The organism is Marinobacter sp. (genome assembly GCF_048266785.1).
Lineage (GTDB): Bacteria > Pseudomonadota > Gammaproteobacteria > Pseudomonadales > Oleiphilaceae > Marinobacter.
The window spans coordinates 1-52,855 of record NZ_JBLWYX010000004.1 but is presented as its reverse complement, the minus strand read 5'-3'; the positions used below and the strand labels follow the sequence as shown (position 1 = coordinate 52,855).

Below are 52,855 nucleotides of genomic sequence, written 5' to 3'. Positions count from 1 at the left end.
CCGCAAGCTGCTCCGACACGTCACTGGTTGCCAGCTTCGTTGATAGCATTTGTGGCACCATGGCCGAAAGCTCCCGGATATTCTCCCGGTGGCTCTCCGCCGTGGAATGGGGGTTGTCGTTGCGAAGATCAAACGTCGCGCCCACAACCGCGAGCCGCTGGCCCTGAGTGCCGTAGGCTGGATTCAGGTAACGGGCTCCGCAGATAACCGCCGTGGGGCTTTCTGAAAGGGTCTCAGGCATGTGAGTTACCTGCCCACGAATTGCCTTGAAGCGAAACTTGCCCGAGCCGGGAATGACTTGTGGGCTCTGGTGTCCCGCACAGATCACAACGCAATCGGCCTGAATGTCAGGGTTATCCGAGCCTGCTATGGAAAGATGCCATTGGCCATCTGAGATCGCCATCTCCTTTACTGAGCGCCCCAGCGCTTTATGAACCCCTGGATGCAAGGCAAGTGACTTACATAACTTGCCGGGCTCGAGCCAACCGCTGCCGGGAAACCATAATCCGCCGCTTTCAAGGCGAGCTCCGGTGAGATTTTCGGCTTCCTGCCTGGTGACCGGGCGCAAAAGGTCTTCAGGGTAATGGTTGCGCTCAATGAAACGGCGTTGACGATCCTGTTCACTGTCACTCCAGGCCAGTTGCAGCAGGCCGGTGGGATGCCAAAGCGTATCGCGGTATGAGTCGTAGTAGCGCTGGCTGAACATCAAGGCAGAGAGGGCAAGCTCTGTCTGATGGTTGAATTCCACGCCAAGTTTTACATACATGGCGCCCTGAAGATTGCCGGATGCAGCCGAGCCAGCCTCCTCCGCGGAATCGATCAGTGTAACAGCGCAACCTCTGCGCGCGAGGTTGTTTGCGAGCAGGCACCCCGCGATACCTGCGCCAATGATGGCAACGGATCTGACTGGTTTCCCAGCAGTGTCAGTTGGGGTGAGAGGTGCAATATCCGATCGGAAAACTCCGCGCTGCATCGTTTGATCAGGCCCGAAGCCTTCACACTCCTGCATACGAAAACCCACGCCCTCCAGCGTGCGCAGTATTGTGTCCTCTGAGGTGAGCGCAGCCAGCGTGGTGCCGGGTTTGCAGTGCTGGCGGATTCTGGCGATGGTTTTTCCCTGCCACATTTCCGGATTAATCGCCGGTGTAAAATCATCCAGAAACCATGCGTCGGCCTGAAAGCGAAGCGTGTCCAAGGCATCGTTTGCGTGGCCAAAAAACAGAGTAAGGCGAACCCGGCCGCCGGCCAGAACAAGGCGATGGGCGCCGCGAACCAATGAGGGGTAACTGGCAATCAGTTCACCCGACACGTCGCCAAGCTCCGGCCAGCACGAAAGCGCTTTTTCAAGATCCGCAAGAGTCAGCGGAAAACGTTCAATGGCGATGAAATGGAGCGTCGCTGCATGGGAGGGGCCGCAAGACTCCCACGCCTGCCACGTGGCAAGGAAGTTCAGGCCTGTGCCGAACCCGCTTGCCGCGACCACGAAAGATCCGGCCTCGGGAACTGCGGCGAAACGCGCTTTCAGATCGTTCTGTGCAATAAACACGTGACGGGATTCATTCAGCCCATACTGGCGGCTGAAACAGGCGTCTCCGAACAGCCTGGACTTGGGTACGCCGTCGTGCCAGACCAGCTCGGCCGGTTCAATAGCAGGCGGGTTGGTAGAGAAGGGAGCACGCACCCCTATTCCAGCAGGGTAATGCTTTCGATCACCACCGGATTTACCGGTACATCAGCCATGCCCCGGACGCGGGCAGTCTTTACGCCAGCAATACGGTCAACCACACCCATACCTGCGGTTACTTTTGCAAAGACCGCGTAACCTGCGCCCCGAACGCCGGCGTTCAGAAAATCGTTTTTTGTTACGTTAATGAAAAACTGGGATGTGGCAGAATCCGGGGCATTGGTCCGCGCCATGGCCACTGTGCCACGCAGATTGGGAAGGGTTGAAGACGCCTCATTCTTGACAGGCGCGCGGGTTTCCTTGCGTGCCATATCGCTGGTAAACCCACCGCCCTGGATCATGAAGCCCGGGATAACCCGGTGAAAGATCGTGCCGTCAAAAAAACCATCGCGGGCATACTGCAAAAAGTTCTCAACCGTCTCAGGAGCTACATCAGGGCGTAGCTGCAGTTCAATGGCACCCTCGCTGGTAAGGATTCGCACCTCAGGCAATTTGGATTTGGTGTCATTTGCGTCGGTCTGGGCGTGGGCCTGAAGCGTTAAAAACCACAAACCGAGAATCAAAACTACGACGTGGATTACATTGTGCAAGGGTTTTGCCAGATTCATCATTACCGGGGCTCTCAGTCGGTTAGCGGCAGGTGGAGTTCCTGCAATAATCACACGAACTCAATTGTGTTCCGATCTTAACAGATTTGATTCGCTGTTCGGGAGCCCGCCCTGTATTCGCTGATCAGGCGCTGGCGAGAACCGTGCGGCTTGATACGGTTGTTTGCTGGCCCTTGGCGCCGTAGAGCTTCTGTTGGTTGGAGGCGCCCCGAAAAATATCGGTAAGTCGGGTCAGACGCTTCTGCAGATGGTTGATAATTCGCCCGTTGTTTTCATTAAGAAGGTGGCATTCCCGAAGCTTGGTGTCCGCTTCATGCCAGAGGGTGTAGAGATCACTGAGGCCGGCACTGCGGATGAAGCGGGAAGGTTCGCCGCTGTCTGGTCGAAATCCCATCGCAACCAGCAGGCGTATCTTCTGCTTCGCGCGCTCACGGATTTCTTCAAGAACGGCGTTCTTTTGCTGAGTCAGTGTTTCAAGTGCTTTGGAGTCGGAACCGGAAAGGCAGGATTTCTCCTGTCGCAAGATTTCCACCAAGGTTTCGAGTTGGCGGATATCCTGGGACAGAAGGTTTTTCAGATCGTCAATTGCAGCCATGATTTACTCACCCGAATATGCTTTTATCCATATCAAGCATCTTCTGGGCCAGCTTTTCTGCATCAACTTTATAAGTGCCATTTGCGAGCGCTGTACGAATTTCTTCGATCCGCTCGTCATCCATTTCAGGATAATCTCCCAGCTTTTGTTCAAGCTGCTTGAGATTCCTGGCCTGGCTGCTCAGGTTCACGTTTTCGCCGCGGGCACTCTGTGCCTTGGTCTGCTCGCGGGCAGTTTGCCCGGCATTTTGGCTGTTTGCGGGCTTGTCGGCCGTTGTTCTCTGGGTGTTGACCTGGCCTTGGCCAATTCCATTTAAGTCAACTGACATATCATTACCTGCTTTACAGTTAAGCCGCACAGACGTGGGCTGACTCGGGTTTATACCCATGTAACGGCACAGTGCCGGATTACTTTAGGGGCAAAAGTACACTTTTTGTTAACATTCTGTCACAGTTTTAACGGGCCTTGTGGCAGTGATCGACCGGTGGCAGTTTTTTGCCGGCGGAAAAGATCTGCCAGGCAGCTGGCCCGGAGCGCATTACATCGGCACCTCAACGTGCCCGGGGGCAATAACGTTGGCTTTGACGGTGCGTGACGAGGCAAGGTTTTCTACCAGAACCTGCTCACCAACGGACGCGTTAGCGAGAGCTTTGCCCCGGGAACGAACCGAAAAAGATCCGCTGCGAGCGCTGATAATAACATGGTCGCCCCGCGCGACAGCGTCTGGTGCTTCAAGGAGGTCGGGCGTCAGGACCGAACCAGCATTAACCGGTCTGCGCACAACCATACCTTCTATAAGGGCGGCATCGGTCACTATTCCTCGCCGGCTGGCATTCACCACGACAGAGCGGGCCTCAAGCATGCCTTTGGTTATTCGCTCGCCACGCCCGAAAGGGCGGGCCGCGACAAGTGCGGGGCCGCTGATAGAAACCGTGGCTGTTACGAACATACGCCACGGCCGTTCACCGCTGCAAGCCACTTGTACAGAGGGATGCTCACTCTTCCAGGGATCACCGGAAAATTCTACCGCAAGAGGGGCCGAGCAAGGTGCAAGAGATATTCGGCTATCAATACGGCCGGTCTCAAACGTAACCTGATATCCCTCTTTGGCCTGGGTGCGGGCAAACGCATCAAGAAATGATGTGGTCGCGGTACGAATTTCATTTGCTGTCGTCTCCGCCAGCACAGAGCTGGCCAAAGCCGACATGAATAAAAGCGAGACTAAAAGCTTGGTGCGCATATGGCCTGGTTTGTCCTATGCTGTCAGTAACACGGCAAAATTTACTATAAATGCCTAAGGATTGCGGTATTCCGGCCGTTAAACTGGCTTATCCGCATGTGGGTGACGTTATTCTGTCGCCCAGGTGACTCAATTCCAAAGATCAGCAAAATGCATGCCGGTGCATACGATCGGCCAGAGGAGACTGTTATGGCAGGCGTATTGGACAGTGTTAACCAGCGGACGCAGCTGGTCGGGCAGAATCGCCTTGAGCTTCTTCTTTTTCGCTTGCGTGGGCGCCAGATATACGGCATCAACGTGTTCAAAGTTAAGGAAGTACTTCAGTGTCCGAAGCTGTCTTCCATACCTAACAGTCGCGCAGTTGTTCGCGGTGTGGCGCACATCCGTGGCGAGACCATTCCGGTCATTGACCTGGGTATGGCTATTGGCTTGCCGGGAATTCCTCAGGAAGACCTGTCGAGCTGCTTCGTGATCATCACCGAGTACAACCGCAAAACCCAAGGCTTTCTGGTAACGGCAGTAGATCGGATCATGAACATGAATTGGGAAGACATTCTCCCTCCTCCCAAGGGCACGGGTAAGGATATTTACCTTACAGCGGTTACGAAAATTGATGACAAGCTGGCAGAAATAATCGATGTAGAAAAGGTTCTCTCAGAGGTTTCTCCTCTCCGGGAGGATGTTACCGAGGCAGTCCTCAGCAAGAGCGCTGAACGGGCTCCGGGGCACCTGCCGGTTTTGGTGGTCGATGATTCCGCGGTAGCACGCCGCCAGATCGAGCGCTGCCTTATCGCGATTGGCATGAGCGTCGTAGTCCGGAACGATGGTAAACAAGCCCTCCAGTATCTGAAAGAGATCACGGAGGACGGTTCAAAAGCAAAGGACCACCTTTCGATGATAATTTCCGATGTGGAAATGCCCGAAATGGATGGCTATACCTTGGTTACACGGGTTAAAAGTGATCCTGCACTCAGCGATCTGTTTGTTATGCTCCATACGTCATTGAGCGGTGTATTCAACAAGGCTATGGTTCAGAAGGTGGGAGCTGATGATTTCATGGCAAAATTCAGCCCGGATGAGCTCGCTGAACGAATCATGGAAATCATGGATCAGGGCTGACTCTTTATTTGTCCGGAAATTCATTCAGAACTGAGAACCAATGAAAGCGGAAATTACGCCACAGGAATATGAAGCCTTCAAAACGTTCCTGCAGGATGCGTGTGGTATTTTGTTGGGCGATAACAAACAGTACCTTGTGAAAAGTCGGTTACGGCGGATTCTGGAGGAGAATGGCCTGAACTCCCTTGGAGAATTGCTTGAACGCCTTAAAAGGCCGGGTCGTGCCAACCTCAAGGAAGTGGTTATAGACGCTATGACCACCAATGAAACGCTCTGGTTCCGGGATAACCACCCGTTCCGTATCCTGCAGGACAAACTGCTTCCGGAATTTGCTGCACGTTCCTCTGTCGCTCCCTTGCGAGTCTGGTCTGCTGCGTGTTCTACCGGACAGGAGCCTTATTCTGCGGGCATGATTGTTGATGAGTTCAGGCGCCAGAAGCCTGGAAAGCTGCGAGATGTGAAAATTACCGCGACGGACATATCGAAAAGCGTGCTCGAAGTAGCACGGCGCGGTGAATACGAGATGATCGCCATTGGTCGAGGGCTTTCGCCGGAGCGGCAGAAACAGTTTTTCACACCTTCTGCCAATGGGGGCTGGCAGATTCGGCCGCACATCAAAAGCATGGTTGAGTTCAAGGAGCTGAACCTGCTCGAACGCTACATGCTGGGCAAGTTTGACATAGTGATGTGTCGCAACGTGCTGATCTACTTCTCCGCAGCCCTGAAGAAAGACATTCTGACCCGTATTCATGCCACTCTGAACCCTGGTGGCTACCTGATACTGGGCGCCTCGGAATCTCTTAACGGCATGCCTGAGCTCTACGAAATGGTGCAATGCCAGCCGGGAATCATCTACAGGAAGAAATAAGCAATGCCCTTTAACGTATGGGTTCTGGTGGCTGCACAGGCACTGGCCATGTGTACTGCGCCTTTTATTGTATTTATCGGGAGTATTCAGGGGCGTCTTCTGGCCTCGGCCCCGGAGTACGCCACGCTGCCTGTTGGGCTCGTAGTTGTGGGTACCGTTCTTGCCATAAAACCTGCTACCTGGCTGATGGAGAGGTTAGGGCGCAAGCGGGTGATGCTGCTTGGCGCGTCAATGGGCATGCTTGCTGGTATTCTCGGTGCGCTGGCTTCCTGGCTCGGCCAGTTTCCGTTGCTTTGCCTGGCCGCCGTCGTAGGTGGGACGGGGCTGGCGGTGGTTCATCAGTATCGCTTCGCGGCCATGGAATCGGTGCCGGATAACATGGCGGGCTCAGCTGCTGCACGGGTTCTGCTAGGCGGACTGGTTGCCGCATGGCTTGGGCCCGAAATTGCTGCATTCGGCAACGGAGCCGGGGCAGACCACCCGTTCCTCACCAGTTGGCTGGTTCTGGCCGGTGTTCAGTTTGCAGCCTTGGTGATACTCGTTGTGGGATACCAGGCAAAAGGCGAGCGGGTAAAAGAAACACACGCGGGCGGTGGCAGGCCGCTGCGGGAAATTCTCGCTAACCCTCTGGTTTGGGCGGCTGTAAGTTCTGCTGCCATTGGCTATGCGGTAATGAGCTTTATCATGACCGCAACGCCACTGAGCATGACTGAAATGGCCGGGCATGATCTGGATGACGCCAAGCGGGTTATTCAGTTGCATATTATGGCCATGTATCTGCCTTCGCTGATCAGCGGCTGGCTAACGCGGGTTGTAGGCATTCCGCTGATGATGGCAGCCGGGCTGCTGGCGTATTCGGGGTGTGTTGTGCTGGCGGCCAGTGGTGTCAGTTTTCACCATTACCTATCGGCTCTGCTACTACTCGGTGTTGGCTGGAACTTCCTGTTTGTGGGCGGCACCACCTTGTTGCCCCGTGGCTACACAGCTGCCGAGCGATTCCGGGTTCAGGGCCTGAATGACGTTTTCGTGTTTGGCTCGCAGGCTACGGCCGCTTTGTCGGCAGGTGTTATTCTCTCCTGGCTTGGCTGGTCTTCTCTGGTAATGATTGCGGTGCCATTTCTTGTTATTCATGCTGTGTTTATGATGCTTTGGTTAACCCGGAGAGAGGCCGAAGTTGGTGAATCGTCATGACTGTGGGCGCCTATGGAGCAGCTTAATCTTCGCCATCTTTACTATTTCTGGGTAATAAGCCGTGAAGGCTCTATTGCCAAAGCCAGCGATGTTCTTGAGCTGGCGCCTCAAACCCTCAGCGGCCAATTGGCGACGTTTGAGGCTTCCATTGGTGGTCGTCTGTTTCTGCGGGAAAATCGCAAGCTCATCCTGACTGATCTGGGGCGGTTCATACTCGGGTACGCCGATGACATTTTTGCGCTGACCGGGGCATTAACTGAAACCTTGCGCTCAGGTCCAGCAGATCGCCCGCTGGCCCTCTCAGCCGGCATCTCCGCTTCCATCCATAAACTGATCGTTTACTACCTTTTGCAGCCCGCTATGGCGATTGATCGGCCGATTCAGCTTGAGTGTCAGACAGGCCGGACTCAGGGGTTGATTCTAAGCCTCAAGCGAAAAGAACTCGATGTTGTGCTTACGGACCGTATGCCGGGTATCCAGAAAGAAGCAAACCTGACGGTTCATCCGATCGGCAGCTCCAGTATCAGCCTCTTTGCAGCGCCGGCCCTGGCTCAACGGTTAAAGCCTGGGCTACCCGCATCACTTAATGGAGAGCCGTTTCTCGCAAATGCTACTGATGTGCCTTACTTTGAACGTCTGATGAACTGGTTTTCGCTGAACGGAGTGCGTATGAATCTCGTAGCACGGGTGGACGACAGTGCGTTGATCAAGGTTTTCGGGCGTGAAGGTTTTGGTGTTTTTGCCGCGCCTACCGTAATTCGGGGTGAGGTTTGCCGGCAGTATGAAGTGGAACATCTCCTTGCAATTGATGATGTGACCGATGAGCTGTTCGCCATTACCCGCGGCAGCAGACTGAGCCACGAAGGCGTCCGCGCTATTTGTGAGGCGCGCACAGACTTCAGGAACACTAAAAATACATCGAAAAAATCGATGTAAAATAATTAAAAAACATTGTTTTATCGAGCTTTGATTGCCGGCATTATGGAGAGGTAAAAGGCAGCAACCCATAAGGAGAAGCAGCCATGAAAACTATCCATAAATTCCGACTTGAACCGGGGAAAGAGCCGACCACATTATCGCTAACCGAGGGATACCGGGTAGTTCGTTGCGAATACATCGTTCCACACAAAGCAGTTTACCTGTGGGTGGAACAACCGCTGAATGTTGGAAGCCCTGAACTGAAGCGGCAGTTCCGGGTAGCCCTTTCCGGGGAGCCAGTGCCAAGAACCTATGAGTACCTTGACACAGCGCTGGATCAATTTGGCCCCGAGGCGTATCACGTGTTTGCAGTCCCTGCCGAAGGTCAGGCTGGAGGCGTCAAACCTGAGAGTGATGCTCCGATCAACCAGCCTTTGGCAGCGTCGGATTGGTGAAGCATGTGAGCGTCTGAAGCTTCTATTTCTTCTACCGCTTCTTTTTCTGATAGTGGCCTGCACAGGCGTACCCAAAGGTATACAGCCCGTCACCGGGCTAAATGCAGATAAGTACTTGGGCAAGTGGTACGAAATTGCCCGGCTGGACCACTCCTTCGAGGAGGGGCTGAGCCGGGTAACCGCCGAATACGAACTGCAAGATGATGGCAGTATCAAGGTAACCAACCGCGGATACGCATTCGTTACCGGCTACGACAGAGACTATCTGTGGTTCCTCTCACGGACACCTGACGTGAGTGAGGAAGCAATTGCGCGGTTCAGGGAAGTAGCCTTGAAGGCTGGATTTGATCTCGAGGAGCTTGTTGTAGTGGATCACAGCTCGGCGAAATAGCTTGCTGTCAAAAGGGTAAGTGGCCGGTTTTCACCCAGATAACGGTTTCTTGCTCCACGAAGGGGTGATGCTGACTCAAATGAGGGCTTCTTAGCCAGGAACCCTCAGGATAGCGACCGTGTTCATCACAGAACTCCCCGGAAAGCACAAAGATTTCTTCACCCCCAAAATGCCTGTGCGGCTGAAACTTCTCATTGGCAGGCCATTTAACAAGCGCCACATGTTCGTGTTCAAATTCGTGAAGCGGCATGACTTCAAGGCCACCGATACCAGGCAACCAATTGCTGTTTCTGGTATCAACGCGAACAGTCGTCAGATCGCGCTCATTGAACTGATGCAGCTTTACCAACAGCGTGCAGCCAGGCTTGCTGAAAGGTGTGTGCCCGCTTCCGGGTGGGTTGCGCAGGTAGGTGCCGGCAGGGTAATCGCCGTTTTCATCCGAAAACACGCCTTCCAGAACCAGTATTTCTTCCCCAAGAGGGTGCTCATGCCGGTTAAATGAGGCGCCAGGCTCGTAGCGAACAACGCTGCTTGCGTGGCCACGCTCAGCTTCTTCTCTGGCCAGAGTTTTCCGGACGACTCCGGTAGCGGGGCTAGGCGCCCAGTCCTGTTCGCCGGTGCGAACTACCACCCTTTTGTCAAAATCCATGTTCAGCATTGCATACCTCTTTAATAGTAATATAAATTGAAACATCCATTACGCTGAAGAATTGCCAGTGGATGAGCCGCTTTGCGGCTACTTGATCAACATCTGCACATCACGGAAGGCAGAGTGCTTACAGTGTCGCATCCATTCAAAAGCTACCATTTCGGTCGTGACGATACGTGCGCCGCTGTCACTGAGCCTGTCGAGGGCAACGTCCCGGTCGAATTCGTTGCGGGAGCCCGTCGCATCTGCAACAACCCACACCTTATAGCCAGCATCAACAAGGCTGAGCGCCGTTTGCATCATGCACACATGAGTCTCGCAGCCCGCAATAATAACGTGTTGCCGGCCTTCCGGAAGGTTTTCAACCAAACCGTCGGGGCAGGCGTCAAAGTGGTATTTGGCCAGCGTTTGATGGCAAAGTTCCTTCACCACTCCCACGTTGGGTCCCAGCTTTTCCGGCAGCTGCTCGGTTGCCAGAACAGGGATATCCAGAAGCCCCGCAATCGTAGCGAGGATGACACACTGGTTGACCACCTCCTGCCCGTGGGCAATGGCAGGCATCAGCTTTTCCTGAACGTCTATCAGCAACAGGATTGATTGTTCCGATTTCATGAGCATTGATAGCCTCCAGGCTTGGTTAACAGGCTGAACAGAATAGAAATACTGTCGAGCTCGAAGCGCGAGCGGCGCATACCATACAGGTTATTATTAGCGCAATCCGGAATAATTGCCGGGTTTTATAGCAAGGTAGTTGCCAAGCGCCACCAAAACCATTAAAGTTTGCGCCCTCAAATGAGCGACGATATAGCTGATTTGAAACAGGTTATTGGAGAGGTGGCCGAGTGGCTGAAGGCGCACGCCTGGAAAGTGTGTAAACGTTAATAGCGTTTCGAGGGTTCGAATCCCTCTCTCTCCGCCAATACAAGACCCCGGCAGCGATGTCGGGGTTTTTTTACTGGCTGAAATAAAAGATGAGAGCCGAGCAATCTTCAGGGATCAAAGCCACTTTCTGGCCTCTGCAATCACCGTGTCCATTCGGTTTTGCAATGGCTTGTCGCGCCGAACCGCAAGGTAAAGCGGCTCTCTAACAGGAACAGGAAGTCGGTGAATTTTGACGAGCTCTGGCTTCGGGAAGGCTTCAACAGCGTGAGCCGGTAGTACAGTAAAACCCAACCCTTTACTTACCGGCTCCAGAATCAGACCGATCTGGTTCGAAAAACCCTTCTTTTCGAACAGGTTGCAGTGCTGAAACTCCGGATAGTTAGCACCAAGCAGCATGCCAGCGTGATGGGCCCCATCAGGGTGATCGATAAACCCAAGTTCTGTTAATGCCTTCCAGCTTGGTTCAACAACATTCGCTGGCGTAACCAATAGCAGTGACTCCCTTGCAACCGGTTGACAGCTGACTTCCTCAAGAGTTGACATACTGGTCATAAACCCGATATCGATCCCGTAGTTGGAGATAGCGTTTTCAACATCCGTATTCGGAGCAAATCGATAGTCAATGACGAGCTTCGGATACTGGCGTTGCAGATCGAGAAGGTGGGCGTAAAGCTTGAGGCCTACGCTTCCGGGAGACATCACCCGAACCAGCCCCTCATAGGCGGGATCCTCGGCTATTCTCTGCTCCAGGCTCGACAGGGCCTGGATGATAGTGCGCCCTTCTGCGTAAAGGCGTTCGCCCGCATTTGTGAGTGAGAATTTTTTGCCCTCACGAATTAGCAACGCTACGCTCAATTGATCTTCCAGTTTTCGTATGTGCTGGCTAACCCCCGATTGCGTCATGTGCAGGCGCTCGGCTGTGCGGGTGAAGTGGCCTACTTCAACGAGCGTGCAGAAACTGCGTAGCCATAAGGTGTTAGTCATTAAAAACTGTACTCATATGAATGACAAACGATAATTTTACGTAATCACAATGTGTTTGTAACCTGTCTGGACCTTAAAACAGGAGAGCAGGGCATGAATAACGTTTATCCCAGAAATTTTTCCCACATCGGTATTTCAGTTCCCAATCTGGAAGAGGCCGTCAAATTTTATACCGAGGTTATGGGCTGGTATCTGATCATGGCGCCGACCGAAATCGTTGAGGACGACAGCGCCATTGGTGAAATGTGCACCGAAGTATTTGGCGAAGGTTGGGGAAGCTTCCGTATTGCCCATATGTCTACCGGTGACCGGATTGGCGTTGAGATGTTCCAGTTCAAAAACCAGACGAATCCGGAGGATAACTTCGAATACTGGAAAACCGGCATCTTCCATTTCTGCGTACAGGATCCGAACCTTGAAGAACTGGCCGACCGCATCGTTGCGGCCGGTGGCAAGAAGCGCATGGAGAAGCCGCGTTATTACTATCCCGGTGAGAAGCCCTACCGCATGATTTACATGGAAGACCCCTTTGGAAACATTGTGGAGATCTATAGTCACAGCTACGAGCTGATTTACAGTGAGGGTGCTTACTGACGGCCGATAATCTGATCGGCGAGAACGGTCAGTTCTGATGCAACAAGATCCGGAACCGGAACACCAGGTGCCGGCAGCATGGCGTTGCCGTACCGGGTAAGAAAGGCACCATGGCAGCCAGCGGCCTGAGCGCCTATCGTATCCCAAAGGTGACACGCTACGAGGCACAGATCCGACGTTTCGACTGACAGCTCCCTTGCTACCAGGTGATAGGTTTCGGGCGATGGCTTGAATTTGCTTGTTGTCTCGACACTGAAGGTTCGCTCGAAAAAATGACTTAACCCCGCCTTATCCATTGGAGTAGGCGAAGCTCCGCTGGCGGAGTTGGTCAGTGTCACCAACCGGAGCCCGGCGTCGCGCAATCGGGTCAGGGCCGGTATGACGTCTGGATGGGCCGGCATTGTACTCATCCGTTCCTTCAGCTCCGCAATATCACTCTCTTCGATGGTCACCTGATGAATATCGGCGACCATCCGCAGTGTTCCCACGCCGAGATCACCAAAGGGTATATAGATGCCGGATAGAGTCATTGTTTGCGAGTAGAGGATCAACTGGGCGAACCACTCTCTCAGGATCCGTCTATCACTGAAAACGCGATCAAACAATGGTTCGAGGGTCGTTATATCAAGAAGCGTTTCGTTAACATCGAAAACGATAATCTGCGGAAATTTTGTGTGTGGCATAGAACATCCTCTTTCGGTTACGGCGGATACAAGCGGTTGTCTGAATGATGGATTATCTTTTCGACTGTAGCTGGACGTGAGTGATCGCTCAAGATAAAATTGAGTAATCATTCAAGTTTATCGCCGCGTTGTATTGCGGCCCTGTAAAACACTGGAAATGGCTTATGGCGCGTGCATCAATCCACAATCGGCAAGACTCTCTGGAACGAGCCCTACAGCTGTTCTGGCAGAAGGGCTTTCATGCCACCTCGCTGAAGGATCTGGAAAAGGCCCTCGATATGCGGCCGGGTAGTATCTATGCCACCTTTGGCAGTAAGGATGGGCTTTTCCAGGAGGCCCTGGAGCGCTATTCCCGCCTTGGTCTGGTAGAACTGGAGCGTACGTTTCAAGCTTACGAATCACCTTTGGCAGGGTTGGCGGCCTATCTGCGTGGGCTCGGTGGGATTTGTGATAAGGAGTTGCCAAGCCGTGCATGCATGCTGGTTAAAAGCCTGCTGGAGCTCGGCGAACGAGAACAAGCCGCTCGGGATAAGGCTGAAGAGTTGCTGGCGGGTATGGAAGTGCTCTTTATTGATCGCTTTTCTGCAGCCCAAAGGGCCGGGGAACTGAATAGTCGGCTTGATCCCGTTCTACTTGGTCGGCGGTTGCAGGCGGAGATAATGGGGTTGCGGGCTTTTGCACAGCGTGACGTAGATAGTGCGACCGTACATGCGCTCGCGGAAGACATGGCCCAGTCCCTGGAAGCGATGCGCGCTGAAGAGGTTGCAGACACAATCTGATGTTTAGTGCGTATTTGCCTGCTCTCATTGCTATGACGGCTGAGAGCAGGCTTTCACTCGGACAGGTTGTTCAGACTGTCGTTTCCGTTGCCAGTTTATCCTGAGTTTTCAGATCAAAATCCGAGGCGTCATGGCGCTCATGTAGCTGCTCGGAAGGCTCTCCCGAAGTACGATTTACTATGCGACCACGTTGAACAGCCGGGCGCTCAAGGATTTCTTTAGCCCAGCGCCGGAGGTTTTTGTAGCTCTCGACCTGCAAGAACTCACCAGCACCGTACGCTTCGCCCAGCACCAGATTGCCATACCACGGCCAGGTGGCTATGTCGGCAATGGAGTATTCGTCTCCACCGAGATAACGATGCTCGGCGAGCTCCCGATCCAGTACATCCATCTGGCGTTTCACTTCCATGGTGAAACGATTGATCGGATATTCAAACTTTTCGGGCGCGTAAGCATAAAAGTGCCCGAACCCACCGCCCAGATAGGGCGCTGAACCCTGCAGCCAGAACAGCCAGTTCAGTACTTCGGTACGTGCAGCTGCATCTTTTGGGAGGAAATGCCCGAACTTCTCCGCCAGATAGAGAAGGATCGAGCCGCTCTCAAAGACCCGGCTGCCGGTGTCCGTATCAAAAAGTGCGGGGATTTTCGAGTTTGGGTTTACCTCGACGAAGCCCGAGGAGAACTGCTCGCCATCGCCAATCCGTATCAGGTGAGCGTCGTATTCTGCTCCCGTTTCACCGATGGCCAATAGCTCTTCGGCCATGATGGTAACTTTCTGGCCGTTAGGTGTGCCCAGCGAATAGATCTGTAAAGGGTGCTTACCACGCGGCAGCGTCGCCTTATGTGTAGCGCCGGCGATGGGGCGGTTAGTTTTGGCCCATTCCCCGCCATTCTCGGCGTCCCAGGTCCAGACGCGTGGTGGTTCGTACTGTTTGGTGTTCGACATAATGCAGGCCCCATTCCAGGTTAGTTCAAGCTGCGACGAGTCGGAACGCTGATTAACCGCTCCGACTCGTTGTCTTATTAATCAGCCTTGTACCACTCAAATTTCTGAAAAGGCTTGTCTATCGGCGTGTCGGCAAGGTGGTTAGTGTAGTTGCTCATGGTTTTCTGCGCCAAACCAAGAATGACCTCCAGAACCTGACGCTCGGTGAAGCCTGCCTCCAGAAATGCGGCCACAGCGCTGTCATCAACGTTGCCCCGGTTACGCACAATGGCGAGAGTGAAATCACGCAGAGCTTCCAACCGATCTGTCGGCAGCGGGGTTTCGTTACGCAGCGCCTCGGTGATGGCATCATCAACCTTCATATTTTTGGCGATGCCGGTATGAGCAGGCACGCAGTAGTGACATGCATGTTCAACGTTAATGGTCTGCCACACGACGGTGGTTTCCTCGTCATCGAAGCTGCTGTCCAAAAATAGCTGGTGAAGCCGTTGATAGCCTTCAAGCAGCCCGGGCGCTTCGGCCATAACCGCGTGCAAGCCCGGAATCATTCCGAAGGCTTTAACGGATTTGTCGAGCAGGTCCTGGCTTTCTTTTGGAGCACTTTGCTGATCGTGAAGGGTAAACTTGGCCATGGAGTGGCTCCTTGTAGTAAGACAAATGTGATATGACTCGCATTGATTTGACGCTGCTTTGGTTGAGTGATCGCTCAATAAAGGACGGCGTTGAGCAAAAGCGAGTTCAACGGCAGTACCTTAACTTAACTTGAGTGATCACTCAAGTTATAAATGAGTGACCACTCAAAAACTGATCGAACCTTTGGGCAGAATTCCTTTTTCTGTCAGGTCCTTCAAAATAGCGGCACATTTCATTTGCAGATAATCCCTTAGCAGGCGCATCGCAGGTGTGATGGATTGGCGACTCGGGCAAATGAGCCACAGCTCTGTAACGCGCGGTCGAAATTCGGACATGACGCTGACCACCCGACCGGTCAGCAGGTCATCAGACATATCGAGACAGGACTTGACCGCGAATCCCTTGCCAGCTGCACACCAGCGACGTACCAGGTCGCCATCGTTGGAGGTACGGTCACCTCGCATTCGTACCTTGAACTGCTGGTCGCCGCGGGTGAATGTCCATATATCGTAGGGAATGTCCTGTAATTGGTAGAACAGGCCGTTGTAAGACGCCAGGTCGTGGGGGTGGCTGGGCGTTCCATGCTGCTCAAGGTACGCCGGCGTTGCGCATAGGATGCCTGGTACGTCACAGATTTTGAAACCGTACAGGCCGGCATCGTCGGGGGAGCCGTAGCGTAAGGCCATATCGACGGAGTCCCTGTAGAAGTCGATGTTACTGTCGCTAATATTGACGCGCAGGCTGAGGTGCGGATGGTTTTCCATAAGGTCATCCAGCCAGGGCAGCACACGATTACGCCCTAGATCAGAGGACACGGCAAGGCGTAGCTCACCTTCCACCGAATCCTGGTCGCCCAGAATGTTATGACGTGCCTGCTCCAGCATATTCAATGCCTGCTCGCACTGCGGGAGGTATTTCTCACCCGCATTGGAGAGCCTCAGTTGCCGCGTTGTTCTGACAAAGAGCTCCACACCCAGTGCACTTTCCACTCTTTTCACCGCCGCACTGGCGGTCGCGGTGCGCATGTCGAGACTGGCCGCGGCGGCGGTAATGCTGCGAAACTCGGCCACCTTGAGGATTACTTTGAGGTCGTCAATCGTCATATTGTCAAAAATAATTTGATAGTGTTTCAGGGATTAAGCTGTTTTTGGCAGTTTAGTAAAGGTTCACACTGATCACCAGTTAAACGCCATCATGGCATAAAGCAAACGCAGGAGATCAGCAGATGAAAGCCATAGGTTATAGCGAAGCGCTTCCCATTACCGATAAAAACGCGCTTATCGATATCGAGTTACCACAACCGATCGCCAGTGGTCGTGATTTGTTGGTTCGGGTAAAAGCCGTTGCCGTTAATCCGGTGGACTACAAAATCCGCCAGAATGTGCCTGCGGAAGACGGAAAGTACAAGGTGATTGGCTGGGACGCCGCAGGAGAAGTAGTTGCGGTTGGAGAAGCTGTCACCGGCTTCAAGCCTGGTGATCAGGTTTTCTATGCAGGAGATCTTACGCGCTCCGGAACTAACGCCGAGTTCCAGTTGGTGGATGAGCGGATCGTAGGACATAAACCCCAGAGCCTTTCCGACTCAGAAGCCGCGGCACTTCCACTGACCACTATTACGGCTTGGGAATTGTTGTTTGAGCACCTGCAGCTCAAGCGGCAATCACCGGGGGATCGGGGTAAGTCGAATGAAGTCGTGCTGGTTGTCGGCGCTGCTGGCGGAGTTGGTTCTATTCTGATCCAGCTGGCCAAAACCCTGACCGGGGCAACGGTCATCGCTACCGCATCCCGTGAAGCTTCCAGAAACTGGGTGCAGGCGCTAGGTGCCGACTTTGTGGTGGACCACCGGCAACCGCTTAAGCCCCAGATTGATGCGCTGATGGCAGAGGGGCAGATTGGGGCGGTAACTCATGTGGCCAGTCTTAATGCGACTGAACAGTACTTCGACAGCTACGTAGATATGCTCGTTCCATTTGGCAGAATTGCGCTGATCGACGATCCTGCGTCACTGGATGTGATGAAAATCAAACCAAAGAGTCTGTCACTGCATGTGGAATTCATGTTCGCTCGCTCCATGCACCAGGCTGCGGATATGAATGCGCAGCATGAACTGTTGGAGCAAGTCGCAAATCTTGTGGATCAGGGGTATATCCGCACAACTGCAGGTAAGCATCTGGGCACTATCAATGCCGAAAACCTCAGGGCAGCACACGCGGAACTGGAATCCGGTCGTGCCGTAGGCAAGGTTGTTCTGGAAGGTTTTTGAACCTTCACAACCCGCATTTAACCCTTTTGAAAAGAGAGAACAAACGGATGACTAAGCTTACCATCATTGCTCATATCACGGCCCATGCCGGAAAAGGCGAATTTTTAAAGCGTGAGCTGGAAAAGCTGCTCGTACCCACGCGTAAAGAGCCCGGCTGCCTGCAGTACGATCTCCATCAGGACAACAAGAACGCTGAGCATTTTATGTTCTGCGAGAGCTGGGAGTCCCGCGAGACATGGCAGGCCCATATGGCGGCGCAGCCCCTGCAGGACTACCTCAAAGCAGTTGAGGGAGCCGTTGAGGATTTCACCTTGTACGAAATGAGTCATATTGGCTGAGACACTGGCCGGAACTTTGGAATAACCCTCCAGCGGTCATGCCACTATTGCTGGGCTGCCGAACCCCACGGCGCGTGCAGCGCGATACTGAGCAGTACGCGCTTGCCACGCTTGAGTCTCCGAAAGAGAAAGTAAACGGTATTTGATGGACTCTTGAGTGATCGCTCAAATGCTACACTTTTTGCTAAACCATCGCACGTCAGATTCAGCCGCTGATGCCATTTGATAATACTTTCCTCAGGGCAGTTTGGTTTTGGTTGACAGTAACAACCATTATTCCATATAGTTGACACTATCCACTAGATAGAGGTTGCTTATGCCTGACAGGTCACTTAGCGAAGCCGTGCACCGGTTGATGCATGCATATACACACCTTCTGCGCGAAGGCATCCGCAAACAGCAAATCGAATTACCGGTCACGCATATCAGGGTGCTGAAGGGAATCTGTCGTAACCGTAAGGCGACCGCGCAGTCAATCGCCAAACGAATGCAGCGCGACAAAGCGCAGATCACCCGCGCTTTGAACGACTTGATTGAAGCCCGCTTGATTGTTAAGGCAGATAATCCCCTTGACCGCCGGAGCCAGCTCCTGAAACCGACGCTCAAAGGCAGGAAAGTGATGGCTCAAATTGATGCAGTGGAAGAGTGGGCTGTAGAACAATTGACTGCAAAACTGGGGAGCGATGAGCTCACGCTGTTCCTCCGTATCAGTCAGACCATGGCAGACAGCGCGGAACAGATTGCCAACGCTGAAGAGGGGAAGTCCTGATGTCTAAACCTGCGCCAAGAACTCTGGAGGTGATTCGCTCCGCCTACATCACTCCACATATGCTACGTGTAACGCTTGGTGGTTCGGGATTGGCCGACTTTCCGGAGGATCAGGAAAGCGCTTATATAAAGCTGATTTTTCCGCAGCCCGGGGGGGCGCGACCGTTGATGCGAACCTACACCATCAGCGGACAGCGCAGCGATGAGCTTGATGTGGATTTTGTGCTTCACACGGCAGACGGACCAGCATCAGCATGGGCCCGCAGAGCGAGACCCGGTGATCAGATTCTCGTGGGCGGGCCGGGGCTTAAGAAACTGGTCAATAACGACGCGGACTGGTATTTGTTGGTGGGCGATATGACTGCTTTGCCCGCAATCGCAGTCAATCTCGCTCAGCTGCCCGAAGATGCACGGGGTTACGCGGTTCTTGAAGTTGTGACCGACGAGGATATCCAGCCGCTGCAGCATCCGGAAAATATTGAGGTTCACTGGGTTGTCAATGCCATCCCGAATGTTGATACAAGCGCTCTGCTGAAACGCATTGAACAGCTTGTCTGGCTACCGGGCCAGCCGGCAGTCTGGACGGCTTGCGAATTTCACAGCATGCGGGCACTACGGACATATTTTAAGCAGCAGCGCCAAATGCCAAAAAGCCATCTGTACATATCGAGTTACTGGAAAATTAACAGTACCGAAGATCAACACAAAATTGAGAAACGAGATGATGCGCAGGCAGCGTAATCTTGGTTATCTGAGCAGGCCTATACCGATCTGCTGGCCCTGTGCCAGTTTCTGCCCGGGCCACTGTTTACCTTTGCATCCAACTCTGTTTTTTGGACGCTGTTAACGGATTTCCATCAGAAAGTGGTTTGCCAGTCTCTCGATTTCCAGAAATCCCATTCGCGCGTACAGTCGCTTCGCATCCTGATTCGCATGCAAAACCTGAAGACGAAGCGGAACACCCCGTGACCGAGCGTCTGCCAGCAGGTCACGTAGAAGTGTCGTTCCCAAGCCTTGGCCCTGGTAGTTCGGACAAATCTGGATCTCGTGTAACCAGTTGCAATCTTTAAGTTGTTCCAGAATCACAACGCCGACCCGATCACTCCCTTGTTCGATAATCTGAGCCGGGCGCGGCTTTTCCCACTTCAAGAAAAAAATCTGTCGCTGGAAAGCTTCATCCCATTTACCGAACTGGCGAACCACAACCTCAACGAAGGATTTCCTGTTCAATTCGTATAGCCACTCGATATCGTCGGGCCGTGCTTTTCTTAGGGAGTAATTCATTGGATAAACACTGTTGTGGCCAATGGCCTCCTTTTTTAAGAATTCTCGCGTTTTTTGCGGGCGTCATAACAACCGTCTACTTTGACGGGCCCGAGATGCCCGAACAACCCCGAATATGGTTTCGCCAGACTGAGCTCAACTCTGAAATTCTAAAGAAAATTCAATATTTTGATCATCGTGTATTGCTGAAACTAATCCGCCATCTGAAATTGACAGTATCTTCGATAATAAACTAAAGTCAGAGTGTAAAATAAAATAACATTTCGCACAGCGGAAGAAGAAAGAAATACAATAATTAACAAGAGGATGAAAGAATGCTTAACCTCAAAAGAGGATTGCTTGCCGTGGCTGTGGCCTTGGCTCCTACCTTTGCCTTCAGCGCAGATGGTGTTGAATTACCTCAGACGCTGGGTATCACCGCCTATGGCACCGGTTCGACTGGGTATAGCCAGATGGCGTCCATGGGCAACTTGCTTAAGAACGAGTACGGCGTTTCTCTGCGGATTCTGCCAGGTGAGAACGACGTGTCACGCATGACACCCCTTAAAATGGGTCGTGTTCCTGTTTGCGCCTGCGGCATTGCAGCTTTTTATGGTGCAGAGGGGGTGCTCTTATTTGCAAATAAGAGCTGGGGGCCTCAGCCCATCCGTGTGATTACCACGTCTATTGCAGGCTTCGGCCTCGGTGTTGCGGTAGCCGGCGATATCGGAGCAAAAACGCCCTCTGATTTGAAAGGTAAGCGTGTGGCTTATTTGCGCGGTGATGATGCGAACAACCTGGGTACCGAAGCGATGCTGGCTTTTGGCAACTTGACATGGGATGACGTCGAGCGAGTTGAGTTTCCAGGTTACGGTCGTTCATTTGAAGGAATCGTCGCAGACCAGGTTGATACCGCGTTCACGTCAACCGTGGCCGGGGGGCCTCAACAGGTTGCTGCCGGCCCCCGCGGCATAACCTGGTTGACCCTGGACCCCGAAGACAAGGAAGGGTGGGCTCGCCTGAAGAAAGTCGCGCCCTACTTTCAGCCGCACAAGGTTACGGTGGGCGCTGGTATAGATAAGGATGACCCCTGGATTGGCTCAAGCTACCCATACCCCATAGTTGTAGCGAACGCTGATACAGATAAAACGCTGGTCAAGAGCCTGGTAAAAGTCTTTACAGAAGACTACGACAAGTACAAAGACGCTGCGCCTGGTAACTCAGGCTATGCTCTGGAAAACCAGAATATGCAGTGGGTGGTCCCCTTCCATGACGCCGTTGTGGACTATTACAAAGAGATTGGTCATTGGACTGATGTTATGCAGGAGCATCAGGACATGCTCGTACGCAGGCAGAAAACTCTGTTGGACGCTTGGGAACAGTTTACTTCCGGTAATACCCCCGATTCGGAAGACGAATTCCGCCTTGCGTGGATGAAGGCAAGAGCTGCGGCTCTCGAAGCGGAAGGTATGAGCCCGATTTTTATCTGACATCCAAACCATCGCTGGCGGGAGGCATATGCGCCTCTCGCCTGTATCGCTGACTGGAGTTTCTGCACAATGACGCAAACGCCCGCAATCGATCTGGACAGCGAAAGTGTGTCCGGTATCCGGCAATTGGTGGGGGGGTGGTTGTGGATTCCCCGCCTGTTTACATTGATCTTGACGCTACTGACAATCGACTACCTTTTTAACCTTCAACTGATCAACTTGGTCACTCAGGTCGAAAGCCAGTTCTTTTATACAGTCGTGGCACTCATGTTGCCGTTGGTTTTTCTTTTATGGCCGATGAATCGCTTCGCGGCCCGAAACAAAGTGCCTTGGTACGATGTTTTGCTCTTTGTGGCCTCAGCTGTGATCTGTAGCTTCTTTGTGTTCAATGCAGAGCAAATACTTGATCGGGGGTGGGAGTATGACGCACCCCATTATGCTGTGGTGATGAGCTTTTTGTTGTGGATTACGGTGCTGGAGGCGATACGGAGGGCAGGTGGTCTACCCATAGCTACAATTGTGGGGGTGGCAAGCCTGTACCCCATGTTTGCCGATATGGTGCCGGGGCCTATACAGGGTTTTCCGTCATCACCCGCGCAGACGGCGATATACATGGCTATGAGTCGTGAGGGAATTATGGGTATTCCTCTTCAGGCTTTTGCTAACCTGGTCATCGGGTTCTTGCTGTTTGGTGTTGCGCTGCAAAAGACCGGTGGTGGCAAGTTTTTTATTAACCTGGCGTTCGCTTTGTTAGGGCACGTGCGGGGAGGGCCAGCTAAGGTTGCGGTTTTTTCCAGTGGTTTAATGGGCTCGATGAGTGGCAGTGTAATCACAAACGTTATGACTACCGGGGTCATGTCCATTCCAGCTATGCGCCGGGTCGGTTTCAGCAAATCTTACGCTGCTGGTGTAGAGGCCTGTGCATCGACCGGAGGGGTATTGATGCCACCGGTAATGGGAGCAACGGCCTTCATAATGGCTGCATTTCTGAACATTCCTTACGGAACTATTGCATTGGCGGCGGTCGTTCCCTCAGTGCTTTATTTTCTCGGCCTGTTTATCCAAATTGATGCTTACGCTGCCCGTCATGACTTGAAAGGACTGCCGCCAGATGAGCTGCCTTCACTAAAAGACACACTCAAGGAAGGTTGGTACTTTATTTTCGTATTCGGGTTGCTGATCTGGATGTTGTTTTTCTTGCGGCAAGAAGCAACAGCGCCTTTCTACGCCACGGCACTGCTGCTGATAATCAATCAGGTGCTGCCATATGAGAGGTGGGGCTGGCAGGACCTGAAGGATTTCTTTTCTGAGTCAGGGAAGCTGTTTGCTGAACTTATTGCCATTCTGGCTGGTGTCGGGTTATTGGTTGGTGCTCTGTCGGTTACGGGTTTGTCGGGTACCATCGCCAACGATTTAATCTATCTGGCCGGTGGGGACATATTGGTGCTGCTGTTGATGGGGGCTCTGACCAGTTTCATTCTGGGAATTGGCATGACAGTGACAGCTGCTTATATCTTTTTGGCGGTGGCGCTGGCGCCTGCTCTCATTAACGGTGGGGGCATGGACCCGCTGGCGGTGCATCTTTTTATACTTTATTGGGGAATGCTTAGTTTCATCACTCCTCCAGTCGCCCTGGGTGCGTTTGCTGCTGCGACAGTGGCGGGAGCCAAACCAATGGAGACAGGTTTTCAGGCGATGCGGCTGGGCAGCGTTATCTATTTTATCCCTTTCCTGTTTGTGTTGAACCCTGCGCTTATTTTTCAGGGTAGCTGGGATGAAATTGTCGTGGTCATAATGCAAGCTTTGGCCGGCGTGATTCTGATTGCAGGCTCTATACAGGGCTGGTTGCTCGGTATCGGTAACCTTGCCCGCGGCGGTGTTATCCAGTGGCCGGTGAGGTTCGCCCTGATCCTCGGTGGAATGTTATTGGCAATCCCCGGGGGTGGTCCAGTGCCTCTGACAAATCTACAGTTGTCGCTCGCAAGTGCGGCTCTGATCGTACCTGCTCTGGCCTTAGTGAAAATTATCCAATGGCGACAGCCTGCTGTTTCCATGAATGGTTGAATAATAAATAACGCACTCGTGCTTCCTGGATCGGCGCTTTAATAGCGCCGATCTTCGTAGGGAGAAGCGAATGGGGTCGCTACGGTCTAGCGGCGCTTCCACACCAATAGGCGATTGTTTGCCGGCATTTCAACATCGGTTTCCAGCACCAAATCGTTCAAGTCACCGACCTGATTCAGGTCGTCCATATCCCGAATGCCCATTGTCGGTTTCTGCCGCCTCAGCGAGGCGTCAAACTGCTGGTTGCTGGCACTGGTGAATCGCCCGTTGTAATTAAATGGCCCATACAGGCAGAAGGCTTCGCCCCGTTGGAGGTTCGCAGAAACGCCCTGAAACATCGCTTCAACCTCTTGCCAGGACATGATGTGTGCCGTGTTGGCGGAATACGCACCGTTAATCGGTGGCAACTGCCAGTCACTGGCACTGACATCCAGAGCCAGAGGCTTGTTGATATTTGGTAGTCGTGCCTCTTGCAGCCACGGCTCGCACAGCTGATAGTTGCTCGGGTGGTCACTTGGCTGCCACCTTAGGTGTGGAAGGTTGAGGGCAAAATGAACTGCGTGTTGTCCGGTGCCCGTGCCGATTTCCAGGACGGTTCCGGGCCCAGCGAATATGGCGCCGAGTTTTTCAAGAATAACCTGCTTGTTGTTTTCGCAGGCCTGAGAAAAGGGTTTTCTTTCCACCACACGTGCCCCTGTTTGTCGGTGAATGTTCGGGATTCAAGCTCTGTTTATATCAGTCCTGCACTTTTCAGGACAAATACCCCCAAGGTGATGGAGACACTCGCCATCAGCGTGGTGATTGCGATTATGTTCGCCGCCAGCCGGTCGTTGCCGCCGAGCGCTTTGGCCATAACAAAACTGGCGGCGGCGGTCGGGCTTGCGAAGAACAGGAACAGCAGGCCGAGTTCGGGTCCAGAGAAATCCATCGCCCAAGCTGCGCCAGTGCATAATGTTGGCAATGCCACCATTTTCATGAGCGCCGAGCTGAGTGCGGTTGAACTGTCGCTGCGCAGGGCACTAAGTGACACCGTTGCGCCGATGCACAGCAGTGCCAGCGGTAAGGTGAGGGAAGCAAAATAGTCACCGCTGGTCAGTACCCAGTCAGGCAGTTGCAAATTTAACCAAGCCACTGGGATGGCGGCGAATACTGAAAGTATCAGAGGGTTGCGCAGAATATCCTGCAGGATGCGCTGCAAATGGGGTGGTTGTCCTGGCTGATAAGCTGCCAGCACAATCACCGAAAGCGCATTGTAAGACAGGATGACTACCCCCAGCAGAATACTGCCCGCCGAAAGCCCGAAATCCCCGTACAGGTTTGCCGCCAAAGCAAGCCCGACGATGCCGCAGTTTCCCCGAAAGGCTCCCTGCACGTAAACGCCGCGATCAGCATGTTTAACGCGCCAGCGTGCCCACAACCAGGCCAGACTGAAACTGGCCAAAGTTGCAAAAAGATAGAAAATCAAAAGTCTGGGGTTCAGAGAGGTGCTGAGATCGGCTTTTATGATACTGAGAAACACCAGGGTTGGCAGTGTAGCTTTGAAAACCAGTGCCGAAGCCGTGTGCACGAATGCATCATCAATCCAGCCAACTCTTCGCAGGCCGAGCCCGATAAACACCATGGCAAAAACCGGGAGGGTGGTTTCCAGTGTCTGTTGGAAAATGCTGATCAGGTCCATTTGGATTGGCCAGGGGTCTGAGGATTGGTGCCCACATAATAGATCTGACGGAAAGGTAATGAAATCACTTGCCGGGAGACATGAGGGGTGGGCTATAGTGTCGCGCAACATATCTGAACATGAGGGCCAGCATGAACGCCGTAAATCCCGCGCCGGAGCAACTGAGAAAGGTTCTGGCTGATACGCCTAAAGATCAGCCTGTGGTCATGCTGAACCTGTTACGGTTTCATGACAAAGCAAACTACGCTGATGATTCCGGTGATCGAAGCGGGCGAGAAGCCTACCAGCTTTATATGCGCGAAGCCGCTGCGTGTGTCAGTGCCGTGGGGGCCGAAGTTATATGGTCGGGCCGAAGCGTTGGCTCCCTTATCGCGCCGCCAGACGAATCCTGGGACCAGGTGCTGCTTGTACGCTATCCATCAATCGACGCGTTTATGACAATGATTGAAAGCTCTGAGTACAAGGGAGTGGTCAAGCATCGCACGGCTGCTTTGAGCGATTCAAGGCTGGTCGCTAATCTGGAAGGTCAGCACTGAGGCAAAGCAAGCCTCAGCCCATGAGGCCCTACTCCAAGATGCCGGTCTGGCGTATCAACATATACGCCGCTGTGCCTGCCGCGATAGAGAGCAGGGCATTGCGGCGCCAAAGATGAATAACCATTACTAACGCGCCCGCCAGAATGGCGTCCAGCCCGGGCACTGTCGCTGACCAATCTCCCGAACGCTGCAAAAATACTGTTGCCAGTAAAGCCATAACGGCTGCCGGCAAATAACGGCCCAGGTGTTTGATGAGCGGGTGCTCGGTATGACGCTCAAAAAACAAAAAAGGTATGATTCTGGTTGCAAAAGTCGCGATTGCTGCGACGGTGATGAACGCAACGAGGTAGCCAGTTTCAGACATGGTTGCTGGTCTCCGCGCCGGACCTGGCTCGCAGTTTCCGGTATTGCAGCAAAAGTACCGCAGTAACGATGGCGATGGCACCAATCAACTGATGTGCCGGTGGTAGCAATATCATGGCAACACCCGCAGCGGCTGCGCCGGCCCATACCGGGAAAGCATCTCCAAGGGCTTTGAGCTGTTCGATTGTCAGTACGATAAACAGCGCCACAAGCGCAAATTCGATTCCTGTGCTATCGAAGGCCACATTCCTGCCCAGCAGTGCTCCCAGGGTGCACCCAATCACCCAGTAAACCTGATTGAATGCCGTAATCCGGAAATCAACGTCGAGCTCATGAAGGGTGTCCTGAGAGCGCGACCGACTGGTCAGCAATGAGTAGGTCTCGTCAGTCAGGCCAAAAATCAGATAAAGCTTGCGCCAACCCGCGTCACGGAACTGGCCGAGCAACGACAGGCCGTAGAAAAGATGGCGGGCGTTCAGCACGAACATGGCAATAAACACTTCCAGCAAGCCAGCGTTCGCCGCCAGCAGGCTGACCGCCAGAATCTGACCGGCACCGGCATAGATCACTACGCCCATGAGCGGAGCCGCCCACCATGCATAGTCCAGCTGGGTTGTGAATAGCACCCCGAAAGCCATGCCGAGTGGCAGGTAACCGAACAGAATCGGGAGTGTGAGGCGAAAAACAGACGAGTTCATTAGCATTCAAACTTTCTGGAAACGACGGATAATAGAGAATCGTTTCGAATTTTGAAAGGGGGCAAGGGTTCTCCTTCGTCGACATAATCCTTAAGATGGCGATCTTCACAGGAGATATTATGAGCGACCAAACCGGGCACCAGCCACAACCCGATCCTCGCCAGGAAAAATTCATTGTAGACAGAGAGTTGCTGACGGAAGATCAACTGAATGGTCTCGCAGAAGAGTACTGCACCCGCTACCACGGGCTGAACGATACCGAGAACCCTCTGGCCGAGCGCAGCCGCGTGTTGGCGGCGATCGGCAAGGGTGATCTGGTGGTCTGGTTTGATCCGGTTGAGAACACAGCCGGGCTTGGTGTGCCGGAATGAAAGGTTAACCCCGGAGGGTATTTCGGCTTGCACCTACCCGGGGACGTCTGTAAACGTTACAATCGCGCTGGTTTCCGAACGCGGTGTGCGAGGTGAATTTTGATCAGGGTATTGGTTGTCGATGACCATGAGCTGGTTCGTTCCGGGATAACCCGGATGCTTGCGGACAATCCCGATATTGACGTTATCGGCCAGTCCTCATCTGGTGAAGACGCTATTGAGTTCGTGCGCAAAGATCGTCCGGATATCGTGTTAATGGATATCCGCATGCCGGGCATTGGTGGACTGGAAGCCACGCGGCGTATCCTGAGAATTGACGACACGATTCGTGTGATCGTGGTAACCGTTTGCGCCGACGATCCTTACCCCGCCCGGGTAATGCAGAGCGGAGCCACAGCGTATATTACAAAAGGCGCTGATATCCGGGAGATGGTTCGTGCTATCCGCATGGCAAACTCGGGGCAGCGCTATATAAGCCCCGAAATTGCCCAGAAAATGGCGCTTAAGCAGTTAAGCGGCGACAAGGATGATGAAGGCGAACTGTCGATGTTTGATCGCCTGTCCGAGCGCGAGATGCAGATAGCCATGATGGTGGTGGACTGCCAGAAAGTGCAGGATATTTCGGATAAGCTTTGCCTTAGTCCCAAAACCGTTAACAGTTACCGCTACCGGATATTTGAAAAGCTGGAAATCTCCAGCGATGTTGAGTTGGCCCTGATGGCAGTGCGACTCGGGTTACTCGATGCCCACAAGGTCTGATTCCCCGAGCGATAGCAGCGGGGAGTTCGACAGCAAACACTTCCTGAAACAGCTGACTGAGCGGCCCGGCGTATACCGAATGTACGACGAAGGCGGCTCGGTGCTGTATGTCGGAAAAGCAGGCAACCTGAAGAAACGGGTCAGCAGCTATTTTCGCAAAACCGGCTTGGCGCCGAAAACAGAAGCGCTGGTGACAAAGATTGCTTCCATTGAAGTGACGATCACCGGCAGCGAGACGGAAGCGCTTCTGCTTGAGCAGAACCTGATCAAATCTCTGCGCCCGCCTTACAACATCCTGCTCCGGGATGATAAATCCTATCCTTATATCTACGTTTCTTCCCACAGCGATTACCCTTCGCTGACCTTCCGACGTGGACGCACCAAAAAGGGCGGGGGCACCTGGTACGGGCCGTTCCCAAGCTCGGGTGCGGTCAAGGAAAGTCTTAATATATTGCAAAAAGTATTTCGCATAAGGTCTTGTAGTGAAAGCTATTTTCGAAACCGGACACGCCCCTGTCTTCAGTATCAGATTAACCGCTGTACGGCCCCTTGCGTGGAGTATATTTCGCCCGAGGACTACCAGCAGGATATCCGCCACGCCACCATGTTTCTGGAAGGCAAAAACCCGGTCATTATTCGTGATCTGATGGATGCCATGGAAGAGGCCGCGAAAAATCTGGAATTCGAAAAAGCTGCGTCCTACCGGGACCAGATTAATCATCTGCGCCATGTCCAGGAACAGCAGTCGGTAGATGGCGAAGGCGGCGATGCCGATGTAATCGCCATCGCACAGGATGCTGGCGTTGTGTGCATCGTGGTCATCATTGTGCGCGGTGGCAGGGTTTTGGGAACCAAGGATTACTTTCCCCGCTACTCTCTTGAGCAATCTGAGGGGGAGCTGTTAGGCGCCTTTCTCGGGCAGTATTATTTTGGTGGCAACACGCGCCGCGAGATTCCAAGAGATGTGTTGGTCCCGGTTGATATTGATGGCCAGGAGCTGCTTGCCCAGGCGCTGTCTGATACGGCAAATCGCGAAACCCGTATACGCGGAAATGTGCGAGGAGAGCGGCGCCGCTGGCTGGAATTGGCCATGACCAACGCCCGGCAAACCTTGCTTACGCATCTCGCCAGCAAGGAAACGGTCTACCGTCGTTTGCTGGCACTGCGCGACATGCTGGAGCTGGCAGAGACGCCTTCACGGATGGAGTGTTTTGATATCAGTCACAGCCATGGTGAAAATACCGTCGCATCCTGTGTCGTTTTCGATGAGAATGGGCCCCTGAAAAGTGATTACCGGCTGTACAACATCGAAGGTGTGACAGCCGGTGACGATTATGGAGCCATGCGCCAAGTATTGACTCGTCGCTATCGCCGTATGGTTGCAGGTGAGGGCAAACGCCCGGATCTTGTGTTCATTGATGGTGGTAAGGGCCAGTTGAGCATTGCACGGGAAGTGTTTGATGAGCTTGGGGTTTCTGATATTCCCCTGATCGGTGTGGCCAAGGGCGTAACCCGGCGCGCAGGCATGGAGCAATTGATCGATGCCATGACGGGTAGCGTGTTCCGTGTGCCTGCCGACTCGCCGGCACTGCACCTTATTCAGCACATCAGGGATGAGTCCCACCGCTTCGCTATTACCGGGCACCGTGCAGGGCGCGACAAGAAACGCCGCCAGTCTACCCTGGAAGGCATTGACGGCGTTGGCCCCAAACGTCGTCGGGAATTGATCCGGTATTTTGGTGGCATACAGGAACTTCGCAAAGCCAGTGTCGATGAAATGGCCAAGGTTCAGGGCATCAGCAAATCACTGGCTGAAAACATATACGCAGCACTGCACGACGAGTAATAACAGTATGAATTTACCCAACCTGCTCACACTCTCCCGCATCATCATGATTCCGGTCTTTGTGGCGGTGTTTTATTTCCCCGTGGATTGGAGCTATATGGTCAGTGCGGCGATTTTTGCACTGGCGGCCGTGACTGACTGGCTGGATGGTTATCTTGCCCGCAAGCTGGACCAGAGTACGCCTTTTGGCGCGTTTCTCGATCCGGTGGCAGACAAACTGATGGTGGCCGTAGCGCTGGCGCTGCTGATTCAGGAGTATTCGGCAATTCTGCTTACCATTCCGGCAACAGTGATTATCGGCCGGGAAATTGTGATCTCTGCATTGCGGGAATGGATGGCCGAAATCGGCAGCCGTGGAAGCGTTGCTGTTTCTTACATTGGCAAGATCAAAACCACGGCGCAGATGGCGTCTATTGTGGGGTTGCTGGCATTTCCCCCGGGCCAGTTTCTTTCGGATGTTGCCGTGGGGTTGTTGTATATCGCAGCACTGTTAACGCTTTGGTCGATGGGGCTTTACCTTAAGGCTGCCTGGCCGGACCTGTTTCCTGAAAAGGCCTGATCCGGCCGCGTTTCACAAGCCTTTGCCCAACCAATAACATCTTTTGCAAGCCTTTCCCCGGCGCTGCCAAACGCCTGGACAACCGATTCAATGCCGTTGTCTCTGGCAGGCGTGGAAGCGATGAAGCTGTCAGAACAGAGTGTCACCCGTGAGCGGTTGTCGATCAGTTGCCCATAGATGGCAACGGTCACCCGCGTGCTGTCACCCTGGCGGAGGGTGTGGAAAGCCGTAATCTCCGTGGCCAGTGTCAGGTCCGTATTGCCAGGCCCGGTATCCATCGATACGTCACGGAAGCTTGCGCTTGTCCTGAACGCGCCCACCAGCATATCCCGTAGGATAACCGGCACTGTATCCCGCCACCTTACGCCGTGGTATACCCTGAATTCCCATGGCTCAGGCTTTGCCAGAATCCGCGTGCTGTTAAACGGCTCGGAGGCAAAAGGTGTATCAACCCTGAGACTCTGAGGCTTGCTTGTGACACTTTTTTCAACGTTCTGAGGTGTCGGAAAGTCCATTACCCTTGGTGCTTCAGGGGTTGGGAAAACCGTGCATGCGGTCATCATCCCGGAAACGACCAAGGCGGTACCCACAGCCCGGAAAGCCTTTGCGGTAGGGTTGTTCACTGGGATACCTCCTTGATTGTGGGGCCACCCCAGATGGTGCCCGTGGGGTCTTCTTCCAGGCGACGGGTAAACTGATTCAGGTTTCTTAGTGTGTTTCGCAGCTCTCTCAGAGCCGGTGCCAGCTCGCCCATACCCTGGAGCCCGGAATCCAGCGCGCCTTCGTTATTCCGGGTTAAACGATCAATACGCGCGGCCGTTTCCTGGAACGTTGTCATTGCCTTGTTCATGCTCGTCAGCAAGGATTTCGCTTCGTTCTGTAGCAGCGCATTGGCATTATCGGAGACGGTAGAAACCTTGCTTGCAGCTTCTGCTGTACGTTTGCCCGCGTCGTCCATGCGCTCGAGCAGAGCAACCAGTTGCTCGCGTCTCCCAAGCAGAGAGTCGCTTGCTTCCCGGGTGTTTCGCAAAATCACTGTCAGATTTTCGGTGTTTTCCGCTGAAAGCATACTGTTGGCATTGGTGAGCAGCTTTTCTGCTTTGGTTAGTAGCACTTCGCCGTTGGTCAGGAGACTGTTGAACGCCGAAGGCTCGGCGGTAATCATCGCTGGTTTTTCACGGGTGCCTTCCAGTATAGGGCTGTCTTTACTACCTCCACTGAACTGAACGCTCATGCTGCCGGTAATATTGGCCAGCACCAACCCGGCAAGAGTGTCTTTTCGCACCGGTACACTTTGCTCCACACGCACCAGAACCCGCACGTGGCCGGGGTTGTCGAAATCCAGCCGTAGCTCAAGCACATCACCTACTTCAACGCCGCTGTAGAGAACGGGGTTGCCCTTGGACAGTCCACCTACGGCATGATCAAAAACGATTTCATAATAGGCCCACTCACGGTCTGCAGATGACTTGGCAAGCCACAGCGCAAACAACAGTGCTGCCACCACCGCAACCAGCGTAAAAACCCCGATCACCAGATGATGTGCTTTCGGTTCCATAGTCTCTTACTCCCGTAGCCGGCTCTGTTCCTGAGCCCGGAATGCGTAACTGGCGGCCCGCCCGCGGGGGCCCTGAAAATAATCCTGGATCCACGGATCGTCTGTCGCTGCGACTTTTTCAATGCGATCTGCGACCAGAACTCTTTTTTGAGACAGAACGGCGACCCGGTCGCAGGTTGTATAAAGCGTGTCCAGATCGTGGGTGACCAGAAAAACGGTCAGCCCCAATGCATCCCGGAGTGTAACAATCAATTTGTCAAAAGCCGCAGCGCCTATCGGATCAAGGCCCGCAGTAGGCTCATCCAGGAACAGAATTTCCGGGTCCATCGCCAATGCCCGAGCCAAAGCAGCGCGTTTGACCATACCACCGGAGAGTTCCGACGGGTACTTGCGGGCGGAATCGCCTGGCAACCCTGTCAGCGCCAGCTTCATGCGGGCAAGTTCTTCAGCGTCCGAGCGGGGCAGGCCGCAGTGTTCAATCAAGGGCAGGGCAATGTTCTGCAAAAGATTCAGTGACGTAAAGAGGGCCCCCCGCTGAAAGAGAACGCCAAACCGTTGCTCGGTTTCCGAACGCTCTTTGATGCTCAGCTCGGTAAGATCTTTGCCAAATACGTGTATACACCCCTCTGAGGGCGTATGCAGTCCCACAATGCTTCTGAGCAACACAGATTTACCGGTTCCGGAACCGCCAACAACGCCCAGAATCTCTCCCCTGAAGAGATCGAGATCAAGGTTTTCATGGACGACATGGCTGCCAAAGCGATTATCAAGACTCCGGACTTCAATGACAGAAGCGAGCTTGTTATGGGCTTGTTGGTCTGTTGAGTTCGTCATGGTTTACCAGCCCATTTCCATAAAGAAGAGTGCCGCACCAGCATCCAGAAGAATCACCACAAAAATGGATTGAACAACGCTTGATGTAGTGTGTACACCAACAGATTGGGCGCTGCCGCCGACCTTGAACCCTTCCAGGCAACCGATGGCAGCAATCAGAAAGGCAAAAATGGGCGCTTTCGACATGCCGACAAGGAAGTGTTTCAGCGCAATATCCCGCTCCATAATGGCCATGAACTGAGCCGGTGAAATGTCCAGGGCAATCGCACAAACCACACCGCCGCCTACCAAACCGGCGAGCATTCCCACAAAGGTGAGAATAGGCAGGCTGATCATCATCGCCAGAACTCTCGGGATCACCAGCAGCTCAACCGGATCCAGCCCCAACGTGCGTATGGCATCCAGCTCTTCGTTTACCTTCATGGCGCCAATCTGCGCAGTAAAGGCGCTGGCAGTGCGGCCTGCAAGCAGGATCGCAGCGAGCAGAACACCGAACTCGCGCAAAAACGAGAAGGCGACCAGGTTGACGGTGTAAATCGTAGCGCCAAAGCCGGTCAGAACCGTGGCTCCAAGGAATGCCACCACGGCACCCACCAGAAAGGTGAGCAGTGCGACGATAGGGAGAGCGTTGAGCCCGGTATCCTGAATGGCGGCTACAAACGCCGTGACACGCCAGCGCTTGGGCCTTGGCAGCACAGCGAACAAGGTTGCGAGAATCTGACCAACGAACCCCGACAACAGATAGATCAGGTGCCAGATGGCCTCGACCGTCTTGCCGGTTTCTGTGAGGAATTGCGAGATTGGTGCCAGGCCTTCCGGCTCGGGTGACGGCTTCTCCTGCAGTGCATCTGCCACCGCGTGAAGCAGAGCGCTTTGTTCCTGAGGCAGGATGCCGTCCTGTTTTGTCAGCGCGCTGAGGGTCTTCGGCCCGAGCAGTGCAACCAGAAGTGAGGCGCCTGCCGTATCAACCCGTCCCAGACCTTTCAGATCGATGTGGTCGGTGTCCCACTGCTGCCCGGCATATTCTTGCACCTTCTGTTTAAGCGTTTGATAGTCGGCCAGCGTCCAGTCGCCCCGAATTACCAGGTGGTGGTTCTCACCTGTCAGAGCCCCTGCCTCGCGACGGCTTTGCGATGAATTTTCATTATCCGGGGAACTGGCACTTATGGGCACGGGTGTCAGAATTCCAAAGGTTGATTGGTCTGGTTTATTAGCTTACTAGCTTAGAGTCTACAAATGCTATCTGCCAGTATCCGGCGGTCTTCGTCATCATGGCTGGCCAGAACAATGAGTGAGCCCAGGGCTTTTTGTTCCAACAAGAGTTGCCGGAGAAGATCCCGGGTATCACTGTCGAGCCCGGTAAGTGGCTCATCCAGCAGCATCATCGGCTGTTGCCGTAATATCGTGCGCAATAGCGCAATACGCTGGCGCTGGCCACCAGAAAGGTCACCGGGCAGTCGCTTGCCAAAGCCACCCAGGCCTACACTTTCCAGCCCGTGCTCAATGGCTTGCTGATCATTGGGTGTGAGTTTTAGCCCAGGGTGAATACCGAGCCCGATATTGGCCGCCACACTCAGGTGTTCGAACAGGTTGTGTTCCTGAAACACACTGGTCATCGGCCGTTGCCAGGGTGCACAGTGGCGCAGACTTTTGTCTTGCCACAAAATATCGCCGGATTGCGGCTCCAGAAAACCCGCGAGCAGGTTCATAAGGGTGGACTTGCCGGAGCCGCTGGCGCCATGGATCGCGATGCACTGCCCCGGTGCCACAGAGAACTGAAAATTCCAGGGAGCCTCCTGACCGGGATAGGCGAAAACCAGGTTTTTTACCTCAAGCATGTTCAGGTTCCGGAACAGTGCGGGATGATTTGGACGCCAAGCCGGCATTGAACAGGGGAGAACCCAGCCGGTTGAACACGCTGAACAGCATCAGCAGAAGCAGCACAAGCCACAACCCGGTTGCGGCCGCGGCATCAATTCGGTAGCTGCCCAGTTGCTGGTAAAGCAGCACCGGCAGGGTGGGTTGGCCAGGGCTACCAAACAGGGCGATAACGCCGAAGTCTCCCAGCGATAAACCGGTACCATATGCCATTGCCAGTGCCAGTGGCCGGCGCATTCGTGGCCAGTGCAACCAGCGCCAGCGATACCAGCCCAGCATGCCAAGTTGGTCAGCTTGCTGGCGGCTGGCTGAATCCAGATTACCCATGGGCCCTCTGAGCATCTGCAACACAAAAGGCAGAGCCATCATGGCGTTGATCAGCGTAACCAGAATAAGCCCTTCGCTGGAGTTGCCAAGACTTGGCCGGAACAGCAAAAACAGGCCGGTACCGAGAACCAGCGGCGGAACCATCAATGGCAGATAGGCCGCGACATCTGTAAGCCGTGTAATGGCCGGGCGGGACGCTGCGGTTCCGCAAGCCAGAATCAGCAGTGCGGCGCTCACGGACATCAGCCCGGCGGGTATAGCGATGGCCAGGCTTCTCAGGGTGGCATCGAGTAAGGCAGGATTCACAGAGAATGTCCCTTCCGGGAAAAATGCCGAACCCATGCCAGGCAGTCCCCGAAGCAAAATGGCAATCAGCGGCGTCACCAAAAACAGCACAAACAATCCCAGGGCGGCTGCATCTCCAAGGCGTGCCCAGATTGAGTTGCCGGCTTTGCTTCGATGTGAAGCAACCCGTCTGTTCGGAAGTAGCGATGCAGTGAGCCCATGGCGGGCTGCCAGCCACCAGAGAGACCCACAAATAACCAGCTGAACCATCGCAAGCAGCGCGGCCTGGCCAGCATCAAATTCGAAGCGCAGTGACTGGTAGATGGCAACCTCAATGGTCGTGGCCGCCGGCCCTCCGCCGAGGGTCATCACGATGGCAAAGCTGGTAAAGCACAGGGTGAAAACCAGAGCGGCAAGGCCGGGCATGACCGGTTTGACGGCTGGCCATTCCACGGCACGCCAATACCACCAGTGGCCAAGCCCGAGTTGCGCGGCAACCCGCAGTTGCGATGCCGGTGCGCTCTCAATCGCTTGCAGCAGAATCCGTGCTGCCAAGGGCGCGTTGAAAAACACGTGAGCCAGAACAATGCCGTTGATGCCGTAAAGGTTCCAGGATGCGCCCAGCCAGTCATCGGCAAAGCCCGTGAGCCAGCCTTGGCGGCCATAAACGCTGACGAGACCGGATACCGCCACAATCGAGGGGAGCACGAGGCTGAGTTCCATCAAACGTAGCAAAACAACGCGGCCCGGAAAGACGGATTGCCTTGCCAGAATTCTGGCGACAGGAATGGCCACAAGCAGGCTGAGCACAACAGAAAGAAATGCCTGCCAGACCGTAAAGGCAACAACCGTACGAAGGTAACGGCTGCGCCAGAGTTCATTCATATCCGGCAGTGAAGCTTCCCAGACCAGCGCGCCCAGCCCTGCCATCGCCAGCACCACCAGCGCACCGGCAATGGCCAGCCCCGGCCACAGGCGCCATCCAGGTCGGCTGAAAGGTGCGGAGGGTCGAAGGTTCATGGCACCGTTCACGCTGGTTTACCGTGTCATGGCATCCAGCCATTCATTCAGCCATTGCCGGCGGTTATCGGTCACCATTTTCGGGTCAAAATAGAGTGCCTCTGCCGGCTGAATCAGCTTATCGAACACTGCGGGTAACTCGTCGCCCAAATCCGTGGCGGGATACATGACGTTTTTCAGAGGAATGTGGCGCTGAAAGTCTGCGCTCAACATAAAATCGAGAAAGGCCTGACCAAGCTCTTTTTGATCGGATGATTTCACCAGGGCGGCTACTTCAACCTGCAGGTAGTGGCCTTCTTCGAACTCCGCAGCCTGGTAACGGTCGGTTTTATCCACCGCCATGTGGTAAGCCGGAGAGGTGCTGTAGGAGAGAATCATCGGTGCCTCACCGTTCATAAACAGCGAGAAATAACCGTCGCTCCAGCTTTTTGTGGTGGTGAGAATCTTACCCTTCAGTTGCTGCCATTTTTCGGGAGCCTGGTCGCCGTAGACGTGGCGCATCCAGAGCAACAGGCCAAGGCCGGGCGTGCTGGTTCTCGGGTCCTGGATAATGATCTTGAGATCATCAGGCGCGGCAATCAGCGCTTCCAGACTTTTTGGAGGTTCTGGGAGTTGTTCGGTATCGTAAACAAACGCAAAGTAGCCCCAATCATAAGGCACAAACACTGGGTCCTGCCATGCTATGGGCAGGCTAAGGCCTGACAGATCGGTTTCGTGGTTTGCCAGCAAACCCGTTTGCCGCGTCGTTTCCATGGTGCCAGTGTCCAGCCCGAGCACCAGATCAGCCTGGGAGCTTTTGCCCTCAAGGCGCAGGCGTTGAAGAATGTCACCACCACTGTCGAGCACCACATAGTTGATCTGGCAGTTACAGGTCTGTTCGAAGGCTTCCTTTACAGCCGGCCCAGGACCCCATTCCGCCGCAAAAGAGGGGTGGGTATAAATCGTGAGGGCTGGTACCTTCTGAGCGTTTGTGGGCACAGAGGCTAAAGTGAGCAGGAACAGCGCAAGCGCCCGGATGAGCATGGTTTTGTAACCTCCGCGACAGATCAGGGGTAGCCATTCAGAGGCAACCGTGCCGCGGGCCCCACCTAAGCCGGTGAGTGCTCAATCCCTTCGCCGGCATAATCCGGATCAGGTTCCGCGGGTATGGTCTCAGCCCGGCGTTTGCCCGGCACCCCGTTGAGTTGGTTTGAGTGTACCATGCCCACATTGCCATTTCTTTCAAGGAGAAAACGGGTGCCAAAATTTTTACACACAGCGGACTGGCAAATGGGCCGAACCTACAGCCGGTTTGATACCGAAGACAGCGCCGCATTGGTGGAAGCCCGTTACGAGGCCATCGAACGATTGGCGGCGCTGGCAACCGAGCACCAGTGTGATGCCGTGCTGGTTGCAGGTGATGTGTTTGATGCCCAGACAGTTTCTGATCGCACTATCCGGCGAGTATTCAATGCCACCCGAAACTTTGAAGGCCCTTGGGTCATGCTGCCCGGCAATCACGACGCGGCGCTCGCAGAAAGTGTCTGGACGCGGGCAAAACGGCTAGGCGCGGTGCCGGCTAACGTCCATCTGGCACTTGAATCCGGAGTGACGCAATTACCGGAGCAGGGCATTGCTGTGCTGGCAGCGCCCCTGACACAGCGCCATACCTATGGTGATCTGACCCAGCCCTTCGACACGATAGAAACGCCTTCAGGACTGCTGCGCATTGGCCTGGCTCACGGCAGCGTGCAAGGCGTGCTGCCTGAGGATATCGACTCCACAAACCCTATCGCTCCGGACCGAACGGAAACCGCAAAACTGGATTATCTCGCCCTGGGTGACTGGCATGGCGTGCGGGAGATTAACGAGCGTACCTGGTACAGCGGCACGCCGGAGCCAGAGCGGTTCCGCAATAACGATGCGGGGTACGTGTTGATTGTTGATATTGAAGAGCCGGGCGCTAAGCCAGAGGTTACCCGATATGAAACCGCACGCTATCAATGGCACCAGTGGCGGGAGAGCTTGTCGGTGCCTTCCGATCTGGATGAGTTGCTGACTCGCATAAGCCAGTTGCCTGAGGCTTCGGTGCTGGATGTAAAGCTGGACGGCACCCTCACACTGGTTGGCGATCAAAAACTGACGGATGCGCTATCCATTGCGGATGCACGCTATCGCAGCGTTACCTGCGACCGTTCCGGGCTGCAACTGGAGCCAACGGACGAGGATATTGCCGCACTGCACGCCGACGGCTACCTCGGAGACGTGGTTCAGGAGTTGCGGGAGAATCAACGGGCGAACGATGAAGGTGATGATGTCGAGGTTGCACGGGATGCGCTGGCTATTCTGGCCGGCCTGCTCAAGCCGAAGGACGCGGAGGTGGCCAAGTGAAGCTTCAGCGTTTACGAGTTGAACAGTTCCGCCAGTTCAGGCACGGACTGGAACTAGGCAACTTGCAGCCCGGCATCAACCTGATACACGGCCCCAATGAATCCGGTAAAAGCACACTGGTGCGCGCCATTCGGGCTGCGTTTTTCGAACGTTACAGGTCCAAATCTGCTGAAGATCTGGCGCCGTGGGGGGACTCATCAGCCGCGCCTACCGTTGAGCTTTTGTTTGAACATAAAGGGCAACGTTGGCAACTGGACAAGCGCTTCCTCAAGCGCCACCGCTGTGATCTTCTGGTAGACAGCACCGCGTTCAGTGGCGAAGAAGCCGAAGAGAAACTTGCTGAATTACTGGGTTATCAGTTCCCGAAAAAGGGCGCCAGCAAAGAAGAGCACTGGGGCATTCCGGGCTTGCTCTGGGTTGAACAGGGTACGGGGCAGGATATTGAAAAAGCCGTTCTGCATGCCGGCGGCCACCTGAAATCCGCTTTGAACAACCTGGTGGGCGAAGTCGCCAGTAGCGGAGGGGACGAAATAATTGAGGCAGTGGAACAGCAACGCAAGGAGTTGCTGACATCGACCGGGAAACCAAGAGGCGAGTATCTTGATCTTGCGAATACCCGGGAAATGTTGCAGCTGCAGAAGTCTGATCTGCAGGCACGGGTCGAACAATATAAAGATCAGGTAGACCGACTGGCCACTCTGGCGACTGAACATGAGCAGGCGAATCGGGAGCGGCCATGGGACGAAGCCCGGCGCGAAATGCAGCGCGCAGAAATAAAATACCGGGACGTTGAGGCGCTGCAGGAACAGCAAGCCCGCGGGATGGACTCGCTGAAACAGCTGAGGCAAAACCTGACCTTGCTGCAGCAGAACCAGGCTCACTGGAAAAATCAGAGCAAGCAGCTGGAGCTGCGCCTGAAAAACTACGAGCAAGCCAAAAAACAACTTGAACATGAAGAGCTAGCCAGCCCCGGGTTGGTGAAGGCGGTTGAGAGTGCGCGCAGCCAATATCAACTCGCCACAGGAGTTCTGCAGCAGGCCCATCTCAGGGATAAACGGGAGCGCCTTCAGAAGGACTGCACGAGGCTGGAAGCGGAGTTCGCCAAGCTCAAACAAAGTCAGGAAAAAGCCAAGGTTATTCAGGCATCGCTGGACAGTGCCCGAAAACAAAAAAAGCAAAATATGATTGATATCGGTGAGTTAAACCGACTTAAACAGAATCAACGTGAACTGGATGATGCCAATATTCGAATCCAGACCGTAGCCACTCGTGTCACTTGGAACCTGAACCCGGGCAAAGCTCTGGTTCTGGATGGGCAGAATATTGAGGGGCAGGGCGACAAGCTCCTGCTGGAGTCAGGTGTTCTGGAAATTCCGGGCCTGGGCAGCCTTGGCATTCAGCCCGGAGGTGATGACCTGGCAAGTCTCCGCCGTCAACTTGAACGGCTGGAGCAATCACTGTCTCAGCAATTAGTCGCTATGGCGGTTGAGTCCGTTGAGGCCGCTGAGTTGAAGCTGGGGCGGTTGCAAGATGCTGAAGCACAGATACAGCGGTTCGATGATGTTCTGAAATCCTTGGCCCCGAGCGGTGTTGAGAAACTGAACTCGTTGAGTAAAGAGCTGGAATCCGAGCAGCTCGCCCGCCGTGCCGAACTCGAAGCCTTGCCGGCAGCTGCAGCTGATATTGAGGGCGGCGATAAGCCCCTGAGCCAGGTGGAGGCCGAGCTGAAGCAGGCAGAGGCCCGATTAACGGAAGCAGAGTCCAGACAGCGGGAGCAGGAAACCCTGTTGCTGAAAGCGCGGCATACTTGCGAGGCGGCCCACCGTGAGTGGCAGCGGATGCAGGATGAGCTGAACAGCGTTGAGCGCCAGCAGCAAATGGAAGAGCTGGCCCGGGATATTGCCAATGCGGAAAAGCAGAGTGCAGCGCTTGAGGCTTCCCTGAAAGAACGCGAAGCGCAAATTCGCGAGGCTCGCCCTGAGCTTCTGAAGCAGGATATCGAGCGTTACCGGGCCACCGCCGAACATCAGGAAAAAGCTCAGCAGAATCGAGCTCTGGAATTGAGTGAAATCCGTGCAAGGCTTGAGGCCTGGGGTGCTGAGGGGCTTGAGGAGCAACACAACGAACTGGTTGTCAGGCTGGAGCACGTTAACCGCCGGTATCTTGAGCTGGACCGGAGGGCGAAGGCGCTGGATCTTCTGCTCAACCTGCTGAAGGAGAAGCGCCAGGCCCTGACACGCCGGTTGCAGGCTCCGCTACAGAAACACCTGGACCACTACCTGACGGTACTGTTTCCCGAGGCCAGCCTGGAAGTCGATGAAAACCTCATGCCCGGAAAGTTTAGCCGAGGCAGTGAACTGGGCCAGATGGCAGAACTGAGCTTTGGTGCACGGGAGCAAATGGGGCTGATCAGCCGCCTGGCATACGCCGACCTGTTGCAGGAAGCGGGGCGCCCAACGCTGATCATTCTGGATGACACACTGGTACACAGCGACGCTGAACGCCTGGATGGCATGAAGCGCATCCTGTTCGATGCTGCAACCCGGCATCAGATACTGCTGTTTACCTGCCACCCCGAAAAATGGCGGGATCTGGGCGTTGAACCCCGGGATCTTGAGGCAATGAAATTGAAGGGAGGTGTTGGTTAAAATTTATTCGCAAACCCCCGGTAAAACAGAAACTTAAAAAAAGGTATTGACGAAGGAACCGTAATCCGTAGAATACGCATCCGTTGTCGAGGCAATGCTTCGGTAGCTTGAAGCGGGAATAGCTCAGTTGGTAGAGCGCAACCTTGCCAAGGTTGAGGTCGCGAGTTCGAATCTCGTTTCCCGCTCCAATTTCTTCAAGTCTCTCAATGCCAACCTGAGAGCACAAAGACTCGATTCCTTCGATCTTTTTAGGCGCGGTGGCAGAGTGGTCATGCAGCGGACTGCAACTCCGCGTACGCCGGTTCGATTCCGACCCGCGCCTCCATTATTTCCCTTTAAAATCCAGTACTTTGCAGCGCTGATCGTTGGCGAGTTAGCGGACGTCGACATCATGTCGACAACATGTCGACATCCTTTTACGGTTTCGGCTTGGCAGACTCTATCGATTTCAGCGTGGATTTGCTCCGCTCCGGCGGTGTGATCAGACGGTAATGCCGACGCATGGCTTCTGTCTGATGGCCACCCTTGTTGTTCTCGCCTTGTGACACGAACTCGTCTGTTAATCCCTTCTTTCTCAGGTCGCGGAGCTGGTATTGGCCGCTGTAGCCGGCATCCTTGCAGGCCTGTGCCCACGAACCCTGCATGAAGCGATGTTTCACCGGTTGGTGCCGGCTGCGCATGTCGAAATAGGATGGGTACACCATCAGGTAAGGGGAGATGATGCCCTGCTGTCGCTTAAAGGTCCTGAACCAGTCCACCAGGTGGCGCAAGTCTTCGTTCATTTCAATGATTATGGCTACGCCGGTTTTGTGACGGGAAAAGTGGATCTCTCCCATCGGTCCTTCGCTGTCGTGGATCTGGTCTTCCCGCAGCCCGAACACGTCGATCGGCTGCTGGCTCATCATGTAGATCATGTCGCAGATCTTCGCGCGCCAGGTGCCATCGTGTGTTTGGCGCTGCAGCTTGTGCTCGAGGAGCTGGGCTGATATTTCGGCATAGGCATCATCCGGGATGAGCACTTCCCGCCTGGGCTCTGTCGCCTTCTTCACATCCGGTACCGGATTTCTGTCGATCAGCCCATCCTCAACCGCATGGCTGAACACCCGGGAAAGCGTGTTGCGCAGCCCGTTATAGTGCACGGGCTTGGTGTTCCAGGAGGAAAGCAGGCGGCGAACCTTTCTCAGGATCGCCGGATCGGAGAGGGTGAACCTGGAATGCTCGCTGGCCTCCAGCTGCTGCGCATCGTTGGCGTAATCTCTTCGGGTGGGAATGGCGATTGGCCGGCCACGGTTGCGGCCGCGCTCACTCAGAACATGGCATTCAGCCCATTGCACCCGGCCGTTAACCACGCTATGCCCCAGCACCTCGGTACGCCAGCGCTTCAGATATTGCTGCATGGTGATTCGGCCCGCTGATTGGGGCGGGCGGGCAGCGGCCATGTTGCCGGCCATCAGTTGTGCGTCGAAGTCGGTTGTGGATTGCTCCCACATTTGCTGAAGAACAGCCCACCGCCGGATGGCGGTTTGCCTGTCCTTGGTCTGGAGGCTGCCTTGTTTACGGGTAACGGGGTGGCGTACATGGAAAACGCCATCGCGGGAATTGATGTAAAGGCCAGGGTAGCGGGAAAGCCACTCCTGGCCGGGTTTTCTGCGTGGTGGGGCCATATTATTGCAACTGCTCTGCCAGATCCTGAAGTAATCCTAGCTCCTGCGGGTTCTCCGGCAAACCCCGGATTCGCCGTTCCATGGTTTCGAAGTAGGTATCGAGATCAATTCGCCAGCGCCGGCCATCGCGAAACGCACCCGGGATTTCTGGGCAACGCCTGCGAATGGTGGCCAGAGACGGCGGCTGGTTGTCGTCGCAGTAAACCACCTCGATAAAGGTCTGTATTGAGACCGGTCTCACTGTGGTTCCGCCTCCCGCCGGCCCTGCCGGCTTTTCCAGCGCTGAAAGTGTGCCTTGATCTGCCGGAACTTGGTGGCAGCCCGGACGTTATGATCCAGTTCTGCCCGGCTGCTGATCTGGCAGGCAGTGGTGATCAGGTCCCGGGCGTCTTCCTCTGTGTGGGTGCCGTTCGGAATATTCACATTTCCTTTAACGCTTTGGGCCCGGTCCAGGTAAAGCCGGAAGGCTGGCTCCTGGCAGAGCATGGCTGCGGAGCGGGCAAGGTGCCCGCCTTTTACGTTATCCACACGGGCCTCCTTCGCATTCCTCCGGCTGGTCCACGATCATGATGTAGTCGACACCAAAGCCCGCGAATCCGGACACAGTGGACACTCCAAGTGTGGCGCCGGCGGCGAACCAGAAGCCGATACCGAATGCCATGGCTGCGGCGTTGAACAGTTTCTTAAAATCACTCATGGCCAGAGCGCTCCTGCGCCTGGGGTTGGATGTGGCGCTTGATTCGACCGATAGTCAGCGGGCGAACAACCCAACTTCCAGCGCCCTCAACACCATTGCCGGCGCAGTCGTTAATGTGTTCATGACAGAAGTTACGGGCAGTTTCTTCGGCCTGTTGTGGGTCGATGCCATCTTCATGGACCATCACTGTGTATCCGATCTTCCCGCCTTCTTCGATTACTGCGTAAGCATCCGTCGCGGTGTCCGCTTGCAGTTCCTGGTACGCTGCTCTGGCAGCCTGCTCGCTGCTCTGAAAAGTCGCTCTCCAAGTTTCGTAGTTCACGCCGTCTCCTCCTGTTCCAGTGCCTTCTTCCGCTTTTTGTCGATGAACTCCTGGCGCCAGTCCAGAGCTTTCTCGCAGGCCTTCTTCGAATTCCTGCCTTGTCGTTTCTTGCATGCTCATGACCGGTCCCTCCGGATCTCGTGGAACTCGCCCCACTGGTTGATCACCCGCAGGACCTGGTCATCCTTCAGGTACCGTTCCAGCCAGCAGCCACCGCCCATATGTTCGAGCAGGCCAAGGGCAGCTTCGGTGTGTTTGATGTCCAGGTTCCCCATCACGTCGCGCATGTTGGCGGCGAAGTGGTTGTTCCAGAGTGAAAGCAGCAGGGCGCTGGCTGAGCGGCTTCCGCTGGTGTCACCGCAGGCCAGTTGCCAGAGTGTGGTGGCGCAGGCCTGAGGGTCTTTGCGCATGGCGGCAAAGTTGGCCCGTTCCTGCTCTTGCCGGGCAGTGAACTGGGCAATGAATTCTTCTCTGGTCAGCGTTTGCGTTTTCATCATTATTCTCCGTTGGCCTTTCCGGCCTTATTTGGGTTTTTCCAGTTCGGTCCGTTGCGGCAGATTTCCGCTGCGGCTTCGAGGGTCTCGGCCTCTCCCCACCAGGTGGGGCGATCCCAGGCGCCGCCATCTAGGCATTCCACCCAGAAGACGGTCTTTTCAGCTGATGGCCGGGTCACGATGTAGGGGCGGTACCACCAGAATCGGTGGCTCTCCGGCCGTTCTTCGTTCGGGCAACTTGAGAAGTTGTCGGGCAGCAACGGGTTGACGGCGTAGCCTTCATAGACGAACCGTATCCGCTTCCGTGCGATCGCCTCGCTCACGGTAAACCTGAGCGCTGCTGCCATTTCCTGTTCCAGTCGTTCCAGGTCCTGCAACTGGATTTCGTCCGAGATATCTTCCAGAACATCGAGGCTGTCGATGATCTGCTTGACTAGACGGCTGTTTTTGCCCATTGGCTTTCTCCGTTTATCCATCACAGCGTCACCTGTAGTTCCGCGTCTTCACTTCCAGCATCTGCTGGCAGTCCACGCAGGTGGGGCAGCCGGGCAGTGCTTCCCGCCGTTTGGCGGGGATCTCGGTGCCGCACTCTTCGCAGTAAGGGTCGTCACTGGTTGCGGTGGTCCTGTTGCGCTGGTTCTCCAGGGCAAGTTCCAGGGACTGCTCGATGTAGTCCCCGGCGATATCGGCTTTATCCATGGCTCAGGTGCTCCGTTGCTTCCGGGTTCAGATCGTTGGCCGGTACCAGGCGCACCAGGCCGGCCTTCATGCACGCGGCGGCCTCTTCGACTGAATCGAAGATCAACACCATGGCCACGCGGTGGTGGCAGCGGCCGTGGTCTTCGTTGATAACAGTCAGTTCGCCAACGTCATGAAGGCGGGCTTCCGGGGTGGCCGGTGTGTTGGTTGCGTGTTCCATACTGCTCTCCTGTCTCTGGAAGAATGGGTAACCCCAGTCCTATCACGTGTTTTCAAAGTGCAACCCCTAAGGGGTCAGTTAACCCAGCTCACCGTGTGCCTGGTGCCTTCCGGCTGGTGTTGGGTGAGGCCGAGCTTGCGGCTTACGGTATTCAGGCCTTTCGCAGTGATGACTGCGCGGCCGTAATGGCTGTAGCCGGCCACCGGATGTCGGTACATTTTGGTGATCACGCGGAAGACACCCCGGCCACGCCAGCGGCCCGTTGGCAGGTTGTCCTTGCCCAGCATTCCTTCCTCGCGTAGGCGTCGGATAAGGGTGTTGCGGCCCATGTTCAGAAGGGCGGCGGCTTGGTCGAAGGTGTATTCCACGGCGGTTTCCTCCTTACGCTTCTTTCTGGAAGATCCAGCACCGAACCGACGTGCTGGCTGATGAATTCAGGCTTTCCCGGATGACCGAGCGCACGGTGCGGCTGCTCTCGATGAACTTCCGGCTGCGGCTGGTCTTCAGGTGGCGCTTGAGCTCCGATATCGGGGGTATGCGCAGCTTGTTTTCCGTGCACACCTGTTCGAAGTGCTTCAGGTTCACGGCGATCATCTTCTCGTTCTCGCCGTAGTGGTTCAGGGTGGGAGTGCCGCTCAGGCCCTCGATGAAGTCGAAGGCTTCCCAGAATTCCTGCACCATTGGGTGGTCTGCGTTAACGGCGCTCTGGCGCTCTTTGGCCATGTCCAGGATCATTTCGCGGGCCGGTTCCAGGTAGGATTCCGGCAGCAGCTTCAGTCCTTCCGGGCCCAGGCAATCAATCAGGCTCATCATCTGGCCATGGTTCTTGGCGATCCGGTGAATGCGGATTTCCGGCAGCTCGGCCAGGGCCTTTTCGTACTGGGGGGAGCGCTCGCACACCATTCGCATTACCTGGGCTTCTGAGGTGGTGGCTTGCAGAGCGAAGCCAGAAACTTGGTCCATGGGTGTGCGCTCCAGCTTTTCGGCCAGGGCCTTGGTGGTTTCGTTGTGGTTTTCGCGGGTAACGTTCAGGTGCACGATCCGTTGCAGCACGGCATCGCTGGCGTTCACCTGGGCGTTCTGGCTGATCACGATCGCGCCACGGAACGGGGGTTCGTAGGTATCGTTGCCGCCGTTCTTCTGGCCACGGCTGCGCACGCTGCGGCCGTTGTAGGCGGTTTTCAGTTCATCCCAGTCGAACTGCTTTTGCTTGCCGCCGGCGCCGTCCTGGTCCCGGTCGGATTCGATCAGCACCACCGGCAGGTTGGAGACCTGGGCAAAGTTCCGGGCCCGGGCGGCCAGGGTGGCCTTGCTGGGGTCGAAGCCCTCGTAATCCTGCCGGCCTACGAGCTTCCACAGGAATTCGATAAGGGTGGATTTACCGGAGCCCGCTTCACCCACGATCTCGATGAACGGGAACGACTTGTGCTGCCTCCGGATCTGCTCGGCGAACAGGCTGCCCAGCCAGTAGGCGAGGGCAATCACACCCTTCGGGCCGAAACACTCGGCCAGGTCCCGGGCCCAGCCGCGCTGGTAGTCGCTGCGATCTTTGTTGATGGACAGCGCCACCGACTCGGAAAGCGTTTTCACGCTCATGCGGCCGATGTCGTAGTAGTCCTCGTTGTTGAGCTCGTGGATCTGGCCCGCGTGTACGGCCAGCTCCGGGAATACCCAGGTCTCGTGCTCTTTGCTGTAGCCAATGAAATCGATGGTCTCAACGGTTTTGATGCCGCTGATCTGCTGCTTCAGCAGGCGGTCCAGTTGCTGGCTGGAGCCGGTCCATACGGCACCGGGGGCAATGCCCAGAAGGCGCTTCTTGAATTCACTGGCGCTGGCCAGCTGGCCGCCACTGAATGTGTTCTTCACAGGCCGGCCATCGTGCGGAAAGTCCACCCGGTAGTAATACCAGCTCTCGTCGGTGACCTTGTTGGCCAGGTAGTACAGGGCAGTGGGGTAGCAGTTGGCGATTTCCACCACGGCGTTGCATTGTTCCAGGGCCCGGTCGACCATCTGGCGGTCGGTCAGCGGCTCGTCGCTGTCTTCCAGGTCCCGCATGGCCTTGTGGAATTCCTCCATGTTCAACTTGAACCAGAAAAGCCGGTTGTTGAAGCCGAAGGGAAACTCATTGCGCCCGGTGTGGCTGTACATTCGGTTCGCCTTTTCCTGGGCGCTGCGGGCGATAACCAGATCACCCTGGTACAGGAATTCCTTGGTGGTGGGCTCGCCGTCCTCGCTGATCAGCTCGCCGCGCTGCCAGGCATCGTTCCAGTCGCGCTTGTGCTTGCCCTCCTGAGGGATCACTGCAGCGCCCACCTTCCAGCCTTGGGACCGGGCGATGTTGGCGAACTTGCGGATGTAGCGAACGCCGGCGGCGTCGCCATCCATGGCCCAGATCAGGCGGGGTAGGTCTTCGCCGGCTTCTTCCCGGGCCTTGTTCAGCTCTGCCAGGAAGGTGTCCGGGTAGTTGTTGCAGCTGAAGGCAGCCACGGCCGCAATGCCGGCGTGGTACAGGGCGATGGCATCGAAGATACCTTCCACGAACCACAGCTCTTTGCCCTGGGCCAGATCCAGCCCGGGCGGTACCCAGGCCTGCCCCTTGGTTTTGCTGCCGTAGTTGAAGTGGGCCTTTTTCTTGCCGAAGCGGTGCGGCTTGTCGATCAGCCGTTCCCAGTAGTCGCCCCGGTCATTGATGCGGAAGCGCACGGTGGCAGAGCCTATGTTCCGCTCGCGGTCCCAGTATTGCTCCTGGGTGTACCAGCCACGCACCTTGGCCAGATCGAAGCCGCGGCCATGGACCATGTAGGCATCCGCCACTTCGGTACCGGTCTCCCGCTCGCCAGCCTTGCGGTCCTTACGGCCGTAACGCTCTGTCCAGCTGTTGAACAGATCCGGGAACAGTTCCTTCACATGGTGCTGCTCGCCGCACTTGCTCTCCCGGCCGCACTTAACCATCCAGGGTTTCTCGGTGCCCACAAAGGCTTCGCGCTTGCCGCAGGACGGGCAGCGGAGGCGGCGCAGGAATTCGCCGCGCTCCAAACCGTCAAAGTCGCTCTGCAGTCGGCGCAGAATGTCGGCCCGTAGTTGGTCTTGCATGCGGATGGCTCCGGATCAGGCTTGAATGCGGTTAACGTGGTCTGGGTTATTGGCCCGGAACTGAAGAAGCTCGTGCACCGAAAAGATGCTGGTGCAGCCGGTGGCGGTGTCTTTCACCACCACCATGTTGGCCGTCGTTCGGCTGACATCGACGAAGGCGGCAGGCTTGCCGGTGTCTTCCAGATCCGCCCATGCCTGGGTAACGATGAGAGCGGCCTGCCGACGGCTGACCATGAATTCCTCAATCAGGCTGTCGATGGTGGCCTCGACACTTTCGCGGGCGCTGAAGCCCTGCTTGCGTTGGGCGATCAGCTGGCCATAGGCGGCGTTGGTGATGGAGCTGGTGACTGCGTTATTGCTCATTTTGTGGTTCCTTTTCTTGGTTGGAACTTCTCGTAAGCCAGGTCAATTTCGAACTGGCATTGCTCCCGGACATCCGGGGAAAGCGGTATCTCGCGCAGGTTGCCGTCTGGATCCAGTGAGAGGCGGTCGGTGTGGGTGATGAACACCACGCCCCGGTACCCGCAGTGGTCTGCGTCCTGGCAGAACACGTAGAGCTGGCGCTGCGCTCGGATCATCTGCACGCTGGTGCGAACCCGGCACACGCTTTCGCAGTGAGGGCAGAGGATTCGCAGGAAGCTGTTACGGACGCCGGGCTGGAGCTTCTGTTGGCCCTCGGTCTGGGGCTTGGGGTTGTTCGCCTCCAGCACCGGCCCATAGGAAACCTGGACAGCACCCCGGTAACCACATTCGATGTTCCGGCACTGCACCAGGGCATCTGATCCGCGCTCCTGAATAGTGCGGCTGGACTGGATCGAGCAGGCCTCGCCACAGGACGGGCAGTTCAGGTGCAAGAAATTGCGAGTCAGCCGGTTCATGGGCGTTCGTTCTCTTTCTGTCTGTTCGTTCTCGTTTGCCATTGGTCGCCCCTAGTGCCTTGTGCTGCCGCCTGGATGGATCAGTTTTATTCCGGTACCGGACTCATCGACTCGCTTGAGGTCCTGCAGGATCTCTCGCATGGGCCGCCCGGAGATGGTCACGTAGGCGCTGATCCGCCACTTGGTGTCCACTTCCTGTTTGTCGAACCAGTCCATCAGGTCTTTCTCGGTGTTGCCCTGCTGCATGAACCCCTCTTTTCATGGCATGGGAATCCCTGGGGATTCCCTAAATGAACAAAAAAAACCCGGGCTCACTGCCGCCCGGTACTGCTATTACCGGTGTCGGCTTCCGTATTGCCTGCGGAGGTATTCCGCATCTGGTATGCCTGCCTCATCCAGGAAGCGATCAATGGCACGTCGGCGTGGGCCAGGGCGTCTGCTGGCCTTGATGATCTCTTCCGCTGACGGCACGCAGGCCTGTTCCAGGAACTGCTGGATGGCATGTCTGGCCGCTGCAGCTCTGCGCCGTGTGGAGTCGGCGCCGCAGTTTCTGGCCCACCAGAGAAGGCGGATGTGGTCTTCCTCGCTCAGGCGAATGGAAAACTTGTATTCCCGAACGGTCCTGGGTGGCTGGTATTGCGTATAAGCGGCTCTGGTCATGGTGATTCCCTTTACTTTCGTGGCCCGCCGACGGCGTGCAGGGCCCGGTTTCTTCCGGTCAGCTTCAGGCTGGCGCCGCGCATTCGTTGCTTGATCAGCCATTCGGCGGCCTGATCCATGGTTTGAAGGCCTTGCTGCTTCCTGATGGTGTCCAGCAGCTCGGCCTGTTGGTCCGTCAGCTCCAGGTTGATTTCCGGCATCTTTTCAGGACCTCAAATGGTGCGAATGTGGGCCTCGGAAAGTGGCGCACCACCGGCCATGCTTGGAGACGTGGGCAACAGGGCCGCCTCCGCCTGAGCAATCAGCATCTGGCGCAGCAGGCTGGCCCTGTCGGTACCGGTGTAATCCACCAGTGCGTTGATCACGGCGGCCTCGTAGTCGTCCAGATTGAGGCTCACACGATGCTTTCGGATGCGTTTGGTGTCCTGATACATCGATCTACTCCTTCAGGAATCAGGCGGAATGGTTGCGCTGGTAATCGGAAAGGCCCTGCAGGAAGAAGATGCGGGCCTGAGAGGCCAGAGATCGGCCCTCATCGACGGCGGCTTGCTCCAGAGCGGAGCGCTCTTCACTGAGCAGGCGCAGTGCGATGGGTTTGGCAGTAAGCACGCCGTTGGGTGCTCGGTGACTGGCGTTGGGTTTTTTTGCACCTTGCATGGTGTATCCTCTGTGTAACGCTGAATTACACAGAATGATAGACGCCATTCGGTTAACTATGCAACAGAATGACGGATGAAAATTAACTATGGAAAACCAAATGACTGATAGAAGTCGTTTAGGCGAGCTCATAATTAACAGGATGAAGGAAGTTCTTGGCGTGGCGATGGACAAAGAAGTCGCCGAGTACTTCGGAATCAAACAGGCAAGCGTCACCAACTGGCGGAAACGCGGAACAATCCCAATCGAACAATGCATTCAGTTGCGGCAAGCAAGAGGGGTCAGCATTGACTGGCTTCTGCTGGGCATTGGGGAAGGTGAGATCGATGAAAACTATGTCTCCGGTATCGAAGATCGGGACTATACCGAGGTTCCGCTATATGACGTCGAGGCCAGCGCTGGCAACGGATCCTTTTTCGACCAGGAACAGATCTCCAGCTACCTGAAGTTCCGAAACGACTGGATGACGCGTGAAGGTCTGCACCAAAAAGACCTGGCGGCGATACGAGTTGCGGGTGACTCGATGGATGGAACCCTGGCTGACGGAGATACGGTGCTGATCGATCGCTCGAAGAAGAAACCAGATGGTGTATTCGCTATTCGGATTGGTGACAGCTTGCGGATAAAGCGCCTGCAGAAGATGGCGGACGGAAGCTTGCGTGTTTCCAGCGACAATCCAATGTATCAGCCCGAAGTTATTCATCCGGAGAATATGAGCCAGATTGAGATTGTGGGGCAGTGTTATTGGCGGGGTGGTCGGGTTTTTTAGAGTTGAATGCTTGTACGTTAATCCAGCTTGTACGTTTGCCGGACCCGGTAAACTGAATAGGGAGAACAGGGAGGTTTATGAATTCGATCGCTTTTAACTACACCGATTCTCGGGGTCACACAACCGACTGGACCGTTGAAGATTGGAAAGAAGCTGGCCGCTACATACAGGGCGTATGCACGAATGATGAACAGTTTAGAACCTTTCGGAAGGACCGGATAAACCGATATCTGGGCGAGAGTGAGATAGCTGTTACCGAGCCTTACACTCCACCCCCACCGAAAATAGATACTCGACCAGAGATCTGCTTCACGGGCTACCCGAAAATTCAAAGAGCAGCACTCGAAGAGTTGGCCTCGACGAGATCAATGGCAGTAAAGAAGGACGTTACAAAGGGCCTGGCATTCCTATGTTGTGGCCCCAATGCCGGCCCCTCTAAAGTTGAGAAAGCCCGAGAGAGGGGATGCCTCATAATTGATGAGCCGGGGTTAAAGGCAATGTTGGAAACTGGAGAATTGCCGGAGCCTTGGGAGGACTAGAGCTGCCAAATTCGCTGGCAGAGAAACGATTTGGGAAATCTTTCAACAAGTGATTAGTTATTGAGAGGGGTTGATGTCGTTAAAAGGGCAATGGATTGGGACATACGCTGGGCCCGCAAATGGGCACCTAGTCGTTAACATCGACGACGTAGGCAGTCATTATGAAGGGAATGCTTCGGTACTCCCATTTTCCCGGGATCTTCCCAGTTCTATATTTCAATTTCGGACACCCTCGAAAGCGGCCAGCCAGCAATTTTCAGCTTTCACTACGCCGATTCACCCTCACACATTACAGCCTGTGCTTTGGGAGGATATCAAAGGGCTTTTTTCTGCAGATGTTCATCACGCGCAGTCAGTACACGCGACGATTGAATTGAGGAACGGACAGATTCATCTTCAAGGAAACACCGAAGTTGGCCCTTACAATGCAGTTTTGGACAAGGCAGAGGCGAGTGGCGAATCCCGTATTCCAGGTGAAAAGCTATCTTGGGCCGAGTTCAAGAATAGGATTTCAGCAATATCGAAGACTGGCTTTTTGTTTCGGGGGCAGGCTCATCCCTGGAAACTCTGCACATCCTATCATCGGGGCGGCCGGTATCGCTTGAGCCAGTTTATATCGAGAGATGTCAGACAGTTGCATCAGAAACTGAGCAGTCTGACAGACCATTATTTCGATCTTTCCAATCCCGAGCAGAATGGAGCTTTCTACAGTTTGCTACAGCACCATGGGTATCCCACTCCGCTCCTGGATTGGTCGTACTCTCCGTATGTCGCGGCCTTTTTTGCCTTCAGAGGCATCTCTAAGTCCACCAAACCCCAGGATGATGAAGTCAGAATATACCTCTTCAACCATCAAGAGTGGGTAACGAGGCTCCAACAGTCACCGGTCCTCGATCCTCCACTTCCTCACGTTTCTGTCATGGAGTTTATCTCGATCGCTAATCCTCGCCAGGTGTAGTGGTTCAATGATTCCGGACACCAACGTAGGTGGTAATATCGCCACCATAAGTGAGGTGTCTGATGACCAG

At 55.0% G+C, this 52,855-nt stretch carries 66 protein-coding genes, 3 tRNA genes and 1 riboswitch (1 of these 70 cut by a window edge); of the genes, 27 read left to right on the top strand and 42 right to left on the bottom strand.

Annotated features, from left to right (window positions below; genetic code table 11):
* The 5 genes from mnmC to flgA all read right to left on the bottom strand — a co-directional run.
* Positions 1-1,681: the 5' portion of a bifunctional tRNA (5-methylaminomethyl-2-thiouridine)(34)-methyltransferase MnmD/FAD-dependent 5-carboxymethylaminomethyl-2-thiouridine(34) oxidoreductase MnmC gene (mnmC, locus tag ACN0V1_RS07765; RefSeq protein ID WP_417544452.1), read on the bottom strand. It extends 251 nt beyond the left edge of the window; 1,681 of the gene's 1,932 nt are visible here — the first part of the coding sequence; its start codon is at positions 1,679-1,681; its stop codon lies beyond the left edge, outside the window.
* Between the two features lie 2 nt (positions 1,682-1,683).
* A complete protein-coding gene (locus tag ACN0V1_RS07760) occupies positions 1,684-2,295 on the bottom strand; it encodes a peptidylprolyl isomerase (protein WP_417544451.1) in 612 nt (203 codons plus the stop codon).
* Positions 2,296-2,416: 121 nt separating this feature from the next.
* Positions 2,417-2,887, bottom strand: a complete 471-nt coding sequence (locus tag ACN0V1_RS07755) for a flagella synthesis protein FlgN (RefSeq protein ID WP_417544450.1) — start codon at positions 2,885-2,887, stop codon at positions 2,417-2,419.
* 7 nt (positions 2,888-2,894) lie between these two features.
* Positions 2,895-3,215, bottom strand: coding sequence for a flagellar biosynthesis anti-sigma factor FlgM (gene flgM, locus ACN0V1_RS07750; protein ID WP_417544449.1), 321 nt, complete (start codon positions 3,213-3,215; stop codon positions 2,895-2,897).
* Between the two features lie 210 nt (positions 3,216-3,425).
* Positions 3,426-4,127: a flagellar basal body P-ring formation chaperone FlgA gene (gene flgA, locus ACN0V1_RS07745; RefSeq protein WP_417544448.1), complete on the bottom strand. Its 702-nt coding sequence runs from the start codon at positions 4,125-4,127 to the stop codon at positions 3,426-3,428.
* A gap of 189 nt (positions 4,128-4,316) precedes the next feature.
* Here flgA and ACN0V1_RS07740 point away from each other — a divergent pair, with 189 nt between their 5' ends.
* The 6 genes from ACN0V1_RS07740 to ACN0V1_RS07715 all read left to right on the top strand — a co-directional run bounded on the left by ACN0V1_RS07740 (position 4,317) and on the right by ACN0V1_RS07715 (position 9,069).
* Complete coding sequence (locus ACN0V1_RS07740; RefSeq protein WP_417544447.1) at positions 4,317-5,246, top strand: chemotaxis protein CheV; 930 nt, start codon at positions 4,317-4,319, stop codon at positions 5,244-5,246.
* Positions 5,247-5,286: 40 nt separating this feature from the next.
* Positions 5,287-6,114: a CheR family methyltransferase gene (locus ACN0V1_RS07735; RefSeq protein ID WP_417544446.1), complete on the top strand. Its 828-nt coding sequence runs from the start codon at positions 5,287-5,289 to the stop codon at positions 6,112-6,114.
* 3 nt (positions 6,115-6,117) lie between these two features.
* Positions 6,118-7,305 carry an MFS transporter gene (locus ACN0V1_RS07730; RefSeq protein WP_417544445.1) on the top strand — a complete coding sequence of 396 codons (1,188 nt, stop codon included), beginning with the start codon at positions 6,118-6,120 and terminating at the stop codon, positions 7,303-7,305.
* A gap of 12 nt (positions 7,306-7,317) precedes the next feature.
* Positions 7,318-8,241, top strand: coding sequence for a LysR family transcriptional regulator (locus ACN0V1_RS07725; RefSeq protein ID WP_417544444.1), 924 nt, complete (start codon positions 7,318-7,320; stop codon positions 8,239-8,241).
* Between the two features lie 86 nt (positions 8,242-8,327).
* Positions 8,328-8,678 carry a hypothetical protein gene (locus ACN0V1_RS07720; RefSeq protein ID WP_417544443.1) on the top strand — a complete coding sequence of 117 codons (351 nt, stop codon included), beginning with the start codon at positions 8,328-8,330 and terminating at the stop codon, positions 8,676-8,678.
* Positions 8,638-9,069, top strand: coding sequence for a lipocalin family protein (locus tag ACN0V1_RS07715; protein WP_417544442.1), 432 nt, complete (start codon positions 8,638-8,640; stop codon positions 9,067-9,069). Before ACN0V1_RS07720 ends, ACN0V1_RS07715 begins: the two co-directional genes overlap by 41 nt.
* Positions 9,070-9,076: 7 nt before the next feature.
* On the opposite strand, the gene ACN0V1_RS07710 is transcribed toward ACN0V1_RS07715, so the two are convergent.
* Positions 9,077-9,727, bottom strand: coding sequence for a cupin domain-containing protein (locus tag ACN0V1_RS07710; RefSeq protein ID WP_417544441.1), 651 nt, complete (start codon positions 9,725-9,727; stop codon positions 9,077-9,079).
* 78 nt (positions 9,728-9,805) lie between these two features.
* Positions 9,806-10,336 (bottom strand): isochorismatase family protein, encoded by a 531-nt coding sequence (locus ACN0V1_RS07705; protein WP_417544440.1) that lies wholly within the window; start codon positions 10,334-10,336, stop codon positions 9,806-9,808.
* Between the two features lie 210 nt (positions 10,337-10,546).
* Between ACN0V1_RS07705 and ACN0V1_RS07700 the strand changes: the two genes are divergently transcribed.
* A tRNA-Ser gene (locus ACN0V1_RS07700) sits at positions 10,547-10,637 on the top strand.
* A gap of 77 nt (positions 10,638-10,714) precedes the next feature.
* On the opposite strand, the gene ACN0V1_RS07695 is transcribed toward ACN0V1_RS07700, so the two are convergent.
* On the bottom strand, positions 10,715-11,584 hold the full coding sequence (locus ACN0V1_RS07695; protein ID WP_417544439.1) for a LysR family transcriptional regulator: 870 nt from the start codon (positions 11,582-11,584) through the stop codon (positions 10,715-10,717).
* A gap of 93 nt (positions 11,585-11,677) precedes the next feature.
* On the opposite strand from ACN0V1_RS07695, the gene ACN0V1_RS07690 reads away from it, so the two are divergent.
* Positions 11,678-12,178, top strand: a complete 501-nt coding sequence (locus ACN0V1_RS07690; protein WP_339780223.1) for a lactoylglutathione lyase family protein — start codon at positions 11,678-11,680, stop codon at positions 12,176-12,178.
* Here the strand turns inward: ACN0V1_RS07690 and ACN0V1_RS07685 are convergent.
* Positions 12,172-12,861 (bottom strand): haloacid dehalogenase type II, encoded by a 690-nt coding sequence (locus ACN0V1_RS07685; protein WP_339780221.1) that lies wholly within the window; start codon positions 12,859-12,861, stop codon positions 12,172-12,174. The two genes, ACN0V1_RS07690 and ACN0V1_RS07685, sit on opposite strands and share 7 nt — an antisense overlap.
* Positions 12,862-13,025: 164 nt before the next feature.
* Here ACN0V1_RS07685 and ACN0V1_RS07680 point away from each other — a divergent pair, with 164 nt between their 5' ends.
* The gene (locus ACN0V1_RS07680; RefSeq protein ID WP_291949144.1) at positions 13,026-13,640 is read left to right on the top strand and encodes a TetR/AcrR family transcriptional regulator; all 615 of its coding nucleotides are present in this window, start codon (positions 13,026-13,028) and stop codon (positions 13,638-13,640) included.
* A gap of 70 nt (positions 13,641-13,710) precedes the next feature.
* On the opposite strand, the gene yghU is transcribed toward ACN0V1_RS07680, so the two are convergent.
* The 3 genes from yghU to ACN0V1_RS07665 all read right to left on the bottom strand — a co-directional run bounded on the left by yghU (position 13,711) and on the right by ACN0V1_RS07665 (position 16,322).
* A complete protein-coding gene (yghU, locus tag ACN0V1_RS07675) occupies positions 13,711-14,586 on the bottom strand; it encodes a glutathione-dependent disulfide-bond oxidoreductase (protein WP_291949146.1) in 876 nt (291 codons plus the stop codon).
* Between the two features lie 77 nt (positions 14,587-14,663).
* Positions 14,664-15,218 (bottom strand): carboxymuconolactone decarboxylase family protein, encoded by a 555-nt coding sequence (locus ACN0V1_RS07670; protein WP_417544438.1) that lies wholly within the window; start codon positions 15,216-15,218, stop codon positions 14,664-14,666.
* 165 nt (positions 15,219-15,383) lie between these two features.
* Positions 15,384-16,322 (bottom strand): LysR family transcriptional regulator, encoded by a 939-nt coding sequence (locus ACN0V1_RS07665; protein WP_417544437.1) that lies wholly within the window; start codon positions 16,320-16,322, stop codon positions 15,384-15,386.
* A 122-nt stretch (positions 16,323-16,444) separates the two neighbouring features.
* On the opposite strand from ACN0V1_RS07665, the gene ACN0V1_RS07660 reads away from it, so the two are divergent.
* The 4 genes from ACN0V1_RS07660 to ACN0V1_RS07645 all read left to right on the top strand — a co-directional run bounded on the left by ACN0V1_RS07660 (position 16,445) and on the right by ACN0V1_RS07645 (position 19,329).
* A complete protein-coding gene (locus ACN0V1_RS07660) occupies positions 16,445-17,482 on the top strand; it encodes a zinc-binding alcohol dehydrogenase family protein (RefSeq protein WP_417544436.1) in 1,038 nt (345 codons plus the stop codon).
* Between the two features lie 47 nt (positions 17,483-17,529).
* Entirely contained in the window at positions 17,530-17,820 is a 291-nt protein-coding gene (locus ACN0V1_RS07655) for a putative quinol monooxygenase (protein ID WP_339780214.1), read from the top strand.
* A gap of 316 nt (positions 17,821-18,136) precedes the next feature.
* Complete coding sequence (locus tag ACN0V1_RS07650; RefSeq protein ID WP_417544435.1) at positions 18,137-18,589, top strand: MarR family winged helix-turn-helix transcriptional regulator; 453 nt, start codon at positions 18,137-18,139, stop codon at positions 18,587-18,589.
* The gene (locus ACN0V1_RS07645; protein WP_417544434.1) at positions 18,589-19,329 is read left to right on the top strand and encodes a siderophore-interacting protein; all 741 of its coding nucleotides are present in this window, start codon (positions 18,589-18,591) and stop codon (positions 19,327-19,329) included. The genes ACN0V1_RS07650 and ACN0V1_RS07645 overlap by 1 nt, the downstream gene beginning before the upstream one ends.
* Positions 19,330-19,431: 102 nt before the next feature.
* Here ACN0V1_RS07645 and ACN0V1_RS07640 read toward each other — a convergent pair whose 3' ends face one another.
* Positions 19,432-19,872, bottom strand: coding sequence for a GNAT family N-acetyltransferase (locus ACN0V1_RS07640; protein WP_417544433.1), 441 nt, complete (start codon positions 19,870-19,872; stop codon positions 19,432-19,434).
* Between the two features lie 314 nt (positions 19,873-20,186).
* Between ACN0V1_RS07640 and ACN0V1_RS07635 the strand changes: the two genes are divergently transcribed.
* Together ACN0V1_RS07635 and ACN0V1_RS07630 are read left to right on the top strand one after the other, a co-directional pair.
* Positions 20,187-21,341 (top strand): TAXI family TRAP transporter solute-binding subunit, encoded by a 1,155-nt coding sequence (locus ACN0V1_RS07635; RefSeq protein ID WP_417544432.1) that lies wholly within the window; start codon positions 20,187-20,189, stop codon positions 21,339-21,341.
* Positions 21,342-21,410: 69 nt separating this feature from the next.
* Complete coding sequence (locus ACN0V1_RS07630; RefSeq protein ID WP_417544431.1) at positions 21,411-23,405, top strand: TRAP transporter permease; 1,995 nt, start codon at positions 21,411-21,413, stop codon at positions 23,403-23,405.
* Positions 23,406-23,491: 86 nt separating this feature from the next.
* Here ACN0V1_RS07630 and ACN0V1_RS07625 read toward each other — a convergent pair whose 3' ends face one another.
* Complete coding sequence (locus tag ACN0V1_RS07625; RefSeq protein WP_417544430.1) at positions 23,492-24,088, bottom strand: DUF938 domain-containing protein; 597 nt, start codon at positions 24,086-24,088, stop codon at positions 23,492-23,494.
* 47 nt (positions 24,089-24,135) lie between these two features.
* Positions 24,136-25,083, bottom strand: a complete 948-nt coding sequence (locus ACN0V1_RS07620; protein ID WP_417544429.1) for an AEC family transporter — start codon at positions 25,081-25,083, stop codon at positions 24,136-24,138.
* A gap of 131 nt (positions 25,084-25,214) precedes the next feature.
* Between ACN0V1_RS07620 and ACN0V1_RS07615 the strand changes: the two genes are divergently transcribed.
* Positions 25,215-25,619 carry a DUF1330 domain-containing protein gene (locus ACN0V1_RS07615; RefSeq protein ID WP_417544428.1) on the top strand — a complete coding sequence of 135 codons (405 nt, stop codon included), beginning with the start codon at positions 25,215-25,217 and terminating at the stop codon, positions 25,617-25,619.
* A gap of 28 nt (positions 25,620-25,647) precedes the next feature.
* Here ACN0V1_RS07615 and ACN0V1_RS07610 read toward each other — a convergent pair whose 3' ends face one another.
* Together ACN0V1_RS07610 and ACN0V1_RS07605 are read right to left on the bottom strand one after the other, a co-directional pair.
* Entirely contained in the window at positions 25,648-25,983 is a 336-nt protein-coding gene (locus tag ACN0V1_RS07610; protein ID WP_417544427.1) for a branched-chain amino acid transporter permease, read from the bottom strand.
* Positions 25,976-26,680, bottom strand: a complete 705-nt coding sequence (locus ACN0V1_RS07605) for an AzlC family ABC transporter permease (protein WP_417544679.1) — start codon at positions 26,678-26,680, stop codon at positions 25,976-25,978. The genes ACN0V1_RS07610 and ACN0V1_RS07605 overlap by 8 nt, the downstream gene beginning before the upstream one ends.
* Positions 26,681-26,799: 119 nt before the next feature.
* Here ACN0V1_RS07605 and ACN0V1_RS07600 point away from each other — a divergent pair, with 119 nt between their 5' ends.
* The 4 genes from ACN0V1_RS07600 (at position 26,800) to pgsA (ending at position 30,215) form a co-directional block, all read left to right on the top strand.
* Positions 26,800-27,051, top strand: coding sequence for a hypothetical protein (locus tag ACN0V1_RS07600; protein ID WP_417544426.1), 252 nt, complete (start codon positions 26,800-26,802; stop codon positions 27,049-27,051).
* A gap of 99 nt (positions 27,052-27,150) precedes the next feature.
* The gene (gene uvrY / locus ACN0V1_RS07595) at positions 27,151-27,810 is read left to right on the top strand and encodes a UvrY/SirA/GacA family response regulator transcription factor (protein ID WP_417544425.1); all 660 of its coding nucleotides are present in this window, start codon (positions 27,151-27,153) and stop codon (positions 27,808-27,810) included.
* Positions 27,794-29,656: an excinuclease ABC subunit UvrC gene (gene uvrC, locus ACN0V1_RS07590; protein ID WP_417544424.1), complete on the top strand. Its 1,863-nt coding sequence runs from the start codon at positions 27,794-27,796 to the stop codon at positions 29,654-29,656. Before uvrY ends, uvrC begins: the two co-directional genes overlap by 17 nt.
* Positions 29,657-29,663: 7 nt before the next feature.
* On the top strand, positions 29,664-30,215 hold the full coding sequence (gene pgsA, locus ACN0V1_RS07585; protein WP_291950936.1) for a CDP-diacylglycerol--glycerol-3-phosphate 3-phosphatidyltransferase: 552 nt from the start codon (positions 29,664-29,666) through the stop codon (positions 30,213-30,215).
* On the opposite strand, the gene ACN0V1_RS07580 is transcribed toward pgsA, so the two are convergent.
* The 7 genes from ACN0V1_RS07580 to thiB form a co-directional block, all read right to left on the bottom strand.
* Positions 30,170-30,838, bottom strand: coding sequence for an ABC-type transport auxiliary lipoprotein family protein (locus tag ACN0V1_RS07580; protein WP_417544423.1), 669 nt, complete (start codon positions 30,836-30,838; stop codon positions 30,170-30,172). The genes pgsA and ACN0V1_RS07580 overlap by 46 nt on opposite strands.
* Entirely contained in the window at positions 30,835-31,773 is a 939-nt protein-coding gene (locus ACN0V1_RS07575) for an MlaD family protein (RefSeq protein ID WP_417544422.1), read from the bottom strand. Before ACN0V1_RS07575 ends, ACN0V1_RS07580 begins: the two co-directional genes overlap by 4 nt.
* A gap of 6 nt (positions 31,774-31,779) precedes the next feature.
* Complete coding sequence (locus ACN0V1_RS07570) at positions 31,780-32,607, bottom strand: ABC transporter ATP-binding protein (RefSeq protein ID WP_417544421.1); 828 nt, start codon at positions 32,605-32,607, stop codon at positions 31,780-31,782.
* A gap of 3 nt (positions 32,608-32,610) precedes the next feature.
* Positions 32,611-33,714 (bottom strand): MlaE family lipid ABC transporter permease subunit, encoded by a 1,104-nt coding sequence (locus ACN0V1_RS07565; protein ID WP_417544678.1) that lies wholly within the window; start codon positions 33,712-33,714, stop codon positions 32,611-32,613.
* Between the two features lie 116 nt (positions 33,715-33,830).
* Positions 33,831-34,445, bottom strand: a complete 615-nt coding sequence (locus ACN0V1_RS07560) for an ATP-binding cassette domain-containing protein (protein ID WP_417544420.1) — start codon at positions 34,443-34,445, stop codon at positions 33,831-33,833.
* A complete protein-coding gene (thiP, locus tag ACN0V1_RS07555) occupies positions 34,438-36,117 on the bottom strand; it encodes a thiamine/thiamine pyrophosphate ABC transporter permease (protein ID WP_417544419.1) in 1,680 nt (559 codons plus the stop codon). The genes ACN0V1_RS07560 and thiP overlap by 8 nt, the downstream gene beginning before the upstream one ends.
* Positions 36,118-36,135: 18 nt before the next feature.
* Positions 36,136-37,140: a thiamine ABC transporter substrate binding subunit gene (gene thiB / locus ACN0V1_RS07550; RefSeq protein ID WP_417544418.1), complete on the bottom strand. Its 1,005-nt coding sequence runs from the start codon at positions 37,138-37,140 to the stop codon at positions 36,136-36,138.
* 68 nt (positions 37,141-37,208) lie between these two features.
* Positions 37,209-37,306, bottom strand: a riboswitch (TPP riboswitch).
* Between the two features lie 47 nt (positions 37,307-37,353).
* Between thiB and ACN0V1_RS07545 the strand changes: the two genes are divergently transcribed.
* The 4 genes from ACN0V1_RS07545 (at position 37,354) to ACN0V1_RS07530 (ending at position 41,460) form a co-directional block, all read left to right on the top strand.
* The gene (locus tag ACN0V1_RS07545) at positions 37,354-38,487 is read left to right on the top strand and encodes a metallophosphoesterase family protein (RefSeq protein WP_417544417.1); all 1,134 of its coding nucleotides are present in this window, start codon (positions 37,354-37,356) and stop codon (positions 38,485-38,487) included.
* Positions 38,484-41,135: an AAA family ATPase gene (locus tag ACN0V1_RS07540; RefSeq protein WP_417544416.1), complete on the top strand. Its 2,652-nt coding sequence runs from the start codon at positions 38,484-38,486 to the stop codon at positions 41,133-41,135. Before ACN0V1_RS07545 ends, ACN0V1_RS07540 begins: the two co-directional genes overlap by 4 nt.
* 112 nt (positions 41,136-41,247) lie before the next feature.
* Positions 41,248-41,323, top strand: a tRNA-Gly gene (locus tag ACN0V1_RS07535).
* Between the two features lie 63 nt (positions 41,324-41,386).
* Positions 41,387-41,460: transfer RNA gene (locus tag ACN0V1_RS07530), tRNA-Cys, on the top strand.
* Positions 41,461-41,551: 91 nt separating this feature from the next.
* Here ACN0V1_RS07530 and ACN0V1_RS07525 read toward each other — a convergent pair.
* The 18 genes from ACN0V1_RS07525 to ACN0V1_RS07440 all read right to left on the bottom strand — a co-directional run bounded on the left by ACN0V1_RS07525 (position 41,552) and on the right by ACN0V1_RS07440 (position 50,519).
* A complete protein-coding gene (locus ACN0V1_RS07525; RefSeq protein ID WP_417544415.1) occupies positions 41,552-42,799 on the bottom strand; it encodes a hypothetical protein in 1,248 nt (415 codons plus the stop codon).
* 1 nt (position 42,800) lies between these two features.
* Positions 42,801-43,040: a hypothetical protein gene (locus ACN0V1_RS07520; RefSeq protein WP_417544414.1), complete on the bottom strand. Its 240-nt coding sequence runs from the start codon at positions 43,038-43,040 to the stop codon at positions 42,801-42,803.
* Entirely contained in the window at positions 43,037-43,327 is a 291-nt protein-coding gene (locus tag ACN0V1_RS07515; RefSeq protein WP_417544413.1) for a hypothetical protein, read from the bottom strand. The genes ACN0V1_RS07520 and ACN0V1_RS07515 overlap by 4 nt, the downstream gene beginning before the upstream one ends.
* Positions 43,320-43,496 carry a hypothetical protein gene (locus ACN0V1_RS07510; protein WP_417544412.1) on the bottom strand — a complete coding sequence of 59 codons (177 nt, stop codon included), beginning with the start codon at positions 43,494-43,496 and terminating at the stop codon, positions 43,320-43,322. Before ACN0V1_RS07510 ends, ACN0V1_RS07515 begins: the two co-directional genes overlap by 8 nt.
* The gene (locus ACN0V1_RS07505) at positions 43,489-43,938 is read right to left on the bottom strand and encodes a hypothetical protein (RefSeq protein ID WP_417544411.1); all 450 of its coding nucleotides are present in this window, start codon (positions 43,936-43,938) and stop codon (positions 43,489-43,491) included. The genes ACN0V1_RS07510 and ACN0V1_RS07505 overlap by 8 nt, the downstream gene beginning before the upstream one ends.
* Positions 43,935-44,312: a hypothetical protein gene (locus ACN0V1_RS07500; RefSeq protein ID WP_417544410.1), complete on the bottom strand. Its 378-nt coding sequence runs from the start codon at positions 44,310-44,312 to the stop codon at positions 43,935-43,937. The genes ACN0V1_RS07505 and ACN0V1_RS07500 overlap by 4 nt, the downstream gene beginning before the upstream one ends.
* 2 nt (positions 44,313-44,314) lie before the next feature.
* A complete protein-coding gene (locus ACN0V1_RS07495) occupies positions 44,315-44,767 on the bottom strand; it encodes a hypothetical protein (RefSeq protein ID WP_417544409.1) in 453 nt (150 codons plus the stop codon).
* A gap of 28 nt (positions 44,768-44,795) precedes the next feature.
* Positions 44,796-45,011, bottom strand: coding sequence for a TraR/DksA C4-type zinc finger protein (locus ACN0V1_RS07490; protein WP_417544408.1), 216 nt, complete (start codon positions 45,009-45,011; stop codon positions 44,796-44,798).
* Positions 45,004-45,231 carry a hypothetical protein gene (locus ACN0V1_RS07485; protein WP_417544407.1) on the bottom strand — a complete coding sequence of 76 codons (228 nt, stop codon included), beginning with the start codon at positions 45,229-45,231 and terminating at the stop codon, positions 45,004-45,006. Before ACN0V1_RS07485 ends, ACN0V1_RS07490 begins: the two co-directional genes overlap by 8 nt.
* A 74-nt stretch (positions 45,232-45,305) precedes the next feature.
* Positions 45,306-45,599 carry a phage antirepressor KilAC domain-containing protein gene (locus ACN0V1_RS07480; protein WP_417544406.1) on the bottom strand — a complete coding sequence of 98 codons (294 nt, stop codon included), beginning with the start codon at positions 45,597-45,599 and terminating at the stop codon, positions 45,306-45,308.
* 13 nt (positions 45,600-45,612) lie between these two features.
* Positions 45,613-48,324, bottom strand: a complete 2,712-nt coding sequence (locus ACN0V1_RS07475; RefSeq protein ID WP_417544405.1) for a toprim domain-containing protein — start codon at positions 48,322-48,324, stop codon at positions 45,613-45,615.
* A 15-nt stretch (positions 48,325-48,339) separates the two neighbouring features.
* Positions 48,340-48,687, bottom strand: coding sequence for a hypothetical protein (locus tag ACN0V1_RS07470; RefSeq protein ID WP_417544404.1), 348 nt, complete (start codon positions 48,685-48,687; stop codon positions 48,340-48,342).
* The gene (locus tag ACN0V1_RS07465; RefSeq protein WP_417544403.1) at positions 48,684-49,244 is read right to left on the bottom strand and encodes an ogr/Delta-like zinc finger family protein; all 561 of its coding nucleotides are present in this window, start codon (positions 49,242-49,244) and stop codon (positions 48,684-48,686) included. The genes ACN0V1_RS07470 and ACN0V1_RS07465 overlap by 4 nt, the downstream gene beginning before the upstream one ends.
* 9 nt (positions 49,245-49,253) lie before the next feature.
* Positions 49,254-49,448 carry a hypothetical protein gene (locus ACN0V1_RS07460; RefSeq protein WP_375581772.1) on the bottom strand — a complete coding sequence of 65 codons (195 nt, stop codon included), beginning with the start codon at positions 49,446-49,448 and terminating at the stop codon, positions 49,254-49,256.
* A gap of 87 nt (positions 49,449-49,535) precedes the next feature.
* Positions 49,536-49,862: a hypothetical protein gene (locus ACN0V1_RS07455; protein WP_417544402.1), complete on the bottom strand. Its 327-nt coding sequence runs from the start codon at positions 49,860-49,862 to the stop codon at positions 49,536-49,538.
* A gap of 11 nt (positions 49,863-49,873) precedes the next feature.
* Positions 49,874-50,062, bottom strand: coding sequence for a hypothetical protein (locus tag ACN0V1_RS07450; protein WP_375581770.1), 189 nt, complete (start codon positions 50,060-50,062; stop codon positions 49,874-49,876).
* Between the two features lie 12 nt (positions 50,063-50,074).
* Positions 50,075-50,296: a hypothetical protein gene (locus ACN0V1_RS07445; RefSeq protein ID WP_417544401.1), complete on the bottom strand. Its 222-nt coding sequence runs from the start codon at positions 50,294-50,296 to the stop codon at positions 50,075-50,077.
* A 19-nt stretch (positions 50,297-50,315) separates the two neighbouring features.
* Positions 50,316-50,519, bottom strand: coding sequence for a hypothetical protein (locus ACN0V1_RS07440; RefSeq protein ID WP_417544400.1), 204 nt, complete (start codon positions 50,517-50,519; stop codon positions 50,316-50,318).
* A 100-nt stretch (positions 50,520-50,619) separates the two neighbouring features.
* Between ACN0V1_RS07440 and ACN0V1_RS07435 the strand changes: the two genes are divergently transcribed.
* The 3 genes from ACN0V1_RS07435 to ACN0V1_RS07425 all read left to right on the top strand — a co-directional run bounded on the left by ACN0V1_RS07435 (position 50,620) and on the right by ACN0V1_RS07425 (position 52,785).
* Entirely contained in the window at positions 50,620-51,288 is a 669-nt protein-coding gene (locus ACN0V1_RS07435) for a LexA family transcriptional regulator (protein ID WP_417544399.1), read from the top strand.
* 77 nt (positions 51,289-51,365) lie between these two features.
* Positions 51,366-51,827 carry a hypothetical protein gene (locus ACN0V1_RS07430; RefSeq protein WP_417544398.1) on the top strand — a complete coding sequence of 154 codons (462 nt, stop codon included), beginning with the start codon at positions 51,366-51,368 and terminating at the stop codon, positions 51,825-51,827.
* Positions 51,828-51,900: 73 nt separating this feature from the next.
* Complete coding sequence (locus tag ACN0V1_RS07425; RefSeq protein ID WP_417544397.1) at positions 51,901-52,785, top strand: FRG domain-containing protein; 885 nt, start codon at positions 51,901-51,903, stop codon at positions 52,783-52,785.
* Positions 52,786-52,855: the final 70 nt, after the last annotated feature.

Excerpts from the sequence above, each read along its gene's own strand:
- ACN0V1_RS07500 (WP_417544410.1), bottom strand. The coding sequence starts at position 44,312 with ATGAAAACGCAAACGCTGACCAGAGAAGAATTCATTGCCCAGTTCACT.
- ACN0V1_RS07695 (WP_417544439.1), bottom strand. The coding sequence starts at position 11,584 with ATGACTAACACCTTATGGCTACGCAGTTTCTGCACGCTCGTTGAAGTA.
- ACN0V1_RS07720 (WP_417544443.1), top strand. The coding sequence starts at position 8,328 with ATGAAAACTATCCATAAATTCCGACTTGAACCGGGGAAAGAGCCGACC.
- ACN0V1_RS07650 (WP_417544435.1), top strand. The coding sequence starts at position 18,137 with ATGCCTGACAGGTCACTTAGCGAAGCCGTGCACCGGTTGATGCATGCA.
- ACN0V1_RS07570 (WP_417544421.1), bottom strand. The coding sequence starts at position 32,607 with ATGACGAACTCAACAGACCAACAAGCCCATAACAAGCTCGCTTCTGTC.
- ACN0V1_RS07560 (WP_417544420.1), bottom strand. The coding sequence starts at position 34,445 with ATGCTTGAGGTAAAAAACCTGGTTTTCGCCTATCCCGGTCAGGAGGCT.
- ACN0V1_RS07680 (WP_291949144.1), top strand. The coding sequence starts at position 13,026 with ATGGCGCGTGCATCAATCCACAATCGGCAAGACTCTCTGGAACGAGCC.
- ACN0V1_RS07760 (WP_417544451.1), bottom strand. The coding sequence starts at position 2,295 with ATGATGAATCTGGCAAAACCCTTGCACAATGTAATCCACGTCGTAGTT.
- thiP (WP_417544419.1), bottom strand. The coding sequence starts at position 36,117 with ATGAACCTTCGACCCTCCGCACCTTTCAGCCGACCTGGATGGCGCCTG.
- ACN0V1_RS07470 (WP_417544404.1), bottom strand. The coding sequence starts at position 48,687 with ATGAGCAATAACGCAGTCACCAGCTCCATCACCAACGCCGCCTATGGC.
- ACN0V1_RS07600 (WP_417544426.1), top strand. The coding sequence starts at position 26,800 with ATGAGCGACCAAACCGGGCACCAGCCACAACCCGATCCTCGCCAGGAA.
- ACN0V1_RS07755 (WP_417544450.1), bottom strand. The coding sequence starts at position 2,887 with ATGGCTGCAATTGACGATCTGAAAAACCTTCTGTCCCAGGATATCCGC.
- ACN0V1_RS07705 (WP_417544440.1), bottom strand. The coding sequence starts at position 10,336 with ATGCTCATGAAATCGGAACAATCAATCCTGTTGCTGATAGACGTTCAG.
- ACN0V1_RS07635 (WP_417544432.1), top strand. The coding sequence starts at position 20,187 with ATGCTTAACCTCAAAAGAGGATTGCTTGCCGTGGCTGTGGCCTTGGCT.
- ACN0V1_RS07465 (WP_417544403.1), bottom strand. The coding sequence starts at position 49,244 with ATGGCAAACGAGAACGAACAGACAGAAAGAGAACGAACGCCCATGAAC.
- ACN0V1_RS07685 (WP_339780221.1), bottom strand. The coding sequence starts at position 12,861 with ATGCCACACACAAAATTTCCGCAGATTATCGTTTTCGATGTTAACGAA.
- ACN0V1_RS07455 (WP_417544402.1), bottom strand. The coding sequence starts at position 49,862 with ATGACCAGAGCCGCTTATACGCAATACCAGCCACCCAGGACCGTTCGG.
- ACN0V1_RS07605 (WP_417544679.1), bottom strand. The coding sequence starts at position 26,680 with ATGAACTCGTCTGTTTTTCGCCTCACACTCCCGATTCTGTTCGGTTAC.
- ACN0V1_RS07445 (WP_417544401.1), bottom strand. The coding sequence starts at position 50,296 with ATGTATCAGGACACCAAACGCATCCGAAAGCATCGTGTGAGCCTCAAT.
- ACN0V1_RS07740 (WP_417544447.1), top strand. The coding sequence starts at position 4,317 with ATGGCAGGCGTATTGGACAGTGTTAACCAGCGGACGCAGCTGGTCGGG.
- ACN0V1_RS07630 (WP_417544431.1), top strand. The coding sequence starts at position 21,411 with ATGACGCAAACGCCCGCAATCGATCTGGACAGCGAAAGTGTGTCCGGT.
- ACN0V1_RS07505 (WP_417544411.1), bottom strand. The coding sequence starts at position 43,938 with ATGAGCATGCAAGAAACGACAAGGCAGGAATTCGAAGAAGGCCTGCGA.
- ACN0V1_RS07460 (WP_375581772.1), bottom strand. The coding sequence starts at position 49,448 with ATGCAGCAGGGCAACACCGAGAAAGACCTGATGGACTGGTTCGACAAA.
- flgA (WP_417544448.1), bottom strand. The coding sequence starts at position 4,127 with ATGCGCACCAAGCTTTTAGTCTCGCTTTTATTCATGTCGGCTTTGGCC.
- pgsA (WP_291950936.1), top strand. The coding sequence starts at position 29,664 with ATGAATTTACCCAACCTGCTCACACTCTCCCGCATCATCATGATTCCG.
- ACN0V1_RS07665 (WP_417544437.1), bottom strand. The coding sequence starts at position 16,322 with ATGACGATTGACGACCTCAAAGTAATCCTCAAGGTGGCCGAGTTTCGC.
- ACN0V1_RS07495 (WP_417544409.1), bottom strand. The coding sequence starts at position 44,767 with ATGGGCAAAAACAGCCGTCTAGTCAAGCAGATCATCGACAGCCTCGAT.
- ACN0V1_RS07575 (WP_417544422.1), bottom strand. The coding sequence starts at position 31,773 with ATGGAACCGAAAGCACATCATCTGGTGATCGGGGTTTTTACGCTGGTT.
- ACN0V1_RS07475 (WP_417544405.1), bottom strand. The coding sequence starts at position 48,324 with ATGCAAGACCAACTACGGGCCGACATTCTGCGCCGACTGCAGAGCGAC.
- uvrC (WP_417544424.1), top strand. The coding sequence starts at position 27,794 with ATGCCCACAAGGTCTGATTCCCCGAGCGATAGCAGCGGGGAGTTCGAC.
- yghU (WP_291949146.1), bottom strand. The coding sequence starts at position 14,586 with ATGTCGAACACCAAACAGTACGAACCACCACGCGTCTGGACCTGGGAC.
- ACN0V1_RS07485 (WP_417544407.1), bottom strand. The coding sequence starts at position 45,231 with ATGGAACACGCAACCAACACACCGGCCACCCCGGAAGCCCGCCTTCAT.
- ACN0V1_RS07660 (WP_417544436.1), top strand. The coding sequence starts at position 16,445 with ATGAAAGCCATAGGTTATAGCGAAGCGCTTCCCATTACCGATAAAAAC.
- ACN0V1_RS07640 (WP_417544433.1), bottom strand. The coding sequence starts at position 19,872 with ATGAATTACTCCCTAAGAAAAGCACGGCCCGACGATATCGAGTGGCTA.
- ACN0V1_RS07645 (WP_417544434.1), top strand. The coding sequence starts at position 18,589 with ATGTCTAAACCTGCGCCAAGAACTCTGGAGGTGATTCGCTCCGCCTAC.
- ACN0V1_RS07690 (WP_339780223.1), top strand. The coding sequence starts at position 11,678 with ATGAATAACGTTTATCCCAGAAATTTTTCCCACATCGGTATTTCAGTT.
- ACN0V1_RS07425 (WP_417544397.1), top strand. The coding sequence starts at position 51,901 with ATGTCGTTAAAAGGGCAATGGATTGGGACATACGCTGGGCCCGCAAAT.
- flgM (WP_417544449.1), bottom strand. The coding sequence starts at position 3,215 with ATGTCAGTTGACTTAAATGGAATTGGCCAAGGCCAGGTCAACACCCAG.
- ACN0V1_RS07730 (WP_417544445.1), top strand. The coding sequence starts at position 6,118 with ATGCCCTTTAACGTATGGGTTCTGGTGGCTGCACAGGCACTGGCCATG.
- ACN0V1_RS07715 (WP_417544442.1), top strand. The coding sequence starts at position 8,638 with ATGCTCCGATCAACCAGCCTTTGGCAGCGTCGGATTGGTGAAGCATGT.
- ACN0V1_RS07620 (WP_417544429.1), bottom strand. The coding sequence starts at position 25,083 with ATGGACCTGATCAGCATTTTCCAACAGACACTGGAAACCACCCTCCCG.
- ACN0V1_RS07490 (WP_417544408.1), bottom strand. The coding sequence starts at position 45,011 with ATGGATAAAGCCGATATCGCCGGGGACTACATCGAGCAGTCCCTGGAA.
- ACN0V1_RS07525 (WP_417544415.1), bottom strand. The coding sequence starts at position 42,799 with ATGGCCCCACCACGCAGAAAACCCGGCCAGGAGTGGCTTTCCCGCTAC.
- ACN0V1_RS07725 (WP_417544444.1), top strand. The coding sequence starts at position 7,318 with ATGGAGCAGCTTAATCTTCGCCATCTTTACTATTTCTGGGTAATAAGC.
- ACN0V1_RS07510 (WP_417544412.1), bottom strand. The coding sequence starts at position 43,496 with ATGAGTGATTTTAAGAAACTGTTCAACGCCGCAGCCATGGCATTCGGT.
- ACN0V1_RS07450 (WP_375581770.1), bottom strand. The coding sequence starts at position 50,062 with ATGCCGGAAATCAACCTGGAGCTGACGGACCAACAGGCCGAGCTGCTG.
- ACN0V1_RS07435 (WP_417544399.1), top strand. The coding sequence starts at position 50,620 with ATGACTGATAGAAGTCGTTTAGGCGAGCTCATAATTAACAGGATGAAG.
- ACN0V1_RS07610 (WP_417544427.1), bottom strand. The coding sequence starts at position 25,983 with ATGTCTGAAACTGGCTACCTCGTTGCGTTCATCACCGTCGCAGCAATC.
- ACN0V1_RS07735 (WP_417544446.1), top strand. The coding sequence starts at position 5,287 with ATGAAAGCGGAAATTACGCCACAGGAATATGAAGCCTTCAAAACGTTC.
- ACN0V1_RS07670 (WP_417544438.1), bottom strand. The coding sequence starts at position 15,218 with ATGGCCAAGTTTACCCTTCACGATCAGCAAAGTGCTCCAAAAGAAAGC.
- ACN0V1_RS07430 (WP_417544398.1), top strand. The coding sequence starts at position 51,366 with ATGAATTCGATCGCTTTTAACTACACCGATTCTCGGGGTCACACAACC.
- ACN0V1_RS07710 (WP_417544441.1), bottom strand. The coding sequence starts at position 9,727 with ATGCTGAACATGGATTTTGACAAAAGGGTGGTAGTTCGCACCGGCGAA.
- ACN0V1_RS07615 (WP_417544428.1), top strand. The coding sequence starts at position 25,215 with ATGAACGCCGTAAATCCCGCGCCGGAGCAACTGAGAAAGGTTCTGGCT.
- ACN0V1_RS07440 (WP_417544400.1), bottom strand. The coding sequence starts at position 50,519 with ATGCAAGGTGCAAAAAAACCCAACGCCAGTCACCGAGCACCCAACGGC.
- ACN0V1_RS07655 (WP_339780214.1), top strand. The coding sequence starts at position 17,530 with ATGACTAAGCTTACCATCATTGCTCATATCACGGCCCATGCCGGAAAA.
- thiB (WP_417544418.1), bottom strand. The coding sequence starts at position 37,140 with ATGCTCATCCGGGCGCTTGCGCTGTTCCTGCTCACTTTAGCCTCTGTG.